This is a genomic window from Acidovorax sp. GW101-3H11 (genome assembly GCF_001633105.1).
GTDB lineage: Bacteria > Pseudomonadota > Gammaproteobacteria > Burkholderiales > Burkholderiaceae_C > Acidovorax.
This window is the reverse complement of sequence record NZ_LUKZ01000009.1, coordinates 1,228,177-1,285,387: the sequence shown is the minus strand read 5'-3', so window position 1 is coordinate 1,285,387 and position 57,211 is coordinate 1,228,177. Positions and strand designations below refer to the sequence as shown.

Here is a 57,211-nt window from a genome sequence, read left to right as displayed (position 1 = left end):
CTGAACATCGTGATGAAGCTCACCCGCGCCAACGGCCAGGCGGTGGCGAAGCTGTCGGACACGCCGGGCAAGACGCTGTGCGACGATGAAACCTACCTCGCGTACTTGCGCCAAGTCTTCAACGTGAAGGACTGACACCATGCTTCGCATCACCATCGCCCAATTGAATTTCACCGTCGGCGACATCGAGGGCAACGTGGCCCGCATGGTGGCTGCCGCCCAGCAGGCCGCCAGCGAGCGGTCCGACCTCATCGTGTTCAGCGAACTCGCGCTGTGCGGCTACTACCCCGGCGACATGCTGGACGAGCCGCCCTTCCTGCAACGTGTGCAGGACGGCCTGGCGGCACTGCAGAAGGCATCGGCTGACCTGCCCGCGCTGCACTGGGTAGTGGGCGCGCCCACGCCCGCCACAGGCCCGGGAAAGCGCCTGCACAACAGCCTGCTGGTGCTGCAGGGCGGCGCCGTGCGCCTGCAATACGCCAAGCAGCTGCTGCCCACTTACAACATCTTTGACGAGCGCCGCCACTTCGAGCCCGGCCCGGACGTGGCCAAGGTGCTGCGCATCGGCAGCGCGCAAGTCGGGTTGCTGATCTGCGAAGACGGCTGGAATGACCACGGCGCCGACTACGCCACCAACCCCTTCGAGCGCCTGCGCGACGCCGCGCCCGACCTGGTGATCAGCATCAACGCCAGCCCCAGCCACGTGGGCAAGCGGGAGCAGCGGCACCAGATCTTTGGCGGCTCGTCGCGCCGCCATGGTCTGCCCATCCTGTATGTGAACCAGGTCGGCGGGCACGACCAGGTGGTGTACGACGGCGCATCGTTTGCGGCCGAGCCCGCAGCGGGCATCGTGTTCGAGGCGCCGCGTTTTGTGGAGGATGTGCGCACGCTGCGGTTTGACAACGGCCACTTCCTCACCGCTGACGGCCAGGTGCCAGCGCGCGTGCCCGCAGAAGGCCTGCCCACCATGGAGTTCTACCGCCAGCAGATCCTGCTGGGCCTCAAGGACTACGCGCGCCGCTGCGGCTTCAGGCAGGTGGTGGTGGGCAGCTCGGGCGGCATCGACAGCGCGCTCACGCTGGCCCTCGCCGCGCAGGCGCTGGGGCCCAAGAACGTGGTGGGCATCACCATGCCCTCGCGTTACTCCAGCAGCGGTTCGGTCGATGACTCGGTGGCGCTGTGCCAGAACCTGGGCGTGCAGCTGCACACCCACCCGATTGCCGACCTGGTGGCGGGCTATGCCCGGCAATACGAAGCCAGTTTCGGCCAGCCGCTGCAGGGCCTGCCGCTCGAAAACCTGCAGGCCCGCATCCGGGGCACGGTGCTGATGGAATACTCCAACGCCTTTGGCCACCTGCTGCTGACCACGGGCAACAAGAGCGAGATTTCGGTGGGCTACTGCACGCTGTATGGCGACACCAACGGTGGGCTGGGCCTGATTGGCGACCTCTACAAGACCGAGGTGTTTGCCCTGTCACGCCATGTCAACGAACAAGCGGGGCGCGCGCTGATTCCGCAGGCCATCATCGACAAGGAACCCTCGGCCGAACTGGCCCCGGGCCAGCGCGACGTGGACAGCCTGCCGCCCTACCCCGTGCTGGACGAAGTGCTCAAGCTGCTCATCGAGGGCGAGCGCCTGTCACCCGCCGAACACCTGGCCGCGCAGGCCTTTGTGGCCCAGCTGCAGGCCGAAGACGCCGGGAGTGCCCTGGTGCAGCGCGTGCGCATGATGGTGGCGCGCAACGAATACAAACGCCGCCAGGCCCCGCCCATCCTGCGTGTGCGGCCGCGCGCGTTTGGCAGCGGTCGGCAGATGCCCATCGCTGCAAGGTATGCGTGAGTGAGGCCCTTCGGTAGAATTACTATAAAAATAATAGCTACTTGGGCATGATGGACGCGCGCAAGGGGCCAAAAAACTCAAAATTTCGGAGACCCATGTACGACACCGCCCTCCTCATCGGCCGCTTTGAACCCGTGCACAGCGGCCACCTGGCCCTGCTGCACGAGGCCCTGCGCGTGGCGCCCCAGGTCATCGTGGTGGTGGGCTCGGCCTGGCAGGCCCGCTCGCCCAAGAACCCCTTCACCTGGCAAGAGCGCGAAGCCATGCTGCGCGATGCGCTGCCTCCGGCCGACCGCAGCCGCGTGCGCGTGCTGCCCGTGCGCGACTACTACAACGAAGCCGTGTGGGTGCAGGCCGTGCGCCAGGGCGTGGCGCAGCACACGCAGCCCGGCGCCCGCATGGCGCTGGTGGGCCATTTCAAGGACGCGACCAGCAGCTACCTGCGCGCCTTCCCCAGTTGGGCGCTGATCGACCTGCCCCGCCAGGGCAGCATGGACGCCACCACCATCCGCGACGCCTACTTTGGCGCCACGGCTGCCACGGTGGACCAAGCCCTGGCGCCGCTGGCCGCGCAGATCCCGGCCAGCACGCTGGCCCAGCTGCAGGCATTTGCGCACACCCCGCACTACGCCGCGCTGCAGGAGGAGTGGCGCATGCTGCGCGGCTACCGCCAGGCCTGGTCCGCAGCGCCCTACCCGCCCGTGTTCGTGACGGTGGACGCCGTGCTGCGCTGCCAGGACCATGTGCTGCTGATTCGCCGCGCGCACGCGCCCGGCAAGGGCCAGCTGGCGGTGCCCGGCGGCTTCATCGAACAGCGCGAAACCGTGTGGCAGTCCTGCCTGCGCGAGCTGGTGGAAGAAACCCATTGCCACCTGCCCGAAGCCACGATGCGCGCCGCGCTGCAGTCGGTGGCCGTGTTCGACCACCCCGACCGCAGCCAGCGTGGCCGCACCATCACGCATGCGCACTACTTCGACCTGGGCGATGCCCCCTTCCCCGTGGTGCAGGCCGATGACGACGCGATGCTGGTGCAGTGGACACGCATCGATGCATTGGCCGGGATGGAGGAAGAGTTCTTTGAAGACCACTTCCACATGCTGGACCACTTCCTGACGATCACCGGGGCACCGCTGCGGGGCTGACAGGCCACCCCGCGAACCCGCTGCGAACCTGCCAGTCAGGGCTTCGGCGGGTGGCTCAACAGCCAGTCTGTGAGGGCCTGCACCGGCATCGGCCGCGCGTAGAGGTAGCCCTGGTACTGCGCGATGCCGCGTTTTGCCACCCAGTCCAGCTGCTCCTGCGTTTCCACGCCTTCGGCCACGGCGGTGAGCTTCATCAGGGTAGAGAGCGAAACAATCAGCTCGGCCAGCGAGCGGTTGGCGTCCGTGTCCTGGATGAAGGTCTTGTCGATCTTGAGCGTGTGAATGGGAAAACGCTGCAGGTAGGCCAGGTTGGAGTAGCCCGTGCCGAAGTCGTCCAGGGCCATGGTCAGCCCCAGCGCCGACAGCTCGCGCATCACGCCCAGCACATGCTGGTCTTCGCCCAGCAGCATGGATTCGGTGATCTCCAGCTCCATGCGCGCGGGGTTCACCCCGGCCTGGCGCAGCACGCCGGTGATGTCGTGCAGCAGGTCGGGCGATGCAAACTGGCGCGGCGACAGGTTGACCGACACCACCAGGTCAAAGCCCTGCGCCGCCCACGCCACCTGCTGGTGGGCGGCCTGCGCCAGCACCCACAGGCCCAGCTGGCCGATGAGGCCCATGCTTTCGCAGGCGGGGATGAACTGGGCGGGCAGCACCACGCCCAGGCGCGGGTGGTTCCAGCGCACCAGCGCCTCGACCGCGCGCAAGGTGTTGGTGGCCACGTCCACGCGGGGCTGGTAGTAGACCTCGAACTCCTCGCGCTCCAGCGCCTGGCGCAATTCCTTCTCCAGCTCGGTGCGGTTGCGCGCGATCTCGGCCAGGCTGCCGTCAAAGTAGACCAGCGTGTTGCGCCCGCGCTCCTTGGCGGCATGCATCGCCAGGCCCGCGTTGCGCAGCAATATCTCGATGGTGTCGCCATCCTGTGGATACAGCGCCACGCCCATACTGGAGGTCACACACAGTGGCGTGCCCGCCACCGACAGCGGCGCGGCCAGCGCCACCGAGATGCGCTCGTGCAGCGCGTCCAGGTCAGCGCGGATGCGCGGGGACGTGAGCAGCACCAGAAACTCGTCACTGCCCCAGCGGGCCAGCACCTCGGTGCCATGCCGCGTGTGGCGCAGGCGCTGCGACAGGGCCACCAGCAGCTCGTCGCCCGCCGCGTGGCCCAGGGTGTCATTCACGTCCTTGAAGTGGTCCAGGTTGATGAGCAGCAGCGCCGCCTCCATCGACTGGGCGCGGGCTTCTTCCATCGCGCGTGCAAAGCGCTGGGTGAAATGCGCGCGGTTGGGCAGGCCGGTGAGCACGTCGTGCAGCGACTGGAAGTTGGCGCGCTCTTCAGTGTGCTTGATGGCGCTGATGTCCGCCTCGCTCACCAGCACGGCGTCCTGGCCGGTGATGGCGTCGTTGCAGCGGCGTGCCGACAGCTCGTGCCAGCGGTCGCCCTGGGGCGTGCGCACAGCCAGCGTGAGCGTGGCCACCCCCTGCTGCTCCAGGCTGCGCGACAGGGCGGCAAACGCAGCCGGGTTGCCAATGCGGTCCTGCAGCCGCTCGCCGGGGCTGAGCACCACCGCGCGTGCGGCCGGGTTGCGGTACAGCGCCTCGCCGCTCTGGCTGTAGAGGGTGATCATCACCGCCGTGTGCAGCAGGGCCTCTACCGAGCGCAGCGACTCGGGCGGCACCACCCCCACGGGTTCGCCTTCGCAGAGCATGCTCATGCGGCCATCGGGCAGCCGGTGCCCGCTGAAGCGCACATTGAGCGACACCGGCACGCCGCCGGGGTAGAGGGTCCATTGCTCGTTGAAGCTGGTGTTGCCCCGCAGCACAAAGTCGCTCTGGTACTGCGCCAGGCGCTGCGCCACGGATTCGGACATGTCGTGCCCCATGTCGCGCCCGCACAGCTCGGCCAGCGTGCTGGCGTTCCACACCGCCAGCGCGGGGGTGTTGGCCCAGTGCACACATTGGCCATCGATGTCGAAGACCCAGACGGGGCGGGACAGCCACTCCAGCGCGGCGTAGCGGGCTGCGCGCTCGGCCAGCTCGGTGGCTGCGGGCTGGCGGTCCACCGGCAGGCGCGCTGCCGGAGTGGGTGCCGACACGCTCATGACCGCCCGCAGCCCGGCGCCAGGCCCAGGGCCTGTGCACACAAAAGGGTCAGCGACAAACGGGCGGACATGGGTGGCAAGAATGTGGGAGAAGACGCAAGAGAGAAGAGAGGTGTGCGCCTGAAGCAATTATCAATTGCATCTTCGCACACTCCCATGGCTTGTCCAGCCCACTTTGGCAGGGGCTGTTCCGGCAGCCTGACCAGCGTCCCCGGCGTCAGGCCACGCGGAACTGCCCCACCGTTTGCGACAGCGCCACGGCCTGCTGGCTGAGCGACTGGGCCGCCGCCAGGGCTTCCTCCACCAGCGCGGCGTTCTGCTGCGTGCTCTGGTCCATCTGCGAGATGGCCTGGTTGACCTGGGCGATGCCCGCGCTTTGTTCGCCGCTGGCGGCGCTGATCTCGGCGACCATGGTGGTCACGCTTTTCACACCCGCCACCACCTCGCCCATGGTGGCGCCCGCTTGCTCCACCAGTTGTGTGCCCACGCCCACCTTGGCCACAGAGTCGTCGATCAGGCCCTTGATCTCCTTGGCCGCCGCCGCACTGCGCTGGGCCAGGCTGCGCACTTCGCTCGCCACCACGGCAAAGCCCCGGCCCTGTTCACCCGCACGCGCGGCTTCCACCGCCGCATTCAGCGCGAGGATGTTGGTCTGGAACGCAATGCCGTCGATCACGCTGATGATGTCCACGATCTTGCGCGAGGACTGGTCGATGGAGCCCATGGTGCCCACCACCTGCTGCACCACGTCGCCGCCGCGCACGGCCATGTCGGATGCGGCGCGGGCCAGTTCGTCGGCCCGTTTGGCGTTGGCCGCGTTCTGCTGCACGGTGGAGGTGAGTTGCTCCATCGAGGCCGCCGTCTCCTGCAGCGCGCTGGCCTGCGACTCGGTGCGGGCCGACAGGTCGCCATTGCCTGCGGCGATTTCGGAGGATGCAGTGTTGATGGAATCGGTGCTGTCGCGCACCTGCTTCACCAGGTGCGAGAGGTTGTCGCGCATGGCGCGGATGGCGTGCAGGATGCTGGTGGTGTCGCCGGGCAGCGTCTGCACGTCCACGGCCAGGTTGCCTTCGGCGATCTGGGTCACCACGTCGGCCGCGTACTGCGGCTCGCCGCCGAGCTGGTGCACCAGGCTGCGCAGCATCTGCCAGGCCATCAGCGCCACGATGAGCATCAGCACCGCGCCAATGGACAGCAGGATGGCCGTGTTGCGCCAGAAGGAGTTCTCGATGTCGTCCACATAGTCGCCAAAGCCGATGATCCAGTCCCAGGGCTCGAACTTGATGATGGCGTAGAGCTTGTCCACTGGCTCCTTGGCGCCGGGGCGTGTGCCGGGGGCCGTCACGGTGCCCACGGTCACGCCCTGCAGCGCGGCGCGGTAGCGCACACCCGCCTCCTTGCCGCCCTTTTCATCGACGATGCCGATGCGTTTGGGGTTGGGGTGCACGTAGTTCACATCGTTGGTGAAGCCCCGGACAAAGAAGTATTTGTCCTTGTCCACAAAGCTGCCGATGATCTGGGTCGCTTCCTTGATGGCGTCTTCGCGCGAGAGTGCGCCGCTCTTTTCTTTTTCGTGCGACTTCTGGGCGGCCGCGTGGGCCAGCACCACCAGATTGGAGAGCTGCGCCGTGCGCTCCTTCATCATCGACTGGTAGAGCGTGGTGAGGGCCATGGCCGACAGCACGACCAGGCCCAGGAGCGTGGCGGCGCACAGCCACAGGATGCGGGTTTTGAGTTTCATGGGGCAGCCCTCTTCGCGGAAAACAAAAATTACAAACCACCGGAAGATACAACGCCACCCATGCCCTGCGGGCGCGCCGCCCCACTGCGCGCCCGATCAGGTGCCCGCCCGCTCCAGCATCGCATGCAGCAGCACGTTGCAGCCCGCCTCGATGTGCTCGGGTTTCGCATCCTCGATCTCGTTGTGGCTGATGCCGTCCTTGCAGGGGATGAAGATCATGCCGCTGGGTGCGAGCTTGGCCATGTAGACGGCGTCGTGCCCCGCGCCCGACACGGCGGGCATGTGGCTGTAGCCCAGCTTGGCGGCGGCGCGGCCCACGGCATCCACACACTCGGGCTGGAAGAGTTGCGCGGGGTAGCTGGACACCATCTCGATGTGCACCTGCACACCGTGTTCTTGGGCCACCTGGTCGGCAAAGGCCTTGACCTCGGCGGCCATGGCGTCCACCAGCGCGTCGGTGCTGTTGCGCAGGTCGATGCTGAATTTGACCCGGCCGGGGATGACGTTGCGGCTGTTGGGGAAGACTTGCACCATGCCCACGGTGCCGCGCCCGTGCGGCGGGTGGCGGTGGGCGGCGGCGACTACGTCTTGCATGATGCGTGTGGCGGCCAGCATCGCGTCCTTGCGCAGGGCCATGGGCGTGGGGCCCGCGTGGGCTTCCATGCCGGTGACGGTGCAGTCAAACCAGCGGATGCCCAGCACGCCGCTGACGACGCCAATGGTCTTGTCGTTGTCTTCCAGCACCGGGCCTTGTTCGATGTGGGTCTCGAAGTAGGCGCCGATGGGGTGGTCGCCGGGCTCCTGGTCTCCGATGTAGCCGATGCGCTCGAGTTCGCCCTTCACCGTTTTGCCTTCGGTGTCGGTGGCGGCGTAGGCGTGCTCCAGCGTGAAGGCCTTGGCGAACACGCCCGAGCCCATCATCACGGGCACGAAACGGCTGCCTTCTTCGTTGGTCCAGAACGCGACTTCGATGGGGGCTTCGGTTTCGATGCCATGATCGTTGAGCGTGCGCACCACTTCGATGCCGGCGAGCACGCCGTAGTTGCCGTCGAACTTGCCGCCCGTGGGCTGGGTGTCGATGTGGCTGCCAGTCATGATGGGGGGCAGGTTGTTGTTGCGCCCAGGGCGGCGCATGAAGCCGTTGCCGATCTTGTCGATGGTCACGGTCATGCCGGCCTCGCGCGCCCAGCGGGTCACCAGGTCACGGCCTTGTTTGTCCAGATCGGTGAGGGTGAGGCGGCACACGCCGCCTTTGGGGGTGGCGCCGATCTGGGCCAGCTCCATGAGCGAATCCCACAGGCGCTGGCCGTTGATGCGCAGGTTTTCGATGTTGGGTTTGACTTGGGTGTTCATGGTGTTCTCCGGGGGTGTCTGAGATGCCAGTTCCTTCACTACCCGTTCGGGCTGAGCCTGTCGAAGCCGGGGCAGTGAAGGCCTTCGACAAGCTCAGGCTGAACGGGCTGCTGGGGAAGTTGCCTGCGGTAGCGCCTGCATCAGCTGCGCGCCACTGCCGCAGGGGCCAGGTCCTGCGCGCGCTTTTGCACGGCCTGGAAGTTGGCGCCAAACGCGGGGCGCTTGATGTAGCGGCCTTTGCCCTGCTCGGCCCGCAGGTCGCCGTTGGAAAACACCACGCGCCCCTGGCTCACGGTGTGAGTCGGGATGCCGCGCACGGTGCGACCTTCGAAGATGTTGAAGTCGCCCTTGCTGAACTGCGTCTTGGCCGAGAAGGTCTTGGTGCCTTGCGGGTCCCACAGCACCAGGTCGGCATCGGCGCCTTCGCCGATAAAGCCCTTGCGCGGGTAGATGTTGAACAGCTTGGCCGCGTTGGCCGAGGTGATGGCCACAAACTCGCTGGGCGTGAGGCGCCCGGTGTTCACGCCGCCATCCCACAGCGCGGCCATGCGTTCTTCCACGCCGCCCGTGCCGTTGGGAATCTTTGCGAAGTTCTCTTTGCCCATGGCCTTTTGCGCGGCGCAGAAGGTGCAATGGTCTGTGGCCGTGGTGTGCAGCTGGCCCGACTGCAGGCCGCGCCACAACGCCTCCTGGTGGCCCTTGGGGCGGAAGGGCGGGCTCATCACATAGGCAGCGGCCTTGGCAAAGTCAGGGTCGCGGTACACGCTGTCGTCCACCAGAAGGTGGCCCGCCAGCACCTCGCCGTACACGCGCTGGCCGCGCGCCCGGGCGCGGGCAATCGCGTCGGCGGATTCCATGCAGCTCACATGCACCACGTAGATGGGCACGCCCAGCACATCGGCAATGGCGATGGCGCGGTTGGCGGCCTCGGCCTCCACCATGGGCGGGCGCGACAGTGGGTGGCCCTCGGGGCCGGTGATGCCCATCTTGGCGACCTCTTGCTGCAGCAGGTAGACCAGCTCGCCGTTTTCGGCGTGCACCGTGGGCATGGCCCCGAGTTCGAGCGCGCGCTTGAAGCTGTTCACCAGGGTTTCGTCGTCGCACATGATGGCGTTCTTATAGGCCATGAAGTGCTTGAAGCTGTTCACGCCCTCCTGCTGCACCAGCGTGCCCATGTCGGCGCGCACCTGCTCGCTCCACCAGGTGATAGCGACGTGAAACGAATAGTCGGCGGCGGACTTCTCCGCCCAGCCGCGCCATTTGCGATAAGCATCCAGGATGGGTTCTTGCGGGTCGGGGATCACGAAGTCGATGATGCTCGTGGTGCCACCGGCCAGCGCGGCGGCCGTGCCGGTGAAGAAGTCGTCCATGGTGACGGTGCCCATGAACGGCAACTGCATGTGGGTGTGCGGGTCGATGCCGCCGGGCAGCACGTACTGGCCGCTGGCGTCCAGCACCTGCGCGCCTGCAGGGGCCTGCGCCGCAGCCCCATCCCCCACGGCCACGATGCGGCCATCGACGCACAACACATCGGCGCGCTGTTCACGGTCGGCGTTGACCACGGTGCCACCGCGGATCACAAGGGCTTGGGTCATGGGGGTCTCCTTCAGGGATGCGGATCAGGTCAAAAAAAGCCCTGCACTGGCACCAGGCCCAGGCAGGGCCAAGGGGTCACTTCTTCTTTGCAGTCAGGTAGTAATAGGTGCCGGCCACGGCCAGGCTGAAGAACCAGCCAAAGTCGAACAGCGCCAGCAGCAGGCCGGGCACAGCCGCCTTGTCGATCACGCCCGACACGGCCAGGTAGCCCGGCAGGCAGGGCAGCACACCCAGCGCAAAGGCAATCAGCGCCTGCACGTTCCAGCCATTGCTGTACTCGTATTCGCCGCCACGGCGGTACAGGTCGTCCACCTTCAGCTCGCTCTTGCGCACCAGGTAATAGTCCACCAGCAGGATGCCCGCAATGGCGCCCAGCAGCGTGCCGTAGCCGCCCAGCCAGGTGAACAGGTAGCCGCCCGAGGTGGCCAGCAGCTTCCAGGGCATGAACACCAAGCCAATCAGCGCGGCGATCAGGCCACCCATGCGGAAGCTGATCTTGGACGGTGCGACCTGGCTGAAGTCGTACGAAGGCGACACCAGGTTGGCGGCCACGTTGGTCGTCAGGTTGGCCAGCAGGATCACCAGCAGGCCCACGCCCGCAGCCACGCTGCCCATTTGCGTGAGCAAGCCGTCGGGGAACAACTGTGCCTTGCCATACAGGATGGCCGATGCCGAGAAGCCAATCACACCCACCATGGAGAACAGCGCCATGGGAATCGGCAGGCCAATCGCCTGGCCCATGACCTGATCCTTTTGCGTCTTGGCAAAGCGTGTGAAGTCGGGAATGTTGAGTGCCAGAGTGGCCCAGAAGCCCACCAGGCCCGTCAATGCTGCCCAAGTCTTGGGGCCACCTTCGACCACCTTGGCAGGCAGGTTGAAGAGCTGGCCCGAAGGCACCTTCATCATCAGCACCACGACGAGCACGATGGACGCAATGATCATCAGCGGCGCGGCGATCACTTCGAGCTTGCGGATGGACTCTGGGCCCTTCCAGATGAAGTAAATGTGCACTGCCCAGAACGCGAGGAAACACATGAACTGCGAGGTGCTGATGGTCTGCCCCTCCGCCGGGCCCGCGAGCCCCATGCCCAGGATGTTCAGGAAGCCATGCAGCGCCAACGCGCCAAAGTAGCAGTTGATGGAGAACCAGCCACACGCCACCAGGCCCCGCAGTACAGCGGGCAGGTTGGCGCCTTTCACACCGAACGAAGCACGTGCCAGCACGGGGAACGGCACACCATATTTGGGCCCCACGCGGCCGATCAGCACCATGGGCACGAGCACGATGCAGTTGGCCAGGAACACCAGCCACACCGCCATCTGCCAGGTGAAGCCCTGGTCGAGCATGGAGCTGGCCATGGTGTAGGTGGGCACACACACGACCATGCCCACCCAAAGTGCGGCGAAGTCTTTCCAGGTCCAGTGTCGCTGCGCGGCGGTGGTGGGGAGCAGATCTTCATTGGCGAGCGTGTTGGAGGCTCCGCCGGGCATTAGCCCCGCCACGTGGGCAGCGCTGCCGGTACTGTTGGTCATGCCTGTACTCCTGTCAAAGACGTCGTTGGGGTTGCACACAACCCGCCGTCTGTTTCAGCGCCCTCACGCTGGCAGATGGCGGGCAAAGGGAAGCGAGCGATGCTAGAGATCACGCAAGAACTGCACCAGATGCAGTGCAGCATGCGTTGCAAATCAGCACCACAACGGGTGCTGTCACAACGCCTTGCAGGGTCTGTGGCACACGCACGCATGGGCCGCATATCAAGCCGCTGCGGACACGCGCTGCGGGTTGTTGGGGTGCGTGGTCCAGTTGGCGTATTCGCCCGTCACTTTCTTGCCTGTGCGCACATCCACTTCGCCCGGCTCCAGCGCGCGCATGGTGATGCACTCAGGCACGGGGCAGATCGACACACAGAGGTTGCAGCCCACGCACTCGGCCTCGTTGATCTCGAACTTGCGCACGCCACCCTCTTTGGTGAAGGTAATGGCCTGGTGCGAGGTGTCTTCGCACACCACATGGCAGCGGCCGCACTGGATGCAGGCGTCCTGGTTGATGACAGCCTTCTCGATGTGGTTGAGGTTGAGGTTCTTCCAGTCCTTCACCGTGGGCACGGCCTGGCCCTTGAAGTCATCCAAGGTGGCATAGCCGTGCTCGTCCATGAAGTTGGACAGGCCGTCGCACATGTCCTGCACGATCTTGAAGCCATACACCATGGCAGCCGTGCACACCTGCACCGTGCCGCAGCCCAGCGCAATGTATTCGGCCGCATCGCGCCAGGTGGTGATGCCGCCGATGCCGCTGATGGGCAGGCCTGCGGTTTGCGCGTCGCGTGCAATCTCCGCCACCATGTTCAGCGCAATGGGCTTGACGGCCGGGCCGCAGTAGCCGCCGTGCGAGCCCCAGCCGTCGGTGCTCGGGCTCATCACCATGCGGTCCAGGTCCACGCCCATGATGGAGTTGATGGTGTTGATGAGCGACACCGCATCCGCCCCACCCGCCTTGGCAGCGCGCGCGGGCTGGCGCACGTCGGTAATGTTGGGCGTGAGCTTCACGATCACGGGCAGCTTGCTGTAGTGCTTGCACCAGGCCGTGACCATCTGGATGTATTCGGGCACCTGGCCCACGGCCGCGCCCATGCCGCGCTCGCTCATGCCATGCGGGCAGCCGAAGTTGAGTTCGATGCCGTCGGCGCCGGTGTCTTCGACGAGCGGCAGGATGGCCTTCCAGCTCTGCTCCTCGCACGGCACCATGAGCGAGACGATCATGGCGCGGTCGGGCCAGTTGCGTTTGACGCGTTTGATCTCTTCGAGGTTGGTCTGCAGCGGCCGGTCGGTGATCAGCTCGATATTGTTCAAGCCGATCACGCGGCGGTCTTGCGACATCAGCGTGGAGTAGCGCGGGCCGTTGACGTTGACCACGGCCGGGTCTTCGCCCAACGTCTTCCACACCACACCGCCCCAGCCCGCCTCGAACGCGCGGGTGACGTTGATCTCTTTATCGGTGGGCGGCGCGGAGGCCAGCCAGAAGGGGTTGGGGCTCTGGATGCCCAGGAAATTGCTGCGAATGTCTGCCATGGGGTGCTCCCGTGAAAACTGAGGTGAAGGGTTCAGGCCACGTCAGGCGCTGAGTGCAGCGTGGATAGAGACAGCGGCAACCTTGCCGTGCTCCACCGCTTCCACCGTGAGGTCGCGGCCGCCCACACGGCAGTCGCCACCCGCCCACACACGCGCCAGGCTGGTCTGGCCTTCGGCATCGGTGGCGATGCGCCCGCCCTCCAGCGCAATGCTCTTGCCCACCGGCTCGGCCACAAAGGTCTGGCCGATGGCCTTGAGCACCATGTCGGCATCGAGCGTGAAGGTCTCGCCGGTTTCCACCAGCTTGCCGCCGCTCAGTGCCGTGGCGGCAAAGCGCACACCCTTCACCGCGCCGTTTTCGCTCAGCACCTCCTTCGGTGCCGCCCAGTGGCGGATGGTCACGCCGTTCGTCTGCGCCCATTGCTGCTCCACGGCCGATGCCGACATGGCCTCGGCGCCCCGGCGGTAGACGATGGTCACTTCTTCGGCGCCCAGCTTGCGCGACTGCACGGCGGCGTCCACCGCCGTCATGCCGCCGCCAATCACCACCACGCGGCGGCCCACGGGCAGGGTGGAGAGGTCGGCGCTCTGGCGCAGTTCGGCGATGAAGTCCACCGCATTGCGCAAACCGGTAGCCGTGGGTTCGGCCACGCCCAGCGCGTTCACACCCTGCAGGCCCAGGCCCAGGAACACAGCGTCGTACGCGCCCAGCAGGCTGTCGAGCGTGATGTCACGGCCCAGTTGCTGGCCCGTGCGCACCTCGATGCCGCCGATGGACAGCAGCCACTCCACTTCCTTCTGCGCAAAGTTGTCGGTGGTCTTGTAGCTGGCCAGGCCGTATTCATTGAGGCCGCCCAACTTGGGGCGCGCCTCGAACAGCACCACGTCATGCCCGCGCACGGCCAGACCATGCGCGCAGGCCAGGCCCGCCGGCCCGGCGCCCACCACGGCCACGCGCTTGCCGGTGGCGGCTGCACGCTGGAACAGGGGTGCACCGGGCTTTTCAAAAAATGCGTCAGTCGCATAGCGCTGCAGCGATCCGATCTCCACCGGCTTGTCTTCGTTAGTGTTGCGCACGCAAGCCTGCTCGCACAGCACCTCGGTGGGGCAGACGCGGGCGCACATGCCGCCCAGCGGGTTGGCCTCCAGGATGGCGCGGGCGGCGCCCCGGTTGTTGTCCTGCGCAATGCGGTGGATGAAGGAGGGAATGTCAATGCCCGTGGGGCAGGCCGTGGCGCAGGGGGCGTCGTGGCAGTAGTAGCAGCGCTCGGCCTCGATGAGGGCCTGCGGCCGGGTGAGCGGCGGGTGTGCGTCGCCGAAGTTGACGGCGTAGTCGGCCAGGTTCAGGCGTGCGGCATGAATGCCGCAGGCACGGCTTGCGGGTGTGTCCATCAGGTTTCCTCCGAGAGAGTGAGGGTGGGGGTCTGGGCGCCCAGGGGACGTGCAAGCGCACGCCGCGCAGCGTTGGAGCGCCAGCCAGGGGCGCCTGCCAATGCGGCACCAGCGCGAATGCTGGTACCCGCAAACTTCGGAGGTTTCATCGTGGTCCTCGCTGTGGGGTGCAGGTGCCCGCTGCTTTGGTGCAGCGGCGCCCTGCGTTGTGGGTCAATTTACCAACGTGTAAAAATTTACCAATTGGTAAAATCCCTAGAGCAAACCGCGTGCCAGCACCACGCCAGCGATTTGCCAGTTTTTGGGCCCTGGCTTGTTCCACAATGGTGCAATGACTGCCGCCGCCTCCCGTCCGCCCCCAGCTCCCTCCGCCCCCCGCCCCCCCAAGGTGCCGCGCACCGCCCCTGGCGACAACGTGGCGCCCCGCGCGCCCAAGGCCTCGCGCCTGGCCAAGGAGCAGGGCATCCTCACCGAAGCCGAGAACCACTTTGCACAGTTCGGCTTCGAGGGCGCCTCGCTGGAGAACATTGCCGCCGCTGCGGGCATCAGCCGCCACAACCTGCTGTATTACTTCCCGAGCAAGGAGGCGCTGTACCAACGGGTGCTGGACGACGTGCTCACCCAGTGGCTGGCGGGCATGGAAGACCTGTCACACAGCGACGACCCCCAGCAGGCGCTGCGGCGCTACATCCGCGCCAAGCTGCACTACTCGCGCACCCGGCCACAAGGCGCCAAGGTGTTCACCAAAGAGGTGATTGCGGGTGCACCACGCTATGGCCAGGCCATCACCGAGCGCGTTGCGCCGCTGCTCAAGACCGAGGTGCGCACCTTCGAGCGCTGGGCGCGCGAGGGCCGCATTGCCAAGGTCAACTTCACGCACCTGATGTTCATCATCTGGTCGGTCACGCAGGCATATGCGGAGCAGGAAGCCCAGTTCGCCCTGCTGCTGGGCAAACCCGCGCTGACGGAGCGCGACTACGAAAAGGCCGAGGAGCTGATCGTGCGCATGGTGCTGAGCGCACTGTCGCCTGATGCGGTGGGCTGAGCGGGTGGCGATGCATCGAGCCCCGGCGCGTCCAGATTTCAATTACTACATATTCGATAGCAAAAAAACCAATATGGTCGCGCGCAAACGGCCTATTTTTCTCATAATTTAGCCCACTCTCACCGGGGGCGCATTGAGCCACCGGCAGGAAAGGCCGCGCCGACAACCCATGCCCGGCCGCATCAACCCTGTTTCTGCTGCCACAGCACATCCAGCACATGCTGGGTGGCGCGCTCCACGCCGCCTTCGCGGTGGGCAATGCCCAGCGGCCGCCACAGCGGGCGCTGCAGGGGCAGCATGCGGATGCGTGGGTCCAGGGGCGCGGCAGACGGGGCCTCGTGGGGCAGCAGCGTGGCGCCATAACCGGCGGCCACCAGGCTCTTGATGGCGTCGTTGTAGTTGAGCTGGATGCGCGCCCGGGGGTGCTCGCCCGCCTGGGCAAACCATTCCTTGCACAGGCGCGACAGGCTGGTGCCCTCGTCGTTCAGGATCAGCGGCTGGCCTGCCAGCCAGCGGGGCGTGGCGCGCCGGGGCGATGCCCAGGCGGCAGGCACAAAGGCCATGACCGGATCGCGCCGCCAGGGCAGCACCGCCACCCCGCGCACGGCGGGCTGCGGCAGCGCCACCAGGCCGATATCCAGCGCCCCGCTGGCCAGCCGGGCCATGGTTTCTGGCGAAGTCAGCACCGCCACCTGCACATCCACGCCTGGGTGGTGCTGGCCCAGCACCTCCAGCGCCTGCGGCAGCAGGTGCGCAATGGCGCCAGTGGATGCGCCCAGGCGCACCCGCCCGGCCAGCCCCTGCACCTGGCGCTGCACCAGGTCCAGGGTTTCGTCCGCGTCGGCCAGCAGGCGCCGCGCGCGCTCGACCAGCGCCTCGCCCACGCCCGACGGTCGCACCTCGCCGCGCTTGCGCACCAGCAGGGGGGCGCCGATGTGGGCCTCCAGGTCGGCGATGTGCAGGCTGACCGTGGGCGGCGCCAGGTGCAGCACGCGTGCGGCCTCGGCAAAGGAGCCGAGGTCGGCAATCGTGACCAGGGTGCGCAGCCGGTCGAGGTTGAGTTCGCGCATGACGTTCAGTAAACCTGATGCTGATGTTTGTGAAATTCAACTTTTCAAAGTTTAGACCGGCGCCGAAGATTGCGCATCCCCCACCCCGCTCGTTCATCCCACCATGGATGCCACGGCAAGCACCCGGAGCCCATCCCATGACCACCTCTCCCCTTGTTTTTATCGACGGCGACCAGGGCACCACCGGCCTGCAGATCCACGAGCGCTTGCGTGGCCGCACCGACCTGCACCTGCTGACCTTGCCCGACGCCGAGCGCAAGAACGCGGCCCGCCGCGCCGAGGCCATCAACCACTGCGACATCGCCATCCTGTGCCTGCCCGATGGGGCTGCGCGTGAGGCCGTGACCGCCATCACCAACCCGGCTGTGCAGGTGATTGACGCCAGCTCGGCGCATCGCACCGACCCGCAGTGGGTCTATGGTTTTCCGGAACTGGACGCCGCGCAGCCTGCACGCATCGCAAGCGCCCAGCGGGTGAGCAACCCCGGCTGCTACCCCACGGGGGCCGTGGCCCTGCTGCGCCCCCTGGTGCAGGCCGGCCTGCTGGGCCGCGAGCATGCGGTCACGGTGCACGCGGTATCGGGCTACTCGGGCGGCGGGCGGGCGCGCGTGGAGGAGCACGAAGGCCCTGGCGGCGCGCAGGCCCCGGCCTTTCAGCTGTATGGACTGAAGCTGGAGCACAAACACACGCCCGAAATCGCACAGCACGCGGGCCTGGCCCAGCGCCCGATTTTTGTGCCCGCCTACGGCGCGTTCCGCCAGGGCATCGTGCTGAGCATTCCCCTGTTTGTGCACCAGCTGCCTGCGGGTGCCAGCGGCGAGCGGCTGCACGCCTGTCTGCAACAGCACTACGCGGGCGCTGCCCATGTCGAGGTCATGCCCCTGGCGCAGGCCGAAGCCGCCGAACACCTCGACCCGCAGGCCCTCAATGGCACCAACCAGCTGCGGCTGGGCGTGTTCTCCAACGCGCGGCACGGGCAGGTGCTACTCACGGCCGTGTTCGACAACCTGGGCAAGGGCGCCTCGGGCGCGGCAGTGCAGAACCTGGATTTGATGCTGGGCCGCTTCGCGCGGTAGCCACCCACATGGTCCGACCCACCGCCCCGGGGCCCGGCGGCCCGCCTGCCGTGTTGTGTGGCGCAGAGGGGGCGGCGGGCATGGGCTCTGGGCACCCGCCGGGGTGCCCAACAAAGCCCTCACGGTGCTGCGGGGGCTTTCCTGAATCCGAAGAGCACCGGTCTCTACAATAAACAATCCATCCAGATGGTTTGTTAAATGCCCGAAGCCCACCGCCGACCAAAACAGCCCCAACTAATCCGCAGCCAGTTGCTGGCGGTGGTGCGCGACCTGCTGGTGCGCGAGGGCCCTCACGCCGTCACGCTGGAGGCCGTGGCGCACCGCGCCAACGTGACCAAGGGGGGCCTGCAGCATCACTTTCGCAGCAAGCAGGCCTTGCTTGATGCGCTGTCCGAGCAGTTGTTTGAAGAGTTTGAGCACAGCTACGGCACTGCCCTGCAACAGGAAGCCGACACCCCCGGCCGCCACGCGCGCGCCTACATCCGCACCTGTTTCGATGGCCAGGCCGACTGCAACCGGGTCGATACCCAGCGCGCCATCGGCCTGCTGGCACTCACCTCCCCCGCCTGCCGGGAGCGCTGGCACGCCGCGATGCAAGCCGCCCTGGCAGCCGATGGGCCCGACGCAGACACCGCCAACCTGCTGCTCCTGTGCCGCCTGGCGGGCGACGGCTTCTGGTTTGCACAAATGCTGGATGTGTACGAACTCAGCGCACAGCGCCGGGCAGACCTGCTGGCGCTGCTGCTGAAGCTCTGCGGTGGCGAGGTGCAGCCATGAGCGCCGCCACGCCCGCCTCCAGCTACCTGCTGCTCGGCCTGGCCATCCTGGCGGAGGTGCTGGGCACCTCGGCGCTCAAGGCGTCGGACGGTTTCACGCGGCTGGTGCCCAGCCTGGTCACGGCCGTGGCCTACATGGTGTCGTTCTACCTGCTATCGCTCACGCTGCGCACCCTGCCCATCGGCATTGCCTACGCCATCTGGTCCGGGGTGGGCATCGTGCTGATTTCTGCCGTGGGCTGGCTGCTGTACGGGCAGCGCCTCGATGCGCCCGCCGTGCTGGGGCTGGGCCTGATTGTGGCGGGCGTGCTGGTGGTGAACCTGTTTTCCCGCAGCGTGGGCCACTGACCTCTGCACCACCACCGTGCCGGCACCACCGTCGTCCGCGGCGCACACACGCCTTTGTTTTTGACCAGCCCGCCCCATGACCACCACCCTTGCCGACCTGACCCTGTCCCGCGCCGACCTGGCAGACCTGGCCGCAGACCCGCATGCCGTGCTGCATTTTGAGCACTGCGCCTTCGATGGCGCCGACCTGTCGGGGTTGGCGCTGCGGGGTGCCCAGTTCCTGGGCTGCTCGTTGGCAGAAACGGTGCTGGACAAGGCCAACCTGAGCGATACCCGCTGGCTGGACTGCCGCGCCGGGGCGGCCCGTTTCCAGCTTGCAAACCTGAGCGATGCGCGTTTTCACCGTTGTGACCTGAACAACACCGACTGGACCAGAGCCACGCTCGCCTCGGCACGGTTTGCCGAAGTCAAACTGACGGGCGCGCAGTTTCGCGAGGCGCAGACCCTGGGCCTGGGCTTTCACGACTCCCTGCTGGTGGGCGCCGACCTCCGGGGCATCTCGTTTCGCAAGCAAACCATTGAACAACTGGATCTGTCCGATGCCGATGTGTCGGGCTGCGACTTCCGGGACGCCATTTTTGAAGGTGGCAGCCTGCGCGATGCCCACCTCAAAAACGCGCGGTTTGATGGTGCCGATCTGCGGGCTGCAGACCTCGGCGGCTTGCGCATTACCGCGCTGGCGCAGTTCTTCAAGGGCGCGATCCTCTCGACCGACCAGGCTGCCGCGCTGGTCAGCGGCCTGGGCATTCGGGTTGTATGAGCCGCCCCGGGGCGGCGCAGCCACAAGCCCCAACAAAAAGGGCTCCCGATGGGAGCCCGATCTGTTTGATTTGCAGCCCCGGGGAAAAACACTCCCCATGGCAGCAGCACCCCGCCAACGCGGCGTGCCACCACCATGGGAAGGCCCGCAACTGCGTCAACCGATTACATGGCGCTGAATTCGCCCGAAGGGATCTGGCCGGTGCGCAGGGCTTCAGCAGCCTGGGCACGCACAGCGGCACGGTCGGCCGTGGACTTGTAGGTCACCACGCGCGAACCAGCGGGTTCGATGCTGCGGGTCTGGGCCACGGTAGCGGCTTCAGCAGCCACTTCGGCGCGGGTGCGGTTCGTGTCGAACTTCAGGGCAAATTGCGAGCTGTCGGCTTCGTCAGCGTGGGCGCCGAAGGCAGAGAAAGCAGCCACAGCGGCGATGGAGAGGAWRCGWGCGGTCTTGTTCATGGTGAAACTCCGGTGAAATTCAAAAAAGAGGGATGTACTGGGCAATACGAAACAGGAAGAGCGGTGGATTCAGCGAATCAGGCGCTGACCAATCAACCACGCTCGCCGTAAGCGATCTGGCCGGTGCGCACAGCRTCRGCAGCCTGGGCACGCACAGCAGCGCGATCGGCGGTGCTCTTGTAGGTCACGACACGCGAACCAGCGGGTTCGATGCTGCGGGTCTGGGCGACGGTGGCGGCTTCAGCGGCCACTTCGGCGCGGGTGCGGTTGGTTTCAAACTTCGTGGCGAACTGCGAAGCATCAGCTTCGTCAGCGTGGGCACCAAAAGAGGCGAAAGCAGCGACAGCGGCGATGGAGAGGAAACGTGCGGTGTTGTTCATGATGAAAATCCTTGAAGTTAAAAAGCGTCTCAAAAAAACCGGGTCAAAAAACCAATCCTGAACCGGGTTCGGTGAGTCGCCTTGCGGGTTCGGCTCATCGATGGGTTGAACTGTACGCCGATGGTGTTCAGGGAAAAACCGCTCAGTCGCAAACTGACTGTTCCAGTTTTGGAAACAGTGGGCGCGCACGAAGCGCGCGCCTGTGCCGAATTGGCGCAGCGCCCCGCAGGGCCAGGGCAGGCATCCCAGGCCCACAATGCACATACCCAATTGATAGATCTAGGTATAAATCCTGAGATTCTGGCGAAAATTAGTATGTGTATGGCTTTTCAAAGTATCAACTGAGCATCAGAGCATCGGTATCGTTCAGCCCATCAATGCCGTGATCCGACCGGCGTTGAATGGCAGATCCATACCAACTACGCAGGAGACGTTCCGATGCCCCGTTCCACCCGTCCACACACCCGCCTGGCCCTGGCCGCTGCTGCCCTGGCGGCATCGCTGTGCGGCGCCGCTGCGCATGCGCAGACCGAACTCGTGATTGCCACCGTGAACAACGGCCACATGATCGAGATGCAAAAGCTCAGCAAGAACTTCGAGCAGGCCCACCCCGACATCAAGCTCAAGTGGGTGACGCTCGAAGAAGGCGTGCTGCGCCAGCGCGTCACCACCGACATCGCCACCAAGGGCGGCCAGTTCGACGTGATGACCATCGGCATGTACGAAGCCCCCATCTGGGGCAAGAAGGGCTGGCTGCAGGAGCTCAAGACCGACGCCGCGTACGACGTGGACGACCTGCTGCCCGCCGTGCGCAACGGCCTGTCGATCGACGGCAAGCTGTTTGCAGCGCCGTTCTATGGCGAAAGCTCCATGCTCATGTACCGCAAGGACCTGGCCGACAAGGCCGGCGTGCAGGTGCCCGAGCGCCCCACCTGGCCGCAGATCAAGGACCTGGCCGCCAAGATCCACGACCCCAAGAACGGCGTGTACGGCATCTGCCTGCGCGGCAAGCCGGGCTGGGGCGACAACATGGCCTTCCTGTCCACGCTGGTCAACACCTTTGGCGGCCAGTGGTTCGATATGCAGTGGAAGCCGCAACTCGAATCCAAGCCCTGGAAGGAGGCGATCACCTTCTACGTGGACCTGCTCAAGAACTACGGCCCGCCCGGCTCGTCGGCCAACAGCTTCAACGAGATCCTGGCGCTGACCAACTCGGGCAAGTGCGGCATGTGGATCGACGCGACCATCGCCGCATCGTTCGTGAGCGATCCCAAGCAGTCCAAGGTGGCCGACCAGATGGCCTTTGCCCAGGCCCCCACCATGAACACGCCCAAGGGTGCCAACTGGCTGTGGTCCTGGAACCTGGCCATCCCGGCTGGTTCGAAGAAGGTGGACGCCGCGCAGAAATTCATCACCTGGTCCACCAGCAAGGAGTACGTGCAGCTCGTGGCCAAGACCAACGGCTGGGCCAACGTGCCCACCGGCACGCGCAAGAGCACCTATGCATCGCCCGAGTTCCAGAAGGCCGCCCGCTTTGCAGCTGCAGAGAAGGTCGCCATCGACTCGGCCAACCCGACCGATTCGACCCTGCCCAAGAGCCCGTACGTGGGCGTGCAGTTCGCAGCGATCCCGGAGTTCCAGGCCATCGGCATCGCGGTGGGGCAGCAGATGAGCGCCGCGCTGGCGGGCAAGACGACGGTGGATGCGGCGCTGAAGGCATCGCAGGTGTCGGCTGATCGTGAAATGAAAAAGGCGGGGTATTACAAGTAAGAGACCAGGTGTGGGGCCATGTGGAGACGCCGCGTGGATTTACCTGGCCCCTGCTGTCACTTGCTCACCGTTCGCCCTGAGCCTGTCGAAGGGCCGTTCGCACAGGACGCCCCGGCTTCGACAGGCTCAGCCCGAACGGTTTTTGGGGGACTTGTGGAGTTGCGGACTTCGCCGCCCATCGCCCATGCCACTGCCTGCCCTTTCTCCGCTGCATTTTTCCGCTGCTTTGACGGACTCTCCATGAACCGCCGCCTGCTCCCCCGCCTGCTGCTCACGCCAGCCATGGCCACGCTCTTCCTGTGGATGATCGTGCCGCTGGTGATGACGATCTACTTCTCGCTCATCCGCTACAACCTCATGCAGCCCGACCAGACGGGCTTTGCGGGGCTGGAGAACTTCGAGTTTTTCGTCACCGACCCCTCGTTCGGCACGGCGGTGGTCAACACCATCTTGCTGCTGGGCAGCGTGATCCTCATCACCGTGGTGCTGGGCGTGGCGATTGCGCTGCTCATCAACGAGCCGTTCCCGGGCCGGGGCATCGTGCGGGTGCTGCTGATCTCGCCGTTCTTCGTCATGCCCACGGTCAACGCACTGATGTGGAAGAACATGATGATGAACCCCATCTACGGCGTGCTCGCGCAGGTGTGGATCTTCTTTGGCGCGGCGCCGGTGGACTGGCTCACCGACCACCCGCTGTTCTCGGTCATCGTGATGGTGTCGTGGCAATGGCTGCCGTTCGCCACGCTGATCTTCATGACTGCGCTGCAGAGCATGAACCACGAGCAGCTCGAAGCCTCGCGCATGGACGGCGCCAACTACCTGCAGCAGCTGCGCTACCTGTACGTGCCGCACCTGGGTCGCTCGGTGGCCGTGGTGGTCATGATCGAACTCATCTTCTTGCTCAGCATCTTTGCCGAGATCTACACGACCACCGCCGGTGGGCCCGGCGATGCGAGCACCAACGTCACCTTCCTGATCTTCAAGCAGGCGCTGCTCAACTTCGATGCGGGCGTGGCCTCGGCCGGGGCACTGTTTGCGGTGGTGCTGGCCAATATCGCGGCCGTGTTCCTGATCCGCATGGTCGGCAAGAACCTCGACAAATAGGAGTGACCAATAAAACTCTTCTGGCGTCGTTGCTGCGTCTTGTCGTACTACCCGTACTGCCTGCGACGCAGCGCCTAGCCAGAACCGCTTCGCTGAGCTTTCTTGGTCCCTCCAAATCCATCAGTGCACAACAACACAGAACATCATGACCGTCCGACGCCGTTCCAACTTCCCGCTCGGCCTGCTGGCCCTGCGCACTGCGGCTGCCTGGGGCGTGGCCCTGCTGCTGTTCTTCCCGCTGGGGTGGCTGTTCCTCACCGCGTTCAAGACCGAGCTGCAGGCCATCGCCGTGCCACCGCTGTTCGTCTTCACGCCCACGCTGGAGAACTTTCACGAGGTGCAGGAGCGCAGCGACTACCTGCTGTACGCCAAGAACTCGGTCATCACCAGCGTGCTGTCCACTGTGCTGGGCCTGATGCTGGCCGCCCCTGCGGCCTATGCCATGGCCTTCTTCAAGGGCAAGTACACCAAGGACATCCTCATGTGGATGCTCTCCACCAAGATGATGCCCGCCGTGGGTGCGCTGGTGCCGATCTACGTGCTGGCGCAAAAGAGCCACCTGCTGGACACGCAGCTCGCGCTCATCATCGTGTTCGCGCTGTCCAACCTGCCCATCATGGTGTGGATGCTGTACTCGCACTTCAAGGACATCCCGCACGAGATCCTGGAGGCCGCGCGCATGGACGGCGCCACGCTGTGGCAGGAGGTGCGCCTGGTGCTGCTGCCGCTGGGCATGGGCGGCCTGGCATCCACCGGCCTCCTGTGCCTGGTGCTGTCGTGGAACGAAGCCTTCTGGAGCCTGAACCTCAGCGCCGCCAAGGCCGGCACGCTGGCCACGTTGATCGCGTCGTACTCCAGCCCTGAAGGCCTGTTCTGGGCCAAGCTGTCCGCCGCATCGCTGATGGCCATTGCACCCATCGTGGTGTTTGGCTGGTTTAGCCAGAAGCAGCTCGTCCAAGGTCTTACGTTCGGTGCGGTCAAGTAAAGCGCAGCGTTTATCTCCCAGTTTTCAAAGCATTCAGGAACCCGATTCCATGGCCTACCTTCAACTGCGCGGCATCGAAAAATTCTTCGGCGAGCACCGCGCCATCAAAGGCATCGACCTCACCATCCAGCAGGGCGAGTTCATCGTCTTCGTCGGCCCGTCGGGCTGCGGCAAATCCACGCTGCTGCGGCTGATCGCGGGGCTCGAAGCCATCGACGGCGGCTCGCTCATGCTCGACGGCCGCGACATCACCGACCAGCCGTCGAGCAAGCGCGACCTGGCCATGGTGTTCCAGAGCTACGCGCTGTACCCCCACATGAGCGTCTACGAGAACATGAGCTTCGCGCTCAAGCTCGCCAAGGTGGACAAGCAGGTGATCGACGAAAAAGTGCAGAACGCCGCCCGCATCCTCAACCTCACCCAGTACCTGCAGCGCACGCCCAAGGAACTGTCGGGCGGCCAGCGCCAGCGCGTGGCCATCGGCCGCGCCATCGTGCGCGCGCCCAAGGTGTTCCTGTTCGACGAGCCGCTGTCCAACCTCGACGCGGCGCTGCGCGGCCAGACGCGGGTGGAGATCGCCAAGCTGCACCGCGACCTGGGCGCCACCACCATCTACGTGACGCACGACCAGGTCGAAGCCATGACGCTGGCCGACCGCGTGGTGGTGCTGCGCGACGGCATCATCGAGCAGGTGGGCACGCCCCTGGAGCTGTACGACAAGCCCGCCAACCAGTTCGTGGCCCAGTTCATCGGCACACCACAGATGAACGTGGTGCCCGTGGACAAGCTGCCGCAGCCCGTGCAGCAGCAGGCGCCAGCCGCCCCCGCTGGTGCCGCCGTAGGCGCCATCGGCCTGCGCCCCGAGAACATCACGGTGCGAACCACCGGCGCCACGCCGGTGGGCGGCCAGGTGGACCTGATCGAAGCGCTGGGCGCCGAGACGCTGATCTACGTGACCACGCCTGGCGGGGCGCAGTTCGTCTCACGCCAGAACGACCGCACCGACCTGCGCGTAGGCGATGCCGTGAGCCTCGATATCGATGCATCGCAAGCGCACTGGTTCGACACGGCGGGCCGCGTCGTGGCGGGGCACGCGGCATGAGCGCCGCACGCAATCTGCAGGGGCAAGTGGCCGCCATCACCGGCGCGGCCTCGGGCATAGGCTTTGCCAGCGCCCAGACCATGGCCGACGCGGGCGCACGCGTAGTGCTGATCGACCGCGACGAGGCCGCACTGGCCAAGGCATGCGCAACGATCGGCCCGAACGCCTTGCCGCTGGTGCTCGACCTGCTCGATGCCCGACAGTGCGCCAGCCTGCTGCAGCGCACGCTGGCGCTCGCGGGGCAGCTCGACATCTTCCATGCCAACGCGGGCCTGTATGTGGGCGGCGATCTGGTGGATGCCGACCCCGATGCCATCGACCGCATGCTGAACCTGAACGTCAACGTGGTGATGAAGAACGTGCACAACGTGCTGCCGCACATGATCGAGCGCGGCACGGGCGACATCATCGTCACCAGCTCGCTGGCCGCGCATTTCCCTACGCCGTGGGAGCCTGTCTACGCATCGTCCAAATGGGCGGTCAACTGCTTCGTGCAGACCGTGCGCCGCCAGGTCTTCAAGCACGGCATCCGTGTGGGTTCGATCTCGCCCGGGCCCGTCATCACCTCGCTGCTGGCCGACTGGCCTGCGGAAAAACTCGCCGAGGCCAAGGCCAGCGGCAGCCTCATCGAGGCGGCCGAAGTGGCCGAGGTGGTGCTGTTCATGCTCACCCGTCCGCGCGGCATGACCATCCGCGACGTCGTGATGATGCCGACGAATTTCGACCTCTAGAACCCTGTCTTCACGCACCATGAATTTCATCCTGCACCTGGGCCTGGGCTCCTTCCACCGCGCGCACCAGGCCGTCTACATGCACCAGCTGCGCCAGCAAGGCAGCACGGACTGGGCCATCGCAGGCGGCAACCTGCGCCCCGACATGGCCGACACCATTGCAGCCCTGCAGGCGCAGGGCGGGCGCTACACGCTCGAAACTGTCACGCCCCAGGGCGAGCGTAGCTACACCGTCATCGAATCGATCCAGCGCGTGATCCCGTACCAGGACGACCTGGCTCCGCTGATCGCCGCCGGTGCCGATCCGGCCACGCGCATCATCAGCTTCACCGTGACCGAGGCGGGCTACTACCTCGACGCCGCGAACCAGCTCGACTGGGCCACCTTTGCCGACCTGCGCGCCGACCTTGCGACGGTGCAGGCAGGGCAGGCGGGCCACACCATCTACGGCGGCCTGGCCAGCATCCTGCGTGCGCGCATGCGGGCGGGCGCGGGCCCGGTCACGCTGATGAACTGCGACAACCTGCGCCACAACGGCGACCGCTCGCGCGGCGGGCTGCTGCAGTTCATCGACGCACTGGGCGATGCGCCGCTGAAAGGCTGGGTGGAGCAGAACACCACCAGCCCCAACGCCATGGTGGACCGCATCACGCCGCGCCCCACGCCCGACGTGGCCGAGCGGGTAAAGACTGCGACCGGTTGGGATGACAAGGCGGCCCTGATGGGCGAGAGCTTTATCCAGTGGGTCATTGAAGACGACTTCATCGCAGGCCGCCCCGCGTGGGAAAAGGTCGGAGTCGAGATGGTGCAGTCGGTGCAGGCGCACGAAGAGGCCAAGATCCGCCTGCTCAACGCCACCCACAGCTGCATTGCCTGGGCGGGCACGCTCGCGGGCTACCAATACATCCACGAAGGCACGCACGATGCCGCCATCCGCCAGATGGCCCACGACTACGTCACCGACGACGCGATCCCCGTCCTGCTGCCGTGCCCCATCGACCTGGAGGCCTACCGCGACGTGGTGCTGGACCGCTTCGGCAACCCCGCCATCGCGGACACCAACCAGCGCGTGGCCATGGACGCGTTCTCCAAGATTCCCGGCATGATCGCGCCCACCATCCGCGACAAGCTGGCGCGCAATCAACCTTTCGACAGCGTGGCCGTGTTGCCCGCGCTGTTCCTGGCCTACCTGCAGCGCTGGCATGCCGGGCAGATCCCCTACACCTACCAGGACCAGGCCATGGACCCTGCCGTGGCCCATGCCATCTGCGAGGCTGCCGATCCGGTGGCGGCCTACGCAGCCGACACGACCCTGTGGGGCGAGATGGCCAGCCACCCCCGGCTGGTGGACACCTTGCGCAAAGCCTACGCCCGCGTGCTGGCCTTTGTGGCGCAGCGGACAAGCGCCTGATGCTGGTGTAACTTCAGCCCACCACCGCCATGACCGTGAAAACGCCCACCGCCCCGCGCCAGACCAAGCCTGAGCTGGAGCACGACTATGTGCGCTCGCCCGCGCTGGGCTACGAGTCGCCAGACACTGCGGGCTTTATCCGCTGCCTGGCCCACGGGTTTCCCACGCCACTGGCGCGCTGGCACTACCACGACGAGTACGAGCTGCACCTCATCACGGCTACCTCGGGCAAGGTGTTTGTGGGCGACTGGATCGGGCAATTCCAGCCCGGCCACCTGGTGCTGACCGGCCCGCGTCTGCCGCACAACTGGATCAGCATGGACCTGCCCGAAGGCGGCGTGCCATTGCGCGATTTGGTGATCCAGTTCTCGCACGCGCCGCTGGTGGCCAGCAGCGAAAGCATTCCCGAGCTGCGCGAGGTGCTGCCCCTGCTGGAGCGCGCGCGCCACGGCATCGAGTTCTTCGGCATGGAGTCGCAGGCCCAGGAACACTGGCACCGCATCAAGGCGCGCCAGGGCCTGGCCCGGTTCGGCGCGTTCTGCGAATTCTTGAGCGACCTGGCCCGCTGCACCGACTTTCGCCTGCTGTCGAGCACGCAGCTGCAAAGCGAGGACAACGACGCCCAGCTCGACCAGATCAACGCCATCGTGAGCCGCATCACCGACCACCTGGCCGACCCCCTGGCCGCCGCCGACCTGGCGCAGGAGCTGGGCATGACCGAGAGCCGCTTCTCGCGCTTCTTCCGGCGCGCCACGGGCAACACCTTCACCGACTTCGTGAACCTGGTGCGCGTGAACCGCGCGTGCCAGCTGCTCATGGAGTCCGACCGCTACATCACCCACATCGCGTACGACGTGGGCTTCAACAACATGGCCAACTTCAACCGCCGCTTCCTGGACATCAAGGGCATGACGCCCAGCGAATTTCGCAAGCAGGGGGCGGGGAGATTTGGCAAGGTGTGACGTGTCCCCGTGCCGTGGGCTGACCCTGCGGGGCCGAGCGCTGGCCTGCGGGCACTGCTCCCGTCCCTACCGTTCGGGCTGAGCCTGTCGAAGCCAGGGCGCACCACCCGCGTTGACCCGTTTCACCCGCGCAGCAGCCTACTGACCCAACCAAGCATCCATGTACCTCGGAATCGATTTGGGCACCTCGGGTGTCAAGCTCCTGCTGCTGAATGGCGCGCAAACTCTGGTCGCCACGGCCGATGCGGCCGTGCCCCAGCACCGCCCCCAGCCCACCTGGAGCGAACAGAACCCCGCCGACTGGATGGCCGCCGTGGAAGCCGCCGTGGCGCAGCTGCGCGCCCAGGCCCCCGCCGCGTGGGCACAAGTGCGGGGCATCGGCCTCTCGGGCCACATGCATGGCGCCGTGGTGCTGGGCGCGCAGGGCCATGTGCTGCGCCCGGCCATCTTGTGGAACGACGGCCGCGCCAGCGCCGAATGTGCACAGCTGGAAGATGCAGTGCCCACATCACGCCAGATCACCGGCAACCTCGCCATGCCCGGCTTCACCGCCCCCAAGCTGCTGTGGCTGCGCACGCACGAGCCTGCCGTGTTTGCGCAGGTCCGCACCGTGCTGCTTCCCAAGGACTGGCTCCGCCTGCAGCTCACCGGCGATGCGGTGAGCGACATGTCCGACGCATCGGGCACGCTGTGGCTGGACGTGCAGGCGCGCACCTGGAGTCCGGCCATGCTGCAGGCCTGCGGGCTTGACGTGTCGCACATGCCCAAGCTGGCCGAGGGCAGCGCGCCCACCGGCACGCTGCGCAGCGACGTAGCGCGCCGTTGGGGGCTCGGGGAGGGCGTGGTCGTGGCGGCAGGTGCAGGCGACAACGCTGCCAGTGCCGTGGGTGTGGGCGCCCGCACTGCGGGACAGGGCTTTGTGTCGCTGGGCACATCGGGCGTGGTCTTTCGCGTGACGGACGCTTTTGCGCCCGCCACCGAGCGCGCCGTGCACGCCTTTGCCCACGCACTGCCGCAGCGCTGGCACCACATGTCGGTGATGCTCAGCGCGGCGAGCGCGTTTGGCTGGGTTACACGGCTCACGGGGCGCAGTGACGAGGCGCAACTGTCCGACGCCGTGGGTGCCCTCAGTACCAGCCGCCAGGCGCAGGCCCCGCTGTTTTTGCCCTACCTGAGTGGCGAGCGCACGCCGCACAACAACGCGGCTGCCACCGGCGTGTTCATGGGCCTGCGGGCCGAGCACGAAGCGGCGGACCTGGCCTATGCCGTGATGGAAGGCGTGGGCTTTGGCCTGCTGGATGGTCTCAACGCGATGCGCGCTGCAGGGGCAGGGCAGGGCAGGGCTGCGGGTGAGGCGGTTGGTTCGACCACCCCCGTTCAGGCTGAGCTTGTCGAAGCCCGTACAGCACCAGGCGCCACCGACAGCGCCCTGGCTTTGGTCGGTGGTGGCGCCCGCAGCAACCCCTGGGCACAGCTGTTGGCCAGCGCTTTGGGCACCCCACTGCAGCGCCCGCAGGGCGCACATGCAGCCGCCGCCCTGGGCGCGGCCCGCTTGGCGGCCATGGCCTGCGGTGGTGACGAAGCCCACTGGTGCCAGCCCTTGCCTGCCGATGCCACCTTCATGCCGCAGCCTGCACAACAAGCCCTGCTGGCCGAGCGGTATGCCCGCTTTGTCGCGCTGTACCCCGCGCTGCAATCGCAGTTCTGACGCGCTGCCTGCTTCCCCCCAAGCCACAATGACTTCTGCACCCAACACCTCTACCGCTACAGCGCCCATCCACGCAGCCATCGCAGGCGAGGCCCTCATCGACCTCATCCGCCGCCCCGATGGCAGCTACCTGCCGTGCCTGGGTGGCGCGCTCTACAACCTGTGCCGCGCGCTGGCCCGGCAGGGTGTGGGCACGCAGTACCTCACCCCCTTGTCGCGCGACCGCTTTGGCCGCGAGCTGGCGGCGCAACTGGTGGCCGACGGCGTGGTGCTGGCCCAGCCCGAGCCCGTGCAGCAAGTCACATCCCTCGCCGTGGTCAACCTCGATGCACACGGCCACCCCGACTACGCTTTCTACCGCGAAGGCGTGGCAGACCGTGCCGTGTCTGCAGCAGGTCTGGGCGATAGCTGCACCGCCTTGCCCGCGCTGCAGCTGGTCTGCACCGGCGCCCTGGCGCTCGACGCGCGCGACACCGCCATCTACCTGCCGTGGCTGGCCGCCCAGCGCGCCGCAGGCTGTTGCGTGGTGGTCGATGCCAACCTGCGCCCCTCGGTCATGCCCGACTTGGCGGCCTACCGCACCGCCGTGCACGCCGCGCTGGCCCACGCCCACATCATCAAGGCCAGCGACGAAGACCTGGAGCACCTGGCCGTGCCGGGTGGGGATGCCTTGGCCCGCGCACAGCACCTGCTCGCTGCCCACCCACAGGCGCACCTGCTGGCGCTGACGCTGGGCGCTGCAGGCGCGTGGCTGCTGCACCGCAACGGCGCACAGTGCTTTGCCAAAGAGGCCCAGCCGCTGCCAGTGGTGGACACCGTGGGTGCGGGCGACAGCTTTCTGGCGGGGCTGCTGGCGCATCTGCTGCGGCAGTCGCAGGCCGCCGAGCTTGCGAGTTTTGCGCAGTTTGTGGACGGGCTGACGGCCGACGCCTGCCAGCAGGCGCTGCGCCATGCGCTGGCCAGCGCCAGCCTGTGTGTGATGGAGCAGGGCTGTGTGCCGCCAGCGTGGGAGGCCGCCCAGGCCCGGGCGCTGGCACGGTAGCGCTCAGCCGTGCCGAGGGTTGAAGCGCCAGCCTGGGGATCCTCTGCACGAATCCGCAGATGCACACGGCGCGGTGATTCGTGCAGAGGATCCCTAGGGCAAACCCTGGAGTTGACCCCTTGGCGACAGGGGGCGGTAGGGCCGCTGCAGAACCATGCAGAGTCCACTATCGTAGAAAGATGTCGCCATGATGAATCTTGCTTTGCCTGTGCGTCGAACGGTCCTGCGTTGTCTGGTGGCGCCGCTGTTGGGCCTGGCCGCCTGGAGCCTGGGCGCCCAGGCGCTGCCCACTGCGGCGCCGGAAACCGAGGGCATGTCACCCGCCCGTCTTGCGCGGATCGGGACCTGGCTGCAAGGCGAAATTGATGCCCGTCGCGTCCCGGGATCGGTGGTGATGGTGGTGCGCAACGGCAAGCTCGTCTACAGCGATGTGCGAGGCCGGCAGGACCCCGCGGCGCCGGCCGCCATGGCGCGTGACAGCATGTTTCGCATCTACTCGATGACCAAGCCCATGGTCTCTGTGGCGACGCTCATGCTGGTGGAGGAGGGGAAGCTCACGCTGGAAACGCCCGTGGCGCGTTACATCCCGGCGTTTGCCGCGACACGGGTCGGCGTGGAACGCACCGACGCCTCGGGCGCCAAGACCCTGGTGCAGGAGCCGCAGCGGCGTCCGATGACGGTGCAGGATCTGCTGCGCCATACCTCGGGGCTCACCTATGGCTTTTTTGGAGAGTCGCTGGTCAAGAAAGCCTATCTGGATGCGGGCGTCGGCTTGGGCGCTGACATGACCAATGAGGAGTTCGCCAACAAACTGGCCAGTTTGCCCTTGCACTTTCAGCCCGGCAGCACCTGGGACTACAGCTATTCCACGGATGTGCTGGGCCGGGTGCTGGAGGTGGTGGAGGGCAAGCCCTTGTTCGCCGTGCTCAAGGACCGCCTGCTGGACCCTCTGGGCATGGTCGATACCGCGTTCTATGTCACCGATCCGGCGCGTCAGGCCCGCATTGCCGAGCCGTTTGCCGAGGACCGTGTGATTGGTGCCGGTGCCACCGTGGGCAACCCGCGTGTCGCGCAAAAATTCGAGTCAGGCGGGGGCGGACTGGTGTCCACCGCCGACGATTACGTGCGTTTTCTGAGCATGCTGCGCAATGGCGGCACCTTCAATGGCAAGCGTTTCCTGAGCCCCAAGACGCTGGAGTACATGACAAGCGACCACCTCGGCACTTCTGTGGCCCGGACGCCGCTGTACCTGCCAGGCGCGGGACATGGTTTCGGCTTGGGCTTTGCAGTACGCACCGCAACGGGCGAATCGCCGTGGATCACGCCCGCCGGCGACTACTGGTGGGGCGGTGCGGGTGGGACCTATTTCTGGGTCGATCCGAAGTCTGACCTGTTCGTTGTGTTCATGATGCAGTCGCCCAAGCAGCGCACCGTGTACCGCTCGGTGCTTCGCAATCTGGTCTACGCGGCAGTGGAGCGCTAGCCCGCGACCCCGGCGCGGGCGCGGCGGGCCGCCTCAGCCGGGGTGACCCAGCACACGTCCCGGGTTCATGACGCCCTGCGGGTCGAGCGCCTGCTTGATGGCGCGCATCATGCCCAGCGCCACGGGCGATTGGTACTTGGCGAGCTTGTCGGCCTTGAGTTCGCCGATGCCGTGTTCGGCCGAGAATGAGCCGCCGAATTCGGCCACCGCTTCGTACACGAGATGGTTCACCCGTGCTTCCTGCTCGCGCAGGAAGGCCTTGGGGTCGCCTGCTGCCGGCGCCTGCACGTTGTAGTGCAGGTTGCCGTCGCCCAGGTGCCCGAAGTTGACCAGGCGCACCCCCGGGATCTCGCGCTGCAGCACCGCGTCGGTGTGCGCCACGAAGGCCGGAATGCGCGAGATCTGGATGGAGATGTCGTGCTTGATGTTCAGGCCCTCTTCGGCCTGGGCCAGCGGAATGCTCTCGCGGATGTGCCACAGCTGGTGGGCCTGCGTGAGGTTCTCGGCCACCACGGCGTCGGTCACGCAGCCCATTTCAAACGCGGTTTCCAGCAGCGATTCAAACCGTGCGCGCGCGTGTTCTTCGGATTCGCTGTCGGAGTTTTCGAGCAGCACGCACCAGGGCGCGTTGTCGTCGCCCAGGAAGGGCACGCGCAGCTGCGGCATGTGCTTGCCCACCAGGCTCAGCGCAAACTGGCCCATCACTTCAAAGCCCGTGAGGCCCGCGCCCAGCTGCTTGTGCGCCAGGCCCAGCAGCGCCACGGCGTGCTCCATGGATGGCGCCGCAGCCCATGCCGTGAGGTTGGCAGCGGGCTGGGGGTAGAGCTTCATCGTGGCGGCGGTGATGATGCCCAGCGTGCCTTCGCTGCCGATGAACAGGTCGCGCAGGTCGTAGCCGGTGTTGTCCTTGCGCAGGCCCTTGAGGCCGTCCCACACCTCACCCTGGGCGGTGACGACTTCCAGGCCCAGGCACAGGTCGCGCGCATTGCCGTAGCGCACCACCTGTGTGCCGCCCGCGTTGGTGCCCAGGTTACCGCCAATGGTGCAGCTGCCCTCGGCCGCAAGGCTCAGGGGGAAGAGCACGCCCGCGTTCTGCGCCACGTCCTGCAGGTTTTGCAGGATGCAGCCTGCTTCCACCGTCATCGTCAGGTTGTCGGTGTCCACGCTGCGCACCGCGTTCATGCGCGTGAGGCTCAGCACGATCTGCGTGCCGCTGTCATCGGGCGTGGAGCCCACGGCCAAGCCCGTGTTGCCGCCCTGGGGCACGATGGCTGTACCCACCGCCGCGCAGGCCTTGACCACGGCGGCCACTTCCTGCGTGTTGGCGGGGCGCACCACGGCCAGGGCCTTGCCGCGCACGCGGCGGCGCCAGTCCTGTTCCCAGGCGGTGAGGTCGCCCTCGGTGATCACATGGGTGGGGCCAACGATGGCGCGCAGGGTGTCAAGCAAAGTGGTCATGGGCAAAGGGGGGCAGTGCGTTGAAAAGGGCAGGGCGGGGATTGCACAGGGCTCGTCAGGGGGCGGGGGCAGCTGCGCTGGCCTCTGCAGCGGCTGCGGCCGCCTTGGCGTTGCGCTGGCGCAGCCGCACATGCAGCGTGCAGGCCGTGAACAGCACCAGGCACAGCGCCACTTCGGCCCAGGCCAGCCATTGCGATGGCGGCTTGTCGCTCCAGCCGCGCACCACGCCTTCGGTGAAATACAGCCAGATCACCAGGCTCACCCAGCGGTAGGTGTACATGCGGTTCTTGAGGATGCCCGCCAGCGGAATGCACAGCGGCAGGGCCTTGATGGCCAGCCAGGTACCGCCGGGGCGCAAGGGGGCCAGCACCAGCTCCCAGGCCAGGCACAGAACAATCAGGGCCAGCAGGCTGCCGGTGGCCACCCAGCGGGTGGCGGCGACGCCGTTGTCGGATGGTGTGAGAGGGGACGCGGGGGCAGAAGGGGATGCAGTCATTGGGGTGGCATCATATCGGCCATGCCTTTTTCCATACAGACAGTCGCGTCGCGCACCGAAGCGTTGATCAATGAGCTGTCGCACTTCCCGTGGAAGACCACGGCCCAGACACTGCGCGAACGCTTTCGTGAGGACCACCTGGGGCTCACGGCCAGCAGCCTGACCTTCACCACCATCCTGGCGCTGGTGCCATTTTTTACCGTGGCGCTGGCGGTGTTCACCGCGTTCCCCATCTTCGGCAAGCTGCAGGATGCGCTGCAGGGCTGGCTGGTCAGCAGCCTGGTGCCCGACAGCATCTCGCGGCAGGTGATTGGTTACCTGAACCAGTTTGCCTCCAAGGCCAGCGGCCTGGGGGTGGCGGGCTTCAGCATCCTGCTGGCCACGGCGCTGGCGCTGATCCTCACCATCGACCGCACGCTCAACGACATCTGGCGCGTGCAGCGCCTGCGCCCACTGGGGCAGCGGGTGTTGATCTACTGGGCGGCCATCACGCTGGGCCCGCTGCTGATGGGTGCCAGCCTGGCGCTCACCTCGTATGTGATGTCGGCCTCGGGCGGGCTGGTCAAGCGCTTGCCTGATGGGGTGCAGCTGCTGTTCGACTCGATCCAGTTTGTGGTGCTGGCGGGGGGCATGGCGTCGCTGTACCACTATGTCCCCAACACGCCGGTGAAGTGGCGCCATGCCTGGACGGGCGGGCTGTTTGTGGCCGTGTGCATCGAGCTGGCCAAGAAGGTGCTGGCGCTGTACCTGGGCAAGGTGCCCACCTATTCGGTGGTGTACGGCGCGTTTGCCACGCTGCCCATCCTGCTGGTGTGGATCTATGTGGCCTGGGTCATCGTGCTGCTGGGGGCCGTGGTCACCGCCTACCTGCCCAGCCTGCTGGCGGGCGTGGCGCGGCGCGGCACGGTGGCGGGCTGGACGTTCCAGCTTGCCATCGAGGTGCTGCAGGAGCTGCACCGCGCGCGCAGCCAGCCCATGAAAGGCCTGCGCCCCAGCCAGCTCGCGCAGTTGCTGCGCGTGGACGTGCTGCAGCTCGAACCCGTGCTCGAAGCCCTGACGGCGCTCGACTGGGCGGGCGAGGTGGCCGATGCCGCAGTGAGCGCCTCGGATGTGCCCGAGCCGCGCTACGTGCTGCTGGCCGATCCGGCTCGCACGCCGCTGGCGCCCCTGGTGCAGAAACTGTTGCTGGAGCGCGCCCAGAGCCTGGCCCCGCTGTGGCAGCGCGCGGGCCTGGAGACGCTGCGCATGGCCGATGTGCTGGAGAGCGCCGCGCAGGCCGGATGAACTGCTGCTGCGCTTTGATTGCTATAAAATATGTAGCTATAAGCGCATGATGGACGCGCGGTAGCGGCCATTTTTGCTTGAATTTTCAGATCAGAACGGCACCTTGCCCGTCCAGATGTCCTTGTACATCACCCAGTCGCCCATGAAGCTGTAGAGCGGGCGCTTGAAGCTGGCGGGCTTGTTCTTCTCAAAGCCGAAGTGCCCCACCCAGGCAAAGCCATAGCCGCAGAGCAGGCCATACAGCAGGTACTGCGGCTTGCCCGTGGCCACCAGCATGGCCAGGCAGACCAGGGTGAGCGTGGAGCCCACGAAGTGCAGGCGCCTGCAGGTGCGGTTGCTGTGCTCGCCCAGATAGAAGGGGTAGAACTCCGCGAAGCTCTTGAAGCTGCGCGGATCGGTGGCGGTGTGGGGGGCGCTGATGTCCATCGTTGTCTCCTGGTGGGCGGTCTGCCTGTGATCTATGGTGATCCTTGGGCCATCTGTGCGTGGCCTTGCTTGTGCGCAAACTCCCGGGGGGCTGCGCCGCTGCCAGACGATTTATACGCCCAAGCCCGAGACAATGCTGTGCCGCGATGGACAGGGGTTGCTGCGGCTCGTGCTTGAACAGGTTCTGCCACCATGGCCATGATGACTTCTGCTGAATCCTCCACCAATCCATCTTCCCCAGCCCCCGCCCCCGCCGTGGGCCGTGAACACGCCATCGACGCGCTGCGCGGCTTTGCGCTGCTGGGCATCCTCATGGTCAACGCGGGCAGTTTTGCATCCACCTACTTTGGCGTGGGCGTGGTGGACCCAGCCTTCTCCCGGCCCGTGGACCATGCCGTGCGCTGGTGGGTGAGCTTCATCTTCGAGACCAAGTTCTACCTGCTGTTCTCGCTGCTGTTCGGCTACAGCTTTGCGCTGCAGATGGATTCGGCAGCGCGCTCCGGCAACGCCTTTGTGCCGCGTTTTCTGCGCCGCCTGCTGGGCCTTTTGCTGCTGGGGCTTGCGCATGCCTGGTTGCTGTTCGCGGGCGACATTCTTGTCACCTATGCACTGCTGGGCGTGCTGCTGCTGGCCTGGCGCGGGCTGAAACCCATGGCGGCCACGGTGCTGGCCCTGGCCCTGCTGGGCATGGTGGCCGGGGGTTGGGGCCTGCTGGCCTGGCTGGTGGCGCATGTGCCGCCCATCGAGGTACCGGTGGCCGAGCTGCATGCCAAGGCGCAGCAGGCCGCACAGGCCTACCGCGCGAGCGCACTGGATGCCATCGCCCAGCGTGGGCGCGACATGGCCGAAGGCGTGTGGTTTGTGCTGGTGTTTGTGCAGGGGCCCTGCGCGCTGGCCATGTTCCTGCTGGGGCTGGCGGCCCACCGCTCGGGCTACCTGGCCCGGGTGGCGCAGCAACCAGCGCGCCTGCGGCGGTGGATGGTGCGCTGCCTGCCTGTGGGAGGGGCGGGGGCCTTGTTCTATGCCACGGCGCAGGTGGGCACCAGCAGCGTGCAGCAGCCCGAGCATGTGGTGCTGGCTGCGCTGGCGGTGGACCTGGCCACGGCGCCGTTTCTCACCGTCGGCTATGTGGCGCTGTTGCTGTGGCTGCTGCAGCATGGCACCGGGGGCCCGCGCCTGGGCGCGGCGCTGGAGCCTGCGGGGCGCATGGCGCTGTCCAACTACCTGCTGCAGTCGCTGGTGGGGGCGACGGTTTTCACGGCCTATGGCTTTGCGCTGGTGGGCCAGGTGGCACCCTGGCTGGTGGTGCTGGGGGTGTTCGCGTTGTATGGCGCCCAGTTGGTGTGGAGCCGCCGCTGGATGGCCACACACGCCTACGGACCGGTGGAGTGGTGGCTGCGGGCCTTCACGCTCTGGCAGTGGCCAGCGTGGCGGCGCCCCGCGCCCTGACCACAGGCCAGGGCGCAGGCGGCGTGTTGCTCAGCGGGCCAGAAAGTCGCGCAGCGCGAACAGCGTTTCTTCCGGCGCTTCGGTCATCTGGTGGTGGCCCACGGGCAGGCTCGCGATCGACACCGATTGGCCTGCAGCGCGGGCTGCGTTGACCAGGCCTTGCGCGGCCTTCGGGGGCGTCATCTGGTCCTGCGCGCCCAGCGCAAACAGCACCGGGCAGGTGAGTTGCGCCATGGCGGCTTCGCCACCGGCGTAGCTGTCGCAGGCCACGAAACCCCGGTGGAACACGTTGACGGCCGGGTTGCTGCGCAGCACCCGGCGGCCCAGCGCCATGCCCGTGCCAAACACCCAAGTGCCGGGCCCCAGGGCCGACGGGGGCGCGGCCAGTGTGTTGCGCGAGAACACGTTGACCATGCGCAGGGCCTTTTCGGGGTCGCTCTGCGAGGCCTCGATGAGCGCGGGCGACACCTTCATCGGGAAGGCCGTGCCCACCAGCACCAGGTGGCTGACGCGGTCCTTGAGCCGTGCGGCGGCTTCCATCGCAATGAGCGAGCCCCAGCTGTGGCCCACCAGGGCTGCGCGCTGCACGCCCGCAGCGTCGAGCAACGCGCCGATGAAGTCGGCCGCCTGCTCCACCGTGGCGGGCGCATCGCCACCACTGCGGCAGTGGCCCGGCAGGTCGATGGCCAGCACGTTCCAGCCATGGTTGGCCATGTAGCGGCTTTGCAGGGCCCACACGCTGTGGTCGTTGAGCACGCCGTGGATGAACACCACCGTGGGCTTGGCGGCATCGAAGGCCTTGCCACCGGTGTAGCAATAGATGGATGCTCCGTTGACTTGGAGGTGCATGGTCAGGCCCCCGCTTTCTCTGCAGCTTTCAGTGCACGCTTGAGGTCGTCAATCAGGTCGTCGGCGTCTTCGAGCCCGATCGACAGGCGGATCGTGCCCTGCGTGATGCCCGCGCCCGCCAGCGCTTCGTCGCTCATGCGGAAATGTGTGGTGCTGGCCGGGTGGATCACCAGGCTGCGGCAGTCGCCCACGTTGGCCAGATGGCTGAAGACCTTGAGCGTTTCGATGAACTTCTTGCCCTGCTCGCGGTTGCCCTTGAGGTCAAAGCTGAACACCGAGCCCGCACCGCGCGGCAGCAGCTTTTGCGCGAGCGCGTGGCTGGGGTGAGACTCCAGCATGGGGTGGCCCACGCGCGACACAAAGGGCTGCGCCGCCAGAAACTCCACCACCTTCTCTGTGTTGCGCATGTGCTGCGCCATGCGCAGCGGCAGGGTCTCGATGCCTTGCAGGATGAGCCAGGCCGTGTGCGGGCTCATGCAGGCGCCAAAGTCGCGCAGGCCCTCGCGCCGCGCACGCAGCAGAAAGGCGCCCACGGTGCTTTCTTCGGTGAAGACCATGTTGTGGAAGCCGTCGTAAGGCTGCGTCAGCTCGGCAAACTTGCCGGCGGACTTTGGCCCGTCCCAGTCAAAGCTGCCGCCGTCCACCACGATGCCGCCCACAACGGTGCCGTGGCCCGAAAGGAACTTGGTGGCCGAGTGGTAGACCAGGTCTGCGCCATGTTCAAACGGCTTGATGAGCCATGGGGAGGTGAGGGTGGAGTCCACCAGCAGCGGCACGCCCGCTTCGTGCGCAATGGACGACACGGTGGGGATGTCCAGTACATCCAGACCGGGGTTGCCCACGGTTTCGCCAAAGAAGAGCTTGGTGTTGGGGCGCACCGCAGCGCGCCAGGCGTCGATGTCGCCCGGTTTCACAAAAGTAGTCTCAATGCCGAAGCGCGAGAGCGTGTAGTGCAGCAGGTTCTGCGAACCGCCATACAGCGCCGTGCTGGCCACGATGTGGCTGCCCGCGCCCATGATCGTGGCAATCGCCAGATGCAGCGCGGCCTGACCGCTGGCGGTGGCGATGGCGCCCACGCCGCCTTCCAGGGCGGCCACGCGCTGCTCCAGCACCGCGTTGGTTGGGTTGCTGATGCGGCTGTACACATGGCCGCCGCGCTCCAGGTTGAAGAGGGACGCTGCGTGGTCGCTCGACTCGAAGACGAACGAGGTGGTCAGGTGGATGGGCGTGGCGCGTGCGCCGGTGGCGGGGTCGGGGCTCGCGCCTGCGTGCAGGGCCAGCGTGTCAAAGCCGGGGTCGGAATAACCGGGCATCTTGTGTCTCCCATGTTGTCAATGCAGGCGGGCATTGTGGGCTATATTTGGTAGCAAATTGTCTACGGCGCCCGCCGCGCGGCGTGGCCCCCTCTCTCTTCCTGCTCTCCCGGAGACTCCGCACCATGAAAGTCAGCGACATCCTTCGCGTCAAAGGCAACACCTTGTACACCGCCTCGCCGGACGAGCCGCTGGCAGGCGCCGTGGCCCTGATGGCCGAGCGCGACATCGGTTCGCTGGTGGTCATGGAGCATGGCGACCTGGTGGGCATGCTCACTTTCCGCGAAGTGATCCAGGCCGTGGTGAAAAACGGCGGCGGCGTGGGCACGATGCTGGTGCGCACCGCTATGGACGACGCGCCTTTGACCTGCACCCTGGAAACCGACATGGACGAAGTGCGCCGCATGATGCTGGACCGCCACGCGCGCTACATGCCGGTGATGGACCGCCGCATGCTTATGGGTGTGATCAGCTTCTACGACGTGGCCAAGGCTGTGGTGGACAGCCAGAACTTCGAGAACAAGATGCTCAAGGCCTATATCCGCGATTGGCCTGAGGAAGAGTCATCCAAGGGCGACGTGAATACACCCTGAACATCTTCCGCTCTCGGGCCGCGTGCTTGACAGGCTGTTGTTGCGAGAGGGCGTGGCCTCTGATCACCGTGGTTTGTGGATGCGCACGACTTCGCGTGTCCAGCTGTTGTCCCGGGTCGCTCCATTGGCCACACTGACTTTGGCCCGGCGGACATACTTTGCGATGGTTCCACGGCTATCCACCCAATAGGTCAGCTTGCCGGACAGGCCTCGGTATGACCGTAAGCTGGCTTCAATGCGGTAGGCGTACATCGTGCCTGCGGGAACGGTAATTTCTTCGTAGGCAACCACCCTCATGTCCTGCTCTACCCAGCCCACGTCGCCGATCGGCGTGGGAATGTGCTTGGGCATGGTTTCTTGCGATCGGCTGACCCAGCGCTTGCCAATCTGAAACTCATCGGCGGGCAGCGACTGGATGGGGGGATCGAATTCGATGCCGATGTCATTGCGAATGGTGCCACCCGCCAGCGTCACGATCTGCTGGCCGTTGTTGATTTCGATAATGCCATCCTTGATTGATGTAACGCGCAGGGTTTCTCGGCGTGTCTCCAGGTTGGTGAGGTAGTCGCGGTAGACCTGCTCAATCTCATCGCCGACCTGTACATCCCGCTGCACGGAGTGGCGCCCATGCACAGGCGTTGCCGTGACCAAGGGCTTGGAGAGTTGGTCCAGACGGCTCTGCACTGCTTCACTGATGGCGCTGCTGGGATAGGCCTGCAAGAACGCATAGAAGTCGTCAGGATTGCGTGACGCTTTGATGCGGTCCCACTCTGCCTTCTCGCGCAGGAATCTTTGGTCCAGTTCTGCGGGCTTGGGCTTCGGTGGTGGTGCCATCGGCACTGTGGCGCCCGGGCTTCTGCCATCGTTGAAGACAAAGTCCTCCTCCAGGCTGGTGCTTTCCCAGGGAATCTGGCTGCCCCGGCTCTTTTGCCGCACCTGCAGCCGCACGCGCTTGAAGACATCCTCGATGCGGGAGACGGGTTTTGCCAGTTCCTGCAGCAGGTAGCCGGTGTACAGGCCGTTGCTGCCTTCGCCATCGTCTGCGGTGTTGCCCGGGGCCGTAGCGTAGGCAAGAAAAGTCCCAGGCACAGCGTCGATCTGCGCCAACCCTTTGGCCGACGCTGTGCCGTCGAAGGGGTTGTTTCGGCAGGCGTCGAGTACCAGGATGTTGACGCGGTTGCCAGCCTCTTTGAAGGCATTGATCACAGCGTCCACATCCACGGCCTGTGCCACCACATCGTTCTGGCTTTTGGGGTGCGCATCCACGGGCACCATGTAGTTGCGCCAGTTGATCTGGAGTCCATGGCCTGCGTAGTACAGCATGCCGACCCCGTTCTTGCCTTGCAGCCGCTTGCGGGCGTCGTCAATGGCTTCGGTCATCTGGCCACGCGATCCATCGCGCAGTTCCAGGACCTGAAAGCCCAGCTTGCGCAATTGCTCCGACATCGCCTTGGCGTCATTGGCGGGGTTCGAGAGCGCTGCGTTGCCGGGGTAGGCGGAGTTACCGATGACCAGTGCAATCCGGATGTCGAGGGGCGCATTGGCCTGCGCAGAAGCGGCCAGCGCCCCCAGGGCCACCAGCGCGCGTGACAGAAACCGTTGTACACGTTGCGATGCTGCAAAGACTTGAATCACTGGCGGTCCCTCCACACGCGTTTCTATGGGCCCTTTCAACAGGCTGTTGGCCACTATATCGAGATCGAAACCACCCGCCAATTGGAAAAAGCGCACGCCAGACGCTGGCGGATTCCGTGTGTCTGGAATAATCCCGACCCATGAGCGGCAACACCATCGGTACCCTATTCGCAGTCACCAACTTTGGTGAATCCCACGGCCCGGCCATTGGCTGCGTGATCGACGGCTGCCCGCCGGGCATGCTGCTGTCCGAGGCCGACATCCAGGCCGACCTGGACCGGCGCCGCCCTGGCACCAGCCGCCACGTCACGCAGCGCAACGAGCCTGACGCGGTGGAGATCCTCTCTGGCGTGTACGAGGGCAAGACCACCGGCACCCCCATCGCCCTGCTGATCCGCAACACCGACCAGCGCAGCAAAGACTACAGCAACATCGCCGAGAGCTTCCGCCCCGGCCATGCCGACTACACCTATTGGCACAAGTACGGCATCCGCGACCCGCGCGGCGGCGGTCGTTCCTCGGCCCGCCTGACGGCACCCACGGTGGCCGCAGGCGCCGTGGCTAAGAAGTGGCTGGCCCAGCAGTATGGCGCCCAGTTCCGCGCCTGCATGACGCAGCTGGGCGAGCTGCCCATCCCGTTCGAGAGCTGGGACCATGTGCGCAGCAACCCCTTCTTCGCCCCCGTGGCCGACGTGCAGCAGTACGAGGACTACATGGACGCCCTGCGCAAGGCCGGGGATTCGTGCGGCGCCCGCATCCGGGTGCAGGCCACCGGCGTGCCGGTGGGCCTGGGCGAGCCGCTGTATGACAAGCTCGACGCCGACATTGCCCACGCCATGATGGGCCTGAACGCGGTCAAGGGCGTGGAGATTGGCGCAGGCTTTGCCAGCGTGGCCCACCGGGGCACGATGCACGGCGACTCGATGACGCCCCAGGGCTTTCGCACCAACAACGCCGGTGGCGTGCTGGGCGGCATCAGCACGGGGCAGGACCTGGAGGTGAGCATTGCGATCAAGCCCACCAGCTCCATCATCAGCCCGCGCGAGTCCATCGACATCCACGGCCAGAGCACCGAGGTGATCACCAAGGGCCGCCACGACCCGTGTGTGGGCATCCGCGCCGCGCCGATTGCCGAAGCGCTGCTGGCGCTGGTGGTGATGGAGCACGCGCTGCGCCACCGTGCCCAGTGCGGCGATGTGGTGCCGCCCGTGCCGCCGATCCAGGCCTCCTTTCTGTAATCCCCTGTATTGCCGCCCCGGAGGCGGCCACACCCTATGAGCAACCGCTTGTTCAAGGCCGTTGGCAGCTTGGCGCTCGCCACCGGGGCGCTGTCGCTGGCGGGCTGCAGCAGCACGACGGCCCCCGTGGCGGGCAGCGCGCCGCCCCACATCGACATCACCCTCATCGGCTTCAACGACCTGCATGGCAACCTGGAGCCGCCCCACATGGCGCACCGGGTGCAGGGGCCCACAGGCCCGGTGCTGGCACCTGCGGGGGGCATGGCCTACTTTGCCAGCGCCATGGCGGCCCTCAAGGCCCAGTCGCCGCACCATGCGGTGGTGTCGGCGGGGGACATGGTGGGCGCATCGCCGCTGGTGTCGTCGCTGTTCCTGGACGAGCCCACCATCGAGGCGGTCAACCGCATGCAGATCGACTTCAACGCGGTCGGCAACCACGAGTTTGACCGGGGCTGGCGCGAACTGCTGCGGCTGCAGCACGGGGGCTGCGAAAAGTTCACCTCGCGCGAGCCCTGCCGCATCAGCAAGCCGTTCGAGGGCGCCCGATTTGGCCTGCTGGCGGCCAACACAGTGCGCGAAGACGGGCGCACCCTGCTGCCCGCCACGGGGCTCAAGCGGTTTACCGAAGGCGGCGTCACCGTCACCATGGGGTTCATCGGCCTCACGCTGCAGGCCACGCCCACCATGGTCAGCCCGTCGGGCGTGGCCGGGCTGCGGTTTGAGGACGAAGCGGCCACGGCCAATGCGCTGATTCCGCAGCTCAAGGCCCAGGGCGCCGATGTGATCGTGGTGGCCATCCACGAAGGTGGCGGCACCACGGCGGGCGTGCAGGAGACCAGCTGCGCAGGCCTGTCGGGCGACATCGTGCCCATCCTGGAGCGCCTGGACCCGGCCGTGGATGTGGTGGTCTCGGGCCACACGCACCAGGCCTATGTGTGCGACTACAGCCGCGTGAACCCCGCCAAGCCCTTTTTGCTGACCAGTGCAGGCCAGTACGGCACGCTGCTCACCGACATTCAGCTGCGCGTGGACACGCACACCCGCCGCGTGGTGCGCAAAACAGCGCGCAATGTGGTGGTGCAGGGCGAGGCCTTTACCGGTGCCCAGGGGCTGGTGCCCGTCACCACCGCCGTGCCTGCCTTCCCGGCAGACCCGGGGGTGCAGAAGATCATCGACACCTACCGCGCCGCCGCCATTCCACTGGCCCAGCGGCCGGTGGGGCAGGCCAAGGGCCCCATGCGGCGCCAGCCCAACACGGCGCTGGAGAGCGTTTTGGGCAACTTGGTGGCCGATGCCCAGCTGCTGGCCACGCGTTCGCCCGAAGAGGGGGGCGCGCGGCTGTCGTTCATGAACCCCGGCGGCCTGCGTGCCGACCTGGTGCCGGATGACCAAGGGCTGGTGCGGTATGGCCAGCTGTACGCGGTGCAGCCCTTCGGCAACCAGCTGGTAGTGAAGACCTTCACCGGTGCGCAGATCCGTGCGGTGCTGGAGCAGCAGTTCGCCAGCGGCGGCAACACGGTGCAGCGGCCCCGGGTGCTGTCGGTGTCCAGCGGCTTCAGCTACCGCTACGACCTGGGCCAGCCCGCCGGGGCGCGCATCAGCCAGATGGTGCTGAACGGTGCGCCATTGGCCGACGTGCAACCGGTGCGCGTGGTCATGAGCAGTTTTCTGGACAGCGGCGGGGACAACTTCACGGTGCTGACGCAAGGCCGGGACCGGCAGGTGGGCGCGCTGGACCTGGATGCGCTGGAGGCCTACTTCCGTCAGCAAAGCCCGGTGGCGCTGCCCGCCACGGACCGCATCACGCGCGTGGGCCGCTGAGGCGGGGCCGCGCTGCGGCCTGGGTGTGGGTCAGCTGCGGCGGCGCAGCGCACCCAGCCACTGCAGCGGGTTGAAGCCGGTGACCAGCCCGGTCGCGACCAGCACCAGCGCGCCGCCCCAGAGCATGCCCGGCCCCAGGGCCTCGCCCAGAAAGACATGGCCCCAGGCCACGCCAAACAGCGGGATCATGAAGGCCGAACTCATGGCCGCCACGGGCGAGACATGCTTGAGCACCCGCAGGTTGAGCCAATACGCCAGGCCCGATGTCACGATGCCCATCACCGCCACGGCCGCCAGCGCGCCCGGTGTGAAGCGCGCCTCGGGAAGGCTCCAGGCCGCTCCTGGCAGCAGCAGCACCAGGGCGGCGGCATGGATGCCTGCCGCAATCGACAGCGGGGACATGCGCTGGGTGGCGCGTTTCATCCAGGTAGTCGAGATGCCATAGCAGGCCGATGCCGTCACGCAGGCCGCCGCCGCCAGCAGCAGGGCGGGTGTGGGCTGTACGGGGCCCAGCTGCACGATGAGCGCCACGCCCGCAAAGCCGCAGAGGCAGCCCAGCCACTTGCGCATGCTCAGCGTGTCTTCCTTCATCCAGGCGGCGGCAATCACGCCAAACGGCACGGCCATGGTGTTGAGCAGCGAGCTGTAGCCCGCGGGCAAGTGCAAGGCCGCCCAGGCATAGAGCAAAAAGGGCAGGGCGACGGTGAGCGTGCCCAGCCCGAACAGCTCGCGCCAGTGGCGCCAGGGCCAGGACTCGTTGGCGACGCGCATGATGCCGATCAGCGTGAGCGTGGCCAGCCCGATGCGCAGGGCCGCCATCACGTTGGGGCCCAGCACGGGGCTGGCAATGCGGATGAAGAGGAACGAGGCGCCCCACAGGGCAGACAGCAGCACCAGCTGCAAAAAGTGGCGGGTTTTCACCGCAGCGATTGTCGGGCACGGGCGCGGGGCCTGCCGCATGGGTGGGTGAAAAATTTCAAGCTAAAAAGGCCGTTTGCGCGCGTCCAGTAAGCCCTTTAAGCTATTGTTTCAGGAGCATTGCGCCTTGTAGCCTTGGTGACAGCGCTGCTGGTTGCATCTGTCGGGAAGCCGTGGTGAGGTTTGATTGCTATTCTATTGATAGCTTTCGAGGCATGGTGGGTGCGCGGTAGGTGCCAAAAAGGCTTGAAGTCCATGCCCGGTGGGCCGGGTGGAGGTGGCCCCGTCGCCTGTCTTGGCGGTGACCTATTTACTTGCGCACTTCATCGACCATGGCGCGGAAGTCGTCGATGTCTTCGAAGCTTCGGTAGACGCTCGCAAAGCGGATGTAGGCCACCTTGTCGAGCTTCTTGAGTTCGCGCATCACAAGTTCGCCAATGCGGCCGGACAGCACTTCGCGCTGGCCCAGGTTGAGCAGCTTTTCTTCGATGCGCTCGATGGCGCTGTCGATCTGCTCCGTGCTCACCGGGCGCTTGCGCAGTGCCAGGCTGAACGAGCCGAGCAGCTTGCTGCGGTCGTATTCAATGCGCCGACCGTCTTTTTTGACGATGGCCGGGAAGTTCACTTCCGGCCGTTCGTACGTGGTGAAGCGCTTGTCGCACGCGCCGCACTGGCGGCGGCGGCGGATGAAGACCCCATCCTCAGACACCCGCGTTTCAACGACTTGCGTTTCGAGGTGGCTGCAGAAGGGGCACTTCATGGGCGCTCAGGACCGGCTTGCTTAGCGGTAGACCGGGAAACGAGCGGTCAGGGCGTTGACCTTGGCGCGCACGGCGGCGATGTTGGCTTCGTCGCGGGGGTTGTCCAGCACGTCGGCAATCAGGTTGGCCGTGATGCGGGCTTCTTCTTCCTTGAAGCCGCGCGTGGTCATGGCGGGGGTGCCAATGCGCACGCCGCTGGTCACCATCGGCTTTTCAGGGTCGTTGGGGATCGCGTTCTTGTTGATGGTCATGTGGGCAGCGCCCAGCACGGCCTCGGCTTCCTTGCCGGTGATGCCCTTGGCGCGCAGGTCCACCAGCATCACGTGGCTTTGGGTGCCGCCGGACACGATGCGCAGGCCACGTGCGGTCAGCGTCTCGGCCACGACCTTGGCGTTCTTGGCCACTTGCTCTTGGTAGGCCTTGAACTCGGGCTGCATCGCTTCCTTGAAGGCCACAGCCTTGGCCGCGATCACGTGCATCAGCGGGCCGCCTTGCAGGCCGGGGAAGATGGCGCTGTTGATGGCCTTCTCGTGCTCGGCCTTCATCAGGATGATGCCGCCACGGGGGCCGCGCAGGCTCTTGTGCGTGGTCGATGTCACCACGTCGGCGTGGGGCACGGGGTTGGGGTACACGCCGGCGGCGATCAGGCCTGCGTAGTGGGCCATGTCCACCATGAAGATCGCGCCAATTTCCTTGGCGATCTTGGCAAAGCGCTCGAAATCGATGTGCAGGCTGTAGGCCGAGGCACCAGCCACGATCAGTTTGGGCTTGTGCTCGCGGGCCTTGGCTTCCATTGCGTCGTAGTCAATGGCTTCGTTCTTGTCCAGACCGTAGCTGACCACGTTGAACCACTTGCCCGACATGTTCAGCGGCATGCCGTGCGTCAGGTGGCCGCCTTCGGCCAGGCTCATGCCCATGATGGTGTCGCCGGGCTTGAGGAAGGCCAGGAACACGGCCTCGTTGGCCGACGCGCCGCAGTGGGGTTGCACGTTGGCGGCATCGGCGCCGAAGATTTTCTTCACGCGGTCGATGGCCAGTTGCTCGGCCACGTCCACATGCTCGCAGCCACCGTAGTAGCGCTTGCCGGGGTAGCCTTCGGCGTACTTGTTGGTTAGCTGGGTGCCCTGCGCCCACATCACGGCGGGGGAGGCGTAGTTCTCGCTAGCGATCAGCTCGATGTGGTGCTCTTGCCGGGCGTTTTCAGCCTGGATGGCGGCAAAAACTTCGGGGTCGGTTTGTTCGACAAGAATGTTGCGGTCGTACATGGTTTGGCAGTCCTAAGAACTTGTGTCCCTTGAAACAAGGGCTGCCCAGGCGAACGGCTGAACGCAGCAGGTGGCCCCGTGCGGCACGCTTCCCAGTGGTTCACAAGGGGCGGGCCCTTGCCGGTTTCCACGTCAGCGGCAGAACCCTGAGAGGGTGCTGCGCCTATCGCCAGTCGCGTACTTCGCTAGTGTAGCCGACACGGTGGCGTGCACCTACCAGGTGCATCGCACAAATCTCCGGTGGGCCGTGGGATTCAAAGACCCGACAGCAGGGCCACCTTGTCGGCGTTGGCGGTGGGCGCTGCCGCAGGGGCGGCAGCCGGAATGCTCTGGGCAGGCGCCTGGGTAGACAGCGATGGGGGCGGGTTGAACGGCATGGCCCGGCCGTTGGCGACCTGGCGCAGGCGGAAATGCTCCGCCATCACCTTGGCCGCATAGCCGCCATCGTCGGCCATGTTGGCCGCGCCCACGTAGTAGCGCAGGCCACCCTCGACAGAGCCAGCACGTGCAATACATTCCTGCAGCACCTTGACGCCCACGCGCAGGTTGCTCACCGGGTCGAAGGCCGCAAAGTGGCCGCCGAAGCTCTGGTACTTGTCGGTGTGCACGCGGGTCATGACCTGCATGAGGCCCTGGGCGCCCACGGCGCTCTCGGCAAACGGGTTGAAGCTCGATTCGATGGCCATGATGGCCAGGATCAGCGTGGGGTCGATCTTGGCACGGGTGCCAATCTCGTAGGCCTCGGCCACCAGCACGCTGAGCGGCTCGGGCGCCACGCGGTACTTCTTGCTGAGCCAGAAAGCCACTGCGGCCTGCTCCTTGGGTAGGTCCTTCGGGTTGGCGGCCGTGGCGCGCTCGCTGGCTTCGGGCTCGATGGGCATGCCCAGCATTTCCACCTGGCGCGCCTGCAGCCAGCCCATGAGGCGCTCTTCGCCTGCCTGGCGCAGGTCGGGCCGTGCCGTGAGGGCAATGATGATGAAGGCAACGGCCAAGCCGATGAGGGCAAAGCTGTTGTGGGTGATTTCAAGAAAACCTTCGGTCACATCGGCCGCGAAGGTTCGCACGCCGGAGACTATTTTTCCTGACGCTGTCATAGCTCTTCCTTTCTGAGGCACAGCGGGAGCTCGGAGCAGTCGCTGGGACTGCACCTTCCCGGCAAGTCGCCTGGATTGGTACGCCATCAAGTCCGGGCTGCACGTCTGTGGAGTGCTTGTTGCCTGGTTTGACTTAGCCGGGTTCGGCAGCGGGTTGGGGTTTTTACTAGCCCGTTTTTGGGGCTGGCGGATTCTAGAAGCTCTCTAAATGCATAGTCAATACTAACAATCTGCATTGTTAGATGATTGAGTTATGAAAAATATGTAAAAAATCACAGTTTTTGGGCTCTTTGAGGGGCTCGAAGTCGTCTGGTGCGGGTGGTCGTTGTGACGCTCTCGTGTCAAATTCAATCGGCCGTCCGGCCGTCATTGAGAATCCGATTTGAGCCCGGCGGGCGACTTTGGTAAGGTGGAGGCGCCTGTAGATTTCAGGCATCGCCAGACGAAGCGAAATCTCCCTCCGAGGGCATTCAGTGCCAAGGTGCAGCAGATGCCGCTTCCAAGGCAACCCCTGGAGGCAATCCCTTGCCTCCTCGCCATGCGGACCTTCATCTCCGCATCGCGACCGATGGCAAAGACCGTTGTGTCAGCCGTCAAGCCCGGCGGGCAGGCCATGAGGCCCTGTCTGTCGGGCTTTCTTGTTTGTGCTTCGCCCTTGGGATCCTCTGCACAAATCACTGCGCCGTGTGCATCTGCGGTCTCGGGCGGTCTGCGGCGTTGCAAATACTCGCAATTGCTACGGCTATTGCTGCGTCAACTTTTCCAGTTCAGCGCCTTGCAGCCCATCCCGATCCGCAGCGCACACTTGGCCAGCTCGATTCGTGCAGAGGATCCCTTGGCGATTGGGCATTGGCGTCTATATATAGATAATGGGGGCTGTCCCTGGTGGGGCGACTGTTCGCCCGCAGTGGGGCGTGGCTCCCATAGAGGGGTGCAGCCTGTCGGCTGCCCGTCCAAGCCTTGTGCCAGATCACCTGTTGAAGGTTGGTGTGGTGCACGCAAAGGCGCCCGCTCAGAACCCGGTGAAAATAGCCCCTTTGTTGCCCGGCACGCATGCAGTGCGCTTGCCGTGGCAGGTCCTCTTTTGGCAATGCGCCAGGGTGTGCCTTCGTTATCCATTGGATCCATGTTTCCATTTTTTTCCCGCAGCAAAATGTCCGACGCACCTGAAGTGAATCCGGCCCCGGCCAAAACCCAAGAGCCGCATCCGCTCGACGCGCTGACCGGCGGCGCTTTTTCTGCCGCCACGTCTGGCGAGCGCGCCTCCCGCATCCGCGACTGGCTGGCCACCCAGCCCGCGCCCGAGCAGCTGCAGGAAGTCTTCAAGGAGCTGAGCGGCCGTGACAAGGGGGCCGCCCGTGCCGTGCGCGAGCGCCTGGATGAAATCCGCCGCGCCAAAGGGCAAGAAGCGATCGCCGCCGAATGGGCCGAGAAGGCCCAGGCGCTGCTGGCCGCCCCCAAGCTCAATATTGCAGACGCCCTGGCCTGGCAGCGCGATGCGGCCAAGGCCGGTGCGCCCTTGTCGCGTGAGCCGCTGTCGCTGCTCAAGGTGCAGATGGCTGACCGCGTGAAGGTCATCGAAGACCTGCAGCACCGCGTGCAGGTGCAGCGCGAAGCCGCCGTGCTGCTCGCACAACGCATTGAAGTGCTCTCGACCAAGCCCTGGCGCGATGCCCATGCGGCACTCGAACTGCTGCGCGCCGACGTTGCGCGCTGGCAAGAGCAGGCCCAGGAGCTGACGGGCGACGCCAGCTGGGTGAGCGTGGAAGCCCGTTTCCCTCCGCTGCTGGATGCCTCCCGCACCCAGTTGCTGGTGGTCTGGGAAGCCTTCCAGCCCGCCGTGGCCCAGGCGGCCGCTGCGGCTGAAGACGTTGCAGCGCCCCTGCCCCCCGTGCCTGTGTGGGCCGATGAGCTGCGTGCCGCGCGGGGCCTGCCTACCGAGGCGGCCGCCGCAGCGGCTGCAGCTAAACCCGCGCGTGCCCCCAAGCCCAAGGTGGCCCCTGAGGTGGTGGAAAAGGCTGCACAGGTGGTGCGCGAAGCCCTGGCAACGCTGGAAAAGGAAACGGCCGAAGGCCATGGCAAGGCCAGCGCTGGTGCCGCAGCCGCCCTGCGGGCCGTGCTCAAGGTGCATGGCAAACACATCGACAACGCGCTGGAGCAGCAGGTGCACACCGCACTGGTGGCTGCGGGCGAGCTGGAAGGCTGGCAGCGCTGGAGCGCCGACCAGGTGCGCGAAGACCTCGTCGCCAAGGCCGAGGCATTGCTCAATCGCCCCGAAGGGCAGGCCCTGGGTGGCCGCAAGATGCAGGAGACCCTGCGCAACCTGCGTGACCAATGGAAACAGGCAGACCAGGGCGGCGCCCCCAACCACGCCTTGTGGAAGAAATTTGACGAAGCCTGCAACGCCGCACACAAGGTTGTCGAGGCCTGGCTGGACAAGATCCGCACCGAAGCGGCTGAGCACAAGGCGCAGCGCCTGGCGCTGATCGAAGAGGTCAAGGCCTGGGCGCAAGCGCACGCCGCATCGACCGACTGGAAGGGCATGAACCGCGCTCTGTTCCAGTTTGGTGACCGCTGGCGCGAGGGTGGCCATGTGGGCGAAAAACTGTTTGCCGAACTGCAGCCGCAGTGGAAGCAGGCCATTGCCCTGGCCGCTGCGCCGCTGGAGGCTGCACAAAAAGACAGCCTGGCCCGTCGCCACGCCATGATCGATGAAGCGACGGCACTGGGCGCAGCGCCCATGCTGCGCATCGACGCGGTCAAGGCGCTGCAGCAACGCTGGCAAGCCGAGGCGCAGTCCGTGCCGCTGGACCGCAAGCACGAACAAAAGCTGTGGGATGCTTTCCGCAAGCCGATTGACGAGGCGTTCAATCGCAAGTCGGCCGACCGGGAAAAGGCGACCACCGAGCTGAGCGCACGCGACCGCGTGGTGCTGGACGCCTCCAAGGCCCTCGAAGCCGCCAATGCCACGGGCGATGCCCAGCAGATCCGTGCTGCCGTGCAAGCGCTGGAAGCCGCATTGCGTGGCCAGGCCCAGGCGGCCGAAGCAGTTGCTTCCGCTCAGAAGGCAGAGGCAGCACAAAGCGCAGCCGCACCTGCAGATCCGACCGGCGAGGGTGAGGCACCTGTGGCGGATGCCGAAGCGAGCGAGGCAACGGCCGATGGCGAAGCTGCTGCACCTGCTGCGGCCCCTGTGGCGCCCCCCAAGCCAGCCCGCCCCGTGGTGGCTGTGCGTGGCGACGACCGCCCCGGCATGAAAAAAGACGCACCAGCCGCCCCCGGCCGTGGTGCGCGCCCGGGCGACCGCCGCGATGGCCGTCCTGGCGACCGTGACGCGGGCCGTGGCCCGCGCACCGAAGGCCGTTTTGGTGACCGCAATGACCGTGGTGGTCGCATGGGCGAGCGTCCCGCTCACGAAGACCGTGGTCCCCGCCTGGGCGATGCGGCCTTCAGGGCGCAGCGCGACGCGATGGAGCACGCGCAGCTGGCACTGAAAAAGCTGGCAGCCCAGGCCCATGGTGAAACCCTGACCCAGTTGCTGGCCGCGTGGGACAAGCGTGACCCATCCCAGGTCCCGAGCGCTCAAGACCTGGGTGGCCGCGTGACGGCGCCCGTGCGCGCAGCCTGGGCCCAGGCGTTGTCCGCCGCGCCCCAGGGCGATGCCTCCGAAGCGTTGCTGCGCCTGGAAATGGCGGCCGAAGCCCCTACACCTGCAGAGTACATCGCTGCCCGGCGCATGCTGCAACTGCAACTGCTGACGCGCCGCAACGACCCGGCCCCGGCCCAGACCTGGGGTCAGGATGCTGCCCGCGTGCTGGCCAGTGCCAGCGACGCTGCCAGCGCCCGGCGTTTGCAGAACGTGCTGAAGACGCTGCTGCGCAAGCAGTAAATGAAGGTGCTGCTCGGGTGGCCCGAAAGGGCTCCCGGGCATGTGCCGCGTGTCCGTGCTGGCGAATGCGCAGATGCACGGATGTGCTCGGACGGGCGGTGTGGTGGTGATTGGCTGCGGCGGGATGTGTGCCGCAGAAATAAAAAATCCCCGGCATGCGGGGATTTTTTTTGCGTTTTCAAAGCGCTGAATGGCTCAGAAACTGTGCATATGGCGGAGAGGGCGGGATTCGAACCCGCGGTGGGGATTAGCCCACACACGCTTTCCAGGCGTGCGACTTAAACCGCTCATCCACCTCTCCGAAGCCCTCGATTATAGCCACAGGATTGCACCTATCTGGGCCGGTGGCGGGGTTGACGGTAAAAAAAGGTGCTTGCGCGTTGTCAGCCTGCCTTCTGCGACGCCTGCACCATCTTCATGGCCGAGCCGATCAGGGCCGACACCTCGGTCATGTTGCTGGGCACGATGAGCGTGGTGGTCGCGTCAGACGCTACCTGGCTGTAGGCGTCCACGGCCTTTTCTGCCACCTTGAGCTGCACGGCCTGCTCACCGCCGGGCTGGCGGATGGCGGTGGCCACGCGCTCGATGGCCTCTGCGGTGGCCTGGGCCACGGCGCGGATGGATTCGGCCTCGCCGATGGCCTTGTTGATGACGGCCTGCTTCTCCCCTTCGGAGCGGGCGATGAAGGCCTCGCGCTCGCCGGTGGCGATGTTGATCTGCTCTTGGCGGCGGCCTTCGGAGGCGGCGATCAGTGCGCGCTTTTCGCGCTCGGCAGTGATCTGGGCCTGCATGGCGTGCAGGATTTCCTTCGGCGGTGTGAGGTCCTTGATTTCGTAGCGCAGCACCTTCACGCCCCAGTTCAGCGCAGCCTCGTCGATGGCCTGCACGACCTGGGCGTTGATGATGTCGCGCTCCTCGAAGGTCTTGTCCAGCTCCAGCTTGCCGATCACGGAGCGCAGTGAGGTCTGGGCCAGCTGCGTGACGGCCATGATGTAGTTGCTGGAGCCATAGCTGGCGCGCATGGGGTCGGTGACCTGGAAGTACAGGATGCCGTCCACTTGCAGCTGCGTGTTGTCGCGTGTGATGCAGACCTGGCTGGGCACGTCGAGCGGGATTTCCTTGAGGCTGTGTTTGTAGGCCACCTTGTCGAAGAAGGGGATGATGACCTTCAAACCCGGGCCCAGCGTGCCGTGGTACTTGCCGAGCCTTTCGACAACCCAGGCGTTTTGCTGGGGAACCTGTTTGAAGCTGCGGATCACGACGACAATGACCACTATGGCGATGGCGTATGCGATGTAGATGCCGTCCATATCAAGCCTTTCGGGAGAGATTGCTGAAAAAGAGGGTTACAAAGGTTCTACCAGCAGGCGGTTGCCTACGAGCTCGACAACTTTGTGCATTCCGGTGGCAGGCGTCACGCCGGGCCGATGAATCGCGGTCCAGCTTGCGCCTCGGTATTTCACTTGGGTGGTGCCGTCAGAACTCCATTCGCTGATGAGAATGGTTTCCCCCACATCCAGGTTCACGCTGCGGTCGGCGCGGGCCGAGGGGTCTTCCGGTCGCTTCTTCTTGAAGTAGTACCAACCCACCACGGCAACACCGCCAACCGCTGCAGCCGCCACGATTTGCATTGCTGCCGAGAGTCCGATGTGGGCGGCCAACGCTGCAGCAACCAGCCCCAGCGCCACCATCAGCAGATAAAACGTCCCGGTAAGCAGCTCCGCAACGACCACGGCCCCCGCTGCCAGCCACCAGATGGTGGATGCCTCCATGCTGAACCTCCTTGGGTCGGTTGTGTTTAGTGCACCACATTCTGGGTCAAAAGGATGGCAGTTCAAAGGCGCGTCAACGTTATTCCTTACACTTCGCGCCTATTTCGTTTTTTGGCCGGGCAGGCCACGGCTCCTTGGAGGCTGCGCATGAAGTTTCGCTTTCCCATCATCATCATCGATGAAGACTATCGTTCCGAGAACACCTCGGGTCTGGGTATCCGCGCCCTGGCGCAGGCCATCGAGACTGAGGGTTTCGAGGTGGTTGGGGTCACCAGCTATGGGGATTTGTCCCAATTTGCGCAGCAGCAAAGCCGCGCCAGCGCTTTCATCCTGTCCATCGACGATGAAGAGTTCACCGTGGGCGAGGGGCTGGACCCGATCGTTCTGAGCCTGCGCAACTTCATCGGCGAGGTGCGCCGCAAGAACGCCGATGTGCCTATCTACGTGCACGGCGAGACCAAGACCAGCCGCCACCTGCCCAACGACATCCTGCGCGAGCTGCACGGCTTCATCCACATGTTCGAGGATACGCCCGAGTTCGTGGCGCGCCACATCATCCGCGAGGCCAAGAGCTACCTCGAAAGCGTGCAGCCGCCGTTCTTCAAGGCGCTGCTGGACTACGCTGAAGACGGCTCGTACAGCTGGCACTGCCCCGGCCATTCGGGCGGCGTGGCCTTCCTGAAAAGCCCCGTGGGCCAGATGTACCACCAGTTCTATGGCGAGAACATGCTGCGCGCCGACGTGTGCAACGCGGTGGAAGAACTGGGCCAGCTGCTGGACCACAACGGCGCCATTGGCGAATCGGAGCGCAACGCCGCGCGCATTTTCAATGCCGACCACTGCTTCTTCGTGACCAACGGCACCAGCACCTCCAACAAGATGGTGTGGCACCACACCGTGGCGCCGGGCGATGTGGTGGTGGTAGACCGCAACTGCCACAAGTCCATCCTGCACAGCATCATCATGACCGGGGCCATCCCCGTGTTCATGAAGCCCACGCGCAACCACTTCGGCATCATCGGCCCCATCCCTCAAAGCGAGTTCGAGCCCGCCGCCATCCAGGCCAAGATCAAGGCCAACCCGCTGCTCAAGGGCGTGGATGCCAAGAAGGTCAAGCCGCGCGTGCTCACGCTCACGCAGAGCACCTACGACGGCGTGCTCTACAACACCGAGACCATCAAGGGCATGCTCGATGGCTACGTGGACAACCTGCACTTTGACGAGGCCTGGCTGCCGCACGCGGCTTTCCACCCGTTCTACGGCAGCTACCACGCCATGGGCAAGAAGCGCACGCGCCCCAAGTATTCGGTGACGTATGCCACGCAGTCCATCCACAAGCTGCTGGCCGGCATCAGCCAGGCATCGCATGTGCTGGTGCAGGACTCGCAGACCGCCAAGCTCGACAGGCACCTCTTCAATGAGGCCTACCTGATGCACACGTCCACATCGCCGCAGTACAGCATCATCGCCAGCTGCGACGTGGCCGCCGCGATGATGGAGCCGCCCGGCGGCACCGCACTGGTGGAGGAAAGCCTGCTCGAAGCCCTGGACTTTCGCCGCGCCATGCGCCAGGTGGAAGAAGACTTCGGCAAGAACGACTGGTGGTTCAAGGTCTGGGGCCCCGACAAGTTGGTGGACGAGGGCCTGGGCCGCGCCGAGGACTGGATCATCCGCAGCGACGGCAAGGGCAAGAAGAACGGCAGCAAGTGGCACGGCTTTGGCCAGCTGGCCGATGGCTTCAACATGCTGGACCCGATCAAGTCCACCATCGTCACGCCGGGCCTGAACCTGGATGGCAAGTTCGACAAGACCGGCATTCCTGCGTCCATCGTGACCAAGTACCTCGCCGAGCATGGCGTGGTGGTGGAGAAGACGGGCCTGTACAGCTTCTTCATCATGTTCACCATCGGCATCACCAAGGGCCGCTGGAACACGCTGCTCACGGCGCTGCAGCAGTTCAAGGACGACTACGAGAAGAATCAGCCCATGTGGCGCATCCTTCCGGAGTTCTGCCAGCAGCACAAGCGCTACGAGCGCATGGGCCTGCGCGACCTCTGCCAGCATGTGCACGAGATGTACGCCAAGTACGACATCGCGCGCCTGACGACCGAGATGTACCTCTCGGACCTCACGCCCGCCATGAAGCCCTCGGACGCCTACGCGCACATTGCGCACCGCACGACCGAGCGCGTGGAGATCGACAACCTCGAAGGCCGCATCACCGTGGGCCTGGTCACGCCGTACCCACCGGGCATCCCGCTGCTGATCCCCGGCGAAGTGTTCAACAAGAAGATCGTGGACTACCTCAAGTTCGCGCGCGAGTTCGCCAAGCTGTGCCCGGGTTTCGAGACCGACATCCACGGCCTGGTGGAGGTGGAGGACGAGAGCGGCCAGGTGCGTTACTACGCCGACTGCGTCGCGGGCAAGCCCTGAGTCAGTTCACATCCCGCCCACAGTCCCACCACGGCCGGGGCCTGGTGGGGTGGGTGAAAGTTTGAGTCAAA

47 protein-coding genes, 1 tRNA gene and 1 riboswitch (1 of these 49 cut by a window edge) are annotated in these 57,211 nt (G+C 65.9%); of the genes, 25 read left to right on the top strand and 23 right to left on the bottom strand.

Annotated elements, in window-relative coordinates:
* From pncB to A1D30_RS11865, 3 genes are all read left to right on the top strand, one after another.
* Positions 1-135, top strand: partial view of a nicotinate phosphoribosyltransferase gene (pncB, locus tag A1D30_RS11875; protein ID WP_063460809.1) — the 3' portion only. The gene continues 1,074 nt to the left of window position 1, outside the view; the window shows 135 of its 1,209 coding nt (coding positions 1,075-1,209); its start codon lies beyond the left edge, outside the window; its stop codon occupies positions 133-135.
* A 4-nt stretch (positions 136-139) separates the two neighbouring features.
* On the top strand, positions 140-1,840 hold the full coding sequence (locus tag A1D30_RS11870) for an NAD+ synthase (RefSeq protein WP_063460808.1): 1,701 nt from the start codon (positions 140-142) through the stop codon (positions 1,838-1,840).
* A gap of 95 nt (positions 1,841-1,935) precedes the next feature.
* A complete protein-coding gene (locus A1D30_RS11865) occupies positions 1,936-2,982 on the top strand; it encodes a bifunctional nicotinamide-nucleotide adenylyltransferase/Nudix hydroxylase (protein ID WP_063460807.1) in 1,047 nt (348 codons plus the stop codon).
* A 35-nt stretch (positions 2,983-3,017) separates the two neighbouring features.
* On the opposite strand, the gene A1D30_RS11860 is transcribed toward A1D30_RS11865, so the two are convergent.
* From A1D30_RS11860 to A1D30_RS11830, 7 genes are all read right to left on the bottom strand, one after another.
* The gene (locus A1D30_RS11860) at positions 3,018-5,084 is read right to left on the bottom strand and encodes an EAL domain-containing protein (RefSeq protein ID WP_063460806.1); all 2,067 of its coding nucleotides are present in this window, start codon (positions 5,082-5,084) and stop codon (positions 3,018-3,020) included.
* Positions 5,085-5,301: 217 nt separating this feature from the next.
* Positions 5,302-6,825, bottom strand: coding sequence for a methyl-accepting chemotaxis protein (locus A1D30_RS11855; protein ID WP_063460805.1), 1,524 nt, complete (start codon positions 6,823-6,825; stop codon positions 5,302-5,304).
* 96 nt (positions 6,826-6,921) lie between these two features.
* The gene (locus A1D30_RS11850; protein WP_063460804.1) at positions 6,922-8,178 is read right to left on the bottom strand and encodes a Zn-dependent hydrolase; all 1,257 of its coding nucleotides are present in this window, start codon (positions 8,176-8,178) and stop codon (positions 6,922-6,924) included.
* A gap of 140 nt (positions 8,179-8,318) precedes the next feature.
* Positions 8,319-9,773 (bottom strand): dihydropyrimidinase, encoded by a 1,455-nt coding sequence (gene hydA, locus A1D30_RS11845; RefSeq protein ID WP_063460803.1) that lies wholly within the window; start codon positions 9,771-9,773, stop codon positions 8,319-8,321.
* A gap of 76 nt (positions 9,774-9,849) precedes the next feature.
* On the bottom strand, positions 9,850-11,307 hold the full coding sequence (locus A1D30_RS11840) for an NCS1 family nucleobase:cation symporter-1 (protein WP_063460802.1): 1,458 nt from the start codon (positions 11,305-11,307) through the stop codon (positions 9,850-9,852).
* A 222-nt stretch (positions 11,308-11,529) separates the two neighbouring features.
* A complete protein-coding gene (preA, locus tag A1D30_RS11835) occupies positions 11,530-12,843 on the bottom strand; it encodes an NAD-dependent dihydropyrimidine dehydrogenase subunit PreA (RefSeq protein ID WP_063460801.1) in 1,314 nt (437 codons plus the stop codon).
* Positions 12,844-12,885: 42 nt separating this feature from the next.
* Positions 12,886-14,235, bottom strand: a complete 1,350-nt coding sequence (locus A1D30_RS11830; protein WP_063460800.1) for an NAD(P)-dependent oxidoreductase — start codon at positions 14,233-14,235, stop codon at positions 12,886-12,888.
* Between the two features lie 331 nt (positions 14,236-14,566).
* Here A1D30_RS11830 and A1D30_RS11825 point away from each other — a divergent pair, with 331 nt between their 5' ends.
* A complete protein-coding gene (locus A1D30_RS11825) occupies positions 14,567-15,280 on the top strand; it encodes a TetR/AcrR family transcriptional regulator (RefSeq protein WP_199865958.1) in 714 nt (237 codons plus the stop codon).
* 182 nt (positions 15,281-15,462) lie between these two features.
* On the opposite strand, the gene A1D30_RS11820 is transcribed toward A1D30_RS11825, so the two are convergent.
* Positions 15,463-16,350 (bottom strand): LysR family transcriptional regulator, encoded by an 888-nt coding sequence (locus tag A1D30_RS11820; protein WP_063460799.1) that lies wholly within the window; start codon positions 16,348-16,350, stop codon positions 15,463-15,465.
* Between the two features lie 137 nt (positions 16,351-16,487).
* Here A1D30_RS11820 and argC point away from each other — a divergent pair, with 137 nt between their 5' ends.
* The 4 genes from argC (at position 16,488) to A1D30_RS11800 (ending at position 19,310) form a co-directional block, all read left to right on the top strand.
* A complete protein-coding gene (gene argC / locus A1D30_RS11815) occupies positions 16,488-17,426 on the top strand; it encodes an N-acetyl-gamma-glutamyl-phosphate reductase (protein WP_063460798.1) in 939 nt (312 codons plus the stop codon).
* 198 nt (positions 17,427-17,624) lie between these two features.
* Positions 17,625-18,203, top strand: a complete 579-nt coding sequence (locus tag A1D30_RS11810) for a TetR/AcrR family transcriptional regulator (protein ID WP_063460797.1) — start codon at positions 17,625-17,627, stop codon at positions 18,201-18,203.
* Entirely contained in the window at positions 18,200-18,550 is a 351-nt protein-coding gene (locus tag A1D30_RS11805) for an SMR family transporter (RefSeq protein ID WP_063460796.1), read from the top strand. Before A1D30_RS11810 ends, A1D30_RS11805 begins: the two co-directional genes overlap by 4 nt.
* A 76-nt stretch (positions 18,551-18,626) precedes the next feature.
* Positions 18,627-19,310 (top strand): pentapeptide repeat-containing protein, encoded by a 684-nt coding sequence (locus tag A1D30_RS11800; protein WP_063460795.1) that lies wholly within the window; start codon positions 18,627-18,629, stop codon positions 19,308-19,310.
* 164 nt (positions 19,311-19,474) lie between these two features.
* Here the strand turns inward: A1D30_RS11800 and A1D30_RS11795 are convergent, their stop codons facing one another.
* On the bottom strand, positions 19,475-19,768 hold the full coding sequence (locus A1D30_RS11795) for a hypothetical protein (RefSeq protein WP_063460794.1): 294 nt from the start codon (positions 19,766-19,768) through the stop codon (positions 19,475-19,477).
* A 92-nt stretch (positions 19,769-19,860) separates the two neighbouring features.
* A complete protein-coding gene (locus tag A1D30_RS11790; RefSeq protein WP_063459199.1) occupies positions 19,861-20,148 on the bottom strand; it encodes a hypothetical protein in 288 nt (95 codons plus the stop codon).
* 438 nt (positions 20,149-20,586) lie between these two features.
* Here A1D30_RS11790 and A1D30_RS11785 point away from each other — a divergent pair, with 438 nt between their 5' ends.
* The 10 genes from A1D30_RS11785 (at position 20,587) to A1D30_RS11740 (ending at position 32,446) form a co-directional block, all read left to right on the top strand.
* Positions 20,587-21,918 (top strand): sugar ABC transporter substrate-binding protein, encoded by a 1,332-nt coding sequence (locus tag A1D30_RS11785; protein WP_063460793.1) that lies wholly within the window; start codon positions 20,587-20,589, stop codon positions 21,916-21,918.
* 240 nt (positions 21,919-22,158) lie between these two features.
* On the top strand, positions 22,159-23,022 hold the full coding sequence (locus A1D30_RS11780) for a sugar ABC transporter permease (RefSeq protein WP_063460792.1): 864 nt from the start codon (positions 22,159-22,161) through the stop codon (positions 23,020-23,022).
* A gap of 145 nt (positions 23,023-23,167) precedes the next feature.
* Positions 23,168-24,007, top strand: coding sequence for a carbohydrate ABC transporter permease (locus A1D30_RS11775; RefSeq protein ID WP_063460791.1), 840 nt, complete (start codon positions 23,168-23,170; stop codon positions 24,005-24,007).
* A gap of 49 nt (positions 24,008-24,056) precedes the next feature.
* Complete coding sequence (locus A1D30_RS11770; protein ID WP_063460790.1) at positions 24,057-25,109, top strand: ABC transporter ATP-binding protein; 1,053 nt, start codon at positions 24,057-24,059, stop codon at positions 25,107-25,109.
* Positions 25,106-25,840 carry an SDR family oxidoreductase gene (locus A1D30_RS11765; RefSeq protein WP_063460789.1) on the top strand — a complete coding sequence of 245 codons (735 nt, stop codon included), beginning with the start codon at positions 25,106-25,108 and terminating at the stop codon, positions 25,838-25,840. Before A1D30_RS11770 ends, A1D30_RS11765 begins: the two co-directional genes overlap by 4 nt.
* Positions 25,841-25,859: 19 nt before the next feature.
* Positions 25,860-27,251 (top strand): D-arabinitol 4-dehydrogenase, encoded by a 1,392-nt coding sequence (gene dalD, locus A1D30_RS11760; RefSeq protein WP_063460788.1) that lies wholly within the window; start codon positions 25,860-25,862, stop codon positions 27,249-27,251.
* A 29-nt stretch (positions 27,252-27,280) separates the two neighbouring features.
* Entirely contained in the window at positions 27,281-28,213 is a 933-nt protein-coding gene (locus A1D30_RS11755) for an AraC family transcriptional regulator (protein WP_063460787.1), read from the top strand.
* Positions 28,214-28,373: 160 nt separating this feature from the next.
* Entirely contained in the window at positions 28,374-29,921 is a 1,548-nt protein-coding gene (xylB, locus tag A1D30_RS11750) for a xylulokinase (RefSeq protein ID WP_063460786.1), read from the top strand.
* A gap of 28 nt (positions 29,922-29,949) precedes the next feature.
* Complete coding sequence (locus tag A1D30_RS11745; RefSeq protein ID WP_063460785.1) at positions 29,950-30,963, top strand: PfkB family carbohydrate kinase; 1,014 nt, start codon at positions 29,950-29,952, stop codon at positions 30,961-30,963.
* A 187-nt stretch (positions 30,964-31,150) separates the two neighbouring features.
* Positions 31,151-32,446, top strand: coding sequence for a serine hydrolase domain-containing protein (locus A1D30_RS11740; RefSeq protein WP_242421860.1), 1,296 nt, complete (start codon positions 31,151-31,153; stop codon positions 32,444-32,446).
* A gap of 33 nt (positions 32,447-32,479) precedes the next feature.
* On the opposite strand, the gene A1D30_RS11735 is transcribed toward A1D30_RS11740, so the two are convergent.
* A complete protein-coding gene (locus A1D30_RS11735; RefSeq protein WP_063460784.1) occupies positions 32,480-33,904 on the bottom strand; it encodes an FAD-binding oxidoreductase in 1,425 nt (474 codons plus the stop codon).
* A 55-nt stretch (positions 33,905-33,959) separates the two neighbouring features.
* On the bottom strand, positions 33,960-34,400 hold the full coding sequence (locus A1D30_RS11730; RefSeq protein ID WP_063460783.1) for a DUF2069 domain-containing protein: 441 nt from the start codon (positions 34,398-34,400) through the stop codon (positions 33,960-33,962).
* Positions 34,401-34,421: 21 nt separating this feature from the next.
* On the opposite strand from A1D30_RS11730, the gene A1D30_RS11725 reads away from it, so the two are divergent.
* A complete protein-coding gene (locus tag A1D30_RS11725; RefSeq protein ID WP_063460782.1) occupies positions 34,422-35,684 on the top strand; it encodes a YihY family inner membrane protein in 1,263 nt (420 codons plus the stop codon).
* 90 nt (positions 35,685-35,774) lie between these two features.
* On the opposite strand, the gene A1D30_RS11720 is transcribed toward A1D30_RS11725, so the two are convergent.
* Entirely contained in the window at positions 35,775-36,110 is a 336-nt protein-coding gene (locus A1D30_RS11720; RefSeq protein ID WP_063460781.1) for an Mpo1-like protein, read from the bottom strand.
* Between the two features lie 192 nt (positions 36,111-36,302).
* Here A1D30_RS11720 and A1D30_RS11715 point away from each other — a divergent pair, with 192 nt between their 5' ends.
* Entirely contained in the window at positions 36,303-37,559 is a 1,257-nt protein-coding gene (locus tag A1D30_RS11715) for a DUF418 domain-containing protein (protein WP_082836410.1), read from the top strand.
* Between the two features lie 30 nt (positions 37,560-37,589).
* On the opposite strand, the gene A1D30_RS11710 is transcribed toward A1D30_RS11715, so the two are convergent.
* Both A1D30_RS11710 and A1D30_RS11705 read right to left on the bottom strand, forming a co-directional pair.
* A complete protein-coding gene (locus tag A1D30_RS11710) occupies positions 37,590-38,408 on the bottom strand; it encodes an alpha/beta hydrolase (RefSeq protein WP_063460779.1) in 819 nt (272 codons plus the stop codon).
* 2 nt (positions 38,409-38,410) lie between these two features.
* Entirely contained in the window at positions 38,411-39,721 is a 1,311-nt protein-coding gene (locus A1D30_RS11705) for an O-acetylhomoserine aminocarboxypropyltransferase (RefSeq protein WP_063460778.1), read from the bottom strand.
* A 125-nt stretch (positions 39,722-39,846) separates the two neighbouring features.
* On the opposite strand from A1D30_RS11705, the gene A1D30_RS11700 reads away from it, so the two are divergent.
* Positions 39,847-40,314, top strand: a complete 468-nt coding sequence (locus tag A1D30_RS11700) for a CBS domain-containing protein (RefSeq protein ID WP_063460777.1) — start codon at positions 39,847-39,849, stop codon at positions 40,312-40,314.
* Positions 40,315-40,377: 63 nt separating this feature from the next.
* Here A1D30_RS11700 and A1D30_RS11695 read toward each other — a convergent pair whose 3' ends face one another.
* On the bottom strand, positions 40,378-42,045 hold the full coding sequence (locus tag A1D30_RS11695; RefSeq protein ID WP_157891326.1) for a caspase family protein: 1,668 nt from the start codon (positions 42,043-42,045) through the stop codon (positions 40,378-40,380).
* Between the two features lie 44 nt (positions 42,046-42,089).
* On the opposite strand from A1D30_RS11695, the gene aroC reads away from it, so the two are divergent.
* Both aroC and A1D30_RS11685 read left to right on the top strand, forming a co-directional pair.
* Positions 42,090-43,187, top strand: coding sequence for a chorismate synthase (gene aroC / locus A1D30_RS11690; protein WP_063460775.1), 1,098 nt, complete (start codon positions 42,090-42,092; stop codon positions 43,185-43,187).
* Positions 43,188-43,223: 36 nt separating this feature from the next.
* A complete protein-coding gene (locus tag A1D30_RS11685) occupies positions 43,224-45,008 on the top strand; it encodes a bifunctional metallophosphatase/5'-nucleotidase (protein WP_063460774.1) in 1,785 nt (594 codons plus the stop codon).
* Positions 45,009-45,038: 30 nt separating this feature from the next.
* Here the strand turns inward: A1D30_RS11685 and A1D30_RS11680 are convergent, their stop codons facing one another.
* From A1D30_RS11680 to A1D30_RS11665, 4 genes are all read right to left on the bottom strand, one after another.
* A complete protein-coding gene (locus A1D30_RS11680; protein WP_109790943.1) occupies positions 45,039-45,938 on the bottom strand; it encodes a DMT family transporter in 900 nt (299 codons plus the stop codon).
* Between the two features lie 298 nt (positions 45,939-46,236).
* On the bottom strand, positions 46,237-46,686 hold the full coding sequence (gene nrdR / locus A1D30_RS11675) for a transcriptional regulator NrdR (protein WP_063460772.1): 450 nt from the start codon (positions 46,684-46,686) through the stop codon (positions 46,237-46,239).
* A 21-nt stretch (positions 46,687-46,707) separates the two neighbouring features.
* On the bottom strand, positions 46,708-47,952 hold the full coding sequence (glyA, locus tag A1D30_RS11670) for a serine hydroxymethyltransferase (protein WP_063460771.1): 1,245 nt from the start codon (positions 47,950-47,952) through the stop codon (positions 46,708-46,710).
* A gap of 36 nt (positions 47,953-47,988) precedes the next feature.
* Positions 47,989-48,139: riboswitch (ZMP/ZTP riboswitch) on the bottom strand.
* A 67-nt stretch (positions 48,140-48,206) separates the two neighbouring features.
* Positions 48,207-49,046, bottom strand: a complete 840-nt coding sequence (locus A1D30_RS11665) for a lytic transglycosylase domain-containing protein (RefSeq protein ID WP_063460770.1) — start codon at positions 49,044-49,046, stop codon at positions 48,207-48,209.
* A gap of 1,126 nt (positions 49,047-50,172) precedes the next feature.
* Here A1D30_RS11665 and A1D30_RS11660 point away from each other — a divergent pair.
* Positions 50,173-52,935, top strand: coding sequence for a DUF349 domain-containing protein (locus A1D30_RS11660; RefSeq protein ID WP_063460769.1), 2,763 nt, complete (start codon positions 50,173-50,175; stop codon positions 52,933-52,935).
* A gap of 211 nt (positions 52,936-53,146) precedes the next feature.
* Here A1D30_RS11660 and A1D30_RS11655 read toward each other — a convergent pair.
* The 3 genes from A1D30_RS11655 to A1D30_RS11645 form a co-directional block, all read right to left on the bottom strand.
* Positions 53,147-53,236 (bottom strand) — tRNA-Ser (locus A1D30_RS11655).
* An 82-nt stretch (positions 53,237-53,318) separates the two neighbouring features.
* Positions 53,319-54,236, bottom strand: a complete 918-nt coding sequence (locus A1D30_RS11650) for a stomatin-like protein (protein WP_063460948.1) — start codon at positions 54,234-54,236, stop codon at positions 53,319-53,321.
* A 45-nt stretch (positions 54,237-54,281) separates the two neighbouring features.
* Positions 54,282-54,707, bottom strand: a complete 426-nt coding sequence (locus A1D30_RS11645) for an NfeD family protein (protein ID WP_063460768.1) — start codon at positions 54,705-54,707, stop codon at positions 54,282-54,284.
* A gap of 147 nt (positions 54,708-54,854) precedes the next feature.
* Between A1D30_RS11645 and A1D30_RS11640 the strand changes: the two genes are divergently transcribed.
* The gene (locus A1D30_RS11640; RefSeq protein WP_063460767.1) at positions 54,855-57,140 is read left to right on the top strand and encodes an arginine/lysine/ornithine decarboxylase; all 2,286 of its coding nucleotides are present in this window, start codon (positions 54,855-54,857) and stop codon (positions 57,138-57,140) included.
* The last annotated feature ends 71 nt before the right edge of the window (positions 57,141-57,211 follow it).

What these genes read in the sequence shown, in the direction of transcription:
- A1D30_RS11780 (WP_063460792.1), top strand. Translation starts at nt 22,159, where the DNA reads ATGAACCGCCGCCTGCTCCCCCGCCTGCTGCTCACGCCAGCCATGGCC.
- A1D30_RS11840 (WP_063460802.1), bottom strand. Translation starts at nt 11,307, where the DNA reads ATGACCAACAGTACCGGCAGCGCTGCCCACGTGGCGGGGCTAATGCCC.
- A1D30_RS11730 (WP_063460783.1), bottom strand. Translation starts at nt 34,400, where the DNA reads ATGACTGCATCCCCTTCTGCCCCCGCGTCCCCTCTCACACCATCCGAC.
- A1D30_RS11715 (WP_082836410.1), top strand. Translation starts at nt 36,303, where the DNA reads ATGGCCATGATGACTTCTGCTGAATCCTCCACCAATCCATCTTCCCCA.
- A1D30_RS11755 (WP_063460787.1), top strand. Translation starts at nt 27,281, where the DNA reads ATGACCGTGAAAACGCCCACCGCCCCGCGCCAGACCAAGCCTGAGCTG.
- argC (WP_063460798.1), top strand. Translation starts at nt 16,488, where the DNA reads ATGACCACCTCTCCCCTTGTTTTTATCGACGGCGACCAGGGCACCACC.
- A1D30_RS11865 (WP_063460807.1), top strand. Translation starts at nt 1,936, where the DNA reads ATGTACGACACCGCCCTCCTCATCGGCCGCTTTGAACCCGTGCACAGC.
- A1D30_RS11720 (WP_063460781.1), bottom strand. Translation starts at nt 36,110, where the DNA reads ATGGACATCAGCGCCCCCCACACCGCCACCGATCCGCGCAGCTTCAAG.
- A1D30_RS11740 (WP_242421860.1), top strand. Translation starts at nt 31,151, where the DNA reads ATGATGAATCTTGCTTTGCCTGTGCGTCGAACGGTCCTGCGTTGTCTG.
- A1D30_RS11785 (WP_063460793.1), top strand. Translation starts at nt 20,587, where the DNA reads ATGCCCCGTTCCACCCGTCCACACACCCGCCTGGCCCTGGCCGCTGCT.
- A1D30_RS11855 (WP_063460805.1), bottom strand. Translation starts at nt 6,825, where the DNA reads ATGAAACTCAAAACCCGCATCCTGTGGCTGTGCGCCGCCACGCTCCTG.
- A1D30_RS11700 (WP_063460777.1), top strand. Translation starts at nt 39,847, where the DNA reads ATGAAAGTCAGCGACATCCTTCGCGTCAAAGGCAACACCTTGTACACC.
- A1D30_RS11660 (WP_063460769.1), top strand. Translation starts at nt 50,173, where the DNA reads ATGTTTCCATTTTTTTCCCGCAGCAAAATGTCCGACGCACCTGAAGTG.
- A1D30_RS11850 (WP_063460804.1), bottom strand. Translation starts at nt 8,178, where the DNA reads ATGAACACCCAAGTCAAACCCAACATCGAAAACCTGCGCATCAACGGC.
- preA (WP_063460801.1), bottom strand. Translation starts at nt 12,843, where the DNA reads ATGGCAGACATTCGCAGCAATTTCCTGGGCATCCAGAGCCCCAACCCC.
- A1D30_RS11710 (WP_063460779.1), bottom strand. Translation starts at nt 38,408, where the DNA reads ATGCACCTCCAAGTCAACGGAGCATCCATCTATTGCTACACCGGTGGC.
- A1D30_RS11640 (WP_063460767.1), top strand. Translation starts at nt 54,855, where the DNA reads ATGAAGTTTCGCTTTCCCATCATCATCATCGATGAAGACTATCGTTCC.
- A1D30_RS11735 (WP_063460784.1), bottom strand. Translation starts at nt 33,904, where the DNA reads ATGACCACTTTGCTTGACACCCTGCGCGCCATCGTTGGCCCCACCCAT.
- aroC (WP_063460775.1), top strand. Translation starts at nt 42,090, where the DNA reads ATGAGCGGCAACACCATCGGTACCCTATTCGCAGTCACCAACTTTGGT.
- A1D30_RS11820 (WP_063460799.1), bottom strand. Translation starts at nt 16,350, where the DNA reads ATGCGCGAACTCAACCTCGACCGGCTGCGCACCCTGGTCACGATTGCC.
- A1D30_RS11870 (WP_063460808.1), top strand. Translation starts at nt 140, where the DNA reads ATGCTTCGCATCACCATCGCCCAATTGAATTTCACCGTCGGCGACATC.
- A1D30_RS11725 (WP_063460782.1), top strand. Translation starts at nt 34,422, where the DNA reads ATGCCTTTTTCCATACAGACAGTCGCGTCGCGCACCGAAGCGTTGATC.
- A1D30_RS11805 (WP_063460796.1), top strand. Translation starts at nt 18,200, where the DNA reads ATGAGCGCCGCCACGCCCGCCTCCAGCTACCTGCTGCTCGGCCTGGCC.
- hydA (WP_063460803.1), bottom strand. Translation starts at nt 9,773, where the DNA reads ATGACCCAAGCCCTTGTGATCCGCGGTGGCACCGTGGTCAACGCCGAC.
- xylB (WP_063460786.1), top strand. Translation starts at nt 28,374, where the DNA reads ATGTACCTCGGAATCGATTTGGGCACCTCGGGTGTCAAGCTCCTGCTG.
- A1D30_RS11800 (WP_063460795.1), top strand. Translation starts at nt 18,627, where the DNA reads ATGACCACCACCCTTGCCGACCTGACCCTGTCCCGCGCCGACCTGGCA.
- A1D30_RS11830 (WP_063460800.1), bottom strand. Translation starts at nt 14,235, where the DNA reads ATGGACACACCCGCAAGCCGTGCCTGCGGCATTCATGCCGCACGCCTG.
- A1D30_RS11745 (WP_063460785.1), top strand. Translation starts at nt 29,950, where the DNA reads ATGACTTCTGCACCCAACACCTCTACCGCTACAGCGCCCATCCACGCA.
- A1D30_RS11705 (WP_063460778.1), bottom strand. Translation starts at nt 39,721, where the DNA reads ATGCCCGGTTATTCCGACCCCGGCTTTGACACGCTGGCCCTGCACGCA.
- glyA (WP_063460771.1), bottom strand. Translation starts at nt 47,952, where the DNA reads ATGTACGACCGCAACATTCTTGTCGAACAAACCGACCCCGAAGTTTTT.
- nrdR (WP_063460772.1), bottom strand. Translation starts at nt 46,686, where the DNA reads ATGAAGTGCCCCTTCTGCAGCCACCTCGAAACGCAAGTCGTTGAAACG.
- A1D30_RS11645 (WP_063460768.1), bottom strand. Translation starts at nt 54,707, where the DNA reads ATGGAGGCATCCACCATCTGGTGGCTGGCAGCGGGGGCCGTGGTCGTT.
- A1D30_RS11810 (WP_063460797.1), top strand. Translation starts at nt 17,625, where the DNA reads ATGCCCGAAGCCCACCGCCGACCAAAACAGCCCCAACTAATCCGCAGC.
- A1D30_RS11765 (WP_063460789.1), top strand. Translation starts at nt 25,106, where the DNA reads ATGAGCGCCGCACGCAATCTGCAGGGGCAAGTGGCCGCCATCACCGGC.
- dalD (WP_063460788.1), top strand. Translation starts at nt 25,860, where the DNA reads ATGAATTTCATCCTGCACCTGGGCCTGGGCTCCTTCCACCGCGCGCAC.
- A1D30_RS11775 (WP_063460791.1), top strand. Translation starts at nt 23,168, where the DNA reads ATGACCGTCCGACGCCGTTCCAACTTCCCGCTCGGCCTGCTGGCCCTG.
- A1D30_RS11860 (WP_063460806.1), bottom strand. Translation starts at nt 5,084, where the DNA reads ATGAGCGTGTCGGCACCCACTCCGGCAGCGCGCCTGCCGGTGGACCGC.
- A1D30_RS11665 (WP_063460770.1), bottom strand. Translation starts at nt 49,046, where the DNA reads ATGACAGCGTCAGGAAAAATAGTCTCCGGCGTGCGAACCTTCGCGGCC.
- A1D30_RS11770 (WP_063460790.1), top strand. Translation starts at nt 24,057, where the DNA reads ATGGCCTACCTTCAACTGCGCGGCATCGAAAAATTCTTCGGCGAGCAC.
- A1D30_RS11825 (WP_199865958.1), top strand. Translation starts at nt 14,567, where the DNA reads ATGACTGCCGCCGCCTCCCGTCCGCCCCCAGCTCCCTCCGCCCCCCGC.
- A1D30_RS11685 (WP_063460774.1), top strand. Translation starts at nt 43,224, where the DNA reads ATGAGCAACCGCTTGTTCAAGGCCGTTGGCAGCTTGGCGCTCGCCACC.